The organism is Cytobacillus oceanisediminis, assembly GCF_022811925.1.
In the GTDB taxonomy this organism is placed as follows: domain Bacteria; phylum Bacillota; class Bacilli; order Bacillales; family Cytobacillaceae; genus Cytobacillus; species Cytobacillus oceanisediminis_D.
The window spans coordinates 2,582,989-2,640,416 of sequence record NZ_CP065511.1; the positions used below are offsets into that span (position 1 = coordinate 2,582,989).

62 protein-coding genes and 1 pseudogene (2 of these 63 only partly in view) are annotated in these 57,428 nt (G+C 39.4%); 18 read left to right on the forward strand and 45 right to left on the reverse strand.

From position 1 onward, the window contains the following. The 5 genes from parC to IRB79_RS13105 all read left to right on the forward strand — a co-directional run. Positions 1–1,477: the 3' portion of a DNA topoisomerase IV subunit A gene (parC, locus tag IRB79_RS13085; RefSeq protein ID WP_243508950.1), read on the forward strand. Its footprint begins 974 nt before the window's first position; the window shows 1,477 of its 2,451 coding nt (coding positions 975–2,451); the start codon falls outside the window, past its left edge; it ends in the stop codon at positions 1,475–1,477. Positions 1,478–1,840: 363 nt separating this feature from the next. Beyond that, positions 1,841–3,271, forward strand: a complete 1,431-nt coding sequence (locus tag IRB79_RS13090; protein ID WP_243508952.1) for an alanine/glycine:cation symporter family protein — start codon at positions 1,841–1,843, stop codon at positions 3,269–3,271. 105 nt (positions 3,272–3,376) lie between these two features. After that, positions 3,377–4,138, forward strand: coding sequence for a hypothetical protein (locus IRB79_RS13095; protein WP_243508954.1), 762 nt, complete (start codon positions 3,377–3,379; stop codon positions 4,136–4,138). Positions 4,139–4,216: 78 nt separating this feature from the next. After that, the gene (locus tag IRB79_RS13100) at positions 4,217–4,690 is read left to right on the forward strand and encodes a staygreen family protein (protein ID WP_243508955.1); all 474 of its coding nucleotides are present in this window, start codon (positions 4,217–4,219) and stop codon (positions 4,688–4,690) included. Between the two features lie 106 nt (positions 4,691–4,796). Then, complete coding sequence (locus IRB79_RS13105; RefSeq protein ID WP_243508957.1) at positions 4,797–4,979, forward strand: hypothetical protein; 183 nt, start codon at positions 4,797–4,799, stop codon at positions 4,977–4,979. A 353-nt stretch (positions 4,980–5,332) separates the two neighbouring features. On the opposite strand, the gene IRB79_RS13110 is transcribed toward IRB79_RS13105, so the two are convergent. Beyond that, entirely contained in the window at positions 5,333–5,683 is a 351-nt protein-coding gene (locus IRB79_RS13110) for a class I SAM-dependent methyltransferase (RefSeq protein ID WP_243508959.1), read from the reverse strand. Further along, positions 5,625–5,948, reverse strand: coding sequence for a response regulator (locus IRB79_RS13115; protein WP_243508960.1), 324 nt, complete (start codon positions 5,946–5,948; stop codon positions 5,625–5,627). Before IRB79_RS13115 ends, IRB79_RS13110 begins: the two co-directional genes overlap by 59 nt. Before the next feature lie 134 nt (positions 5,949–6,082). On the opposite strand from IRB79_RS13115, the gene IRB79_RS13120 reads away from it, so the two are divergent. Next, the gene (locus IRB79_RS13120; RefSeq protein WP_243508961.1) at positions 6,083–6,319 is read left to right on the forward strand and encodes a hypothetical protein; all 237 of its coding nucleotides are present in this window, start codon (positions 6,083–6,085) and stop codon (positions 6,317–6,319) included. A gap of 555 nt (positions 6,320–6,874) precedes the next feature. Here IRB79_RS13120 and IRB79_RS13125 read toward each other — a convergent pair. The 5 genes and pseudogenes from IRB79_RS13125 to IRB79_RS13145 form a co-directional block, all read right to left on the reverse strand. Beyond that, positions 6,875–7,595, reverse strand: a pseudogene (locus tag IRB79_RS13125) (HAD-IC family P-type ATPase); the annotation flags it as partial. A gap of 139 nt (positions 7,596–7,734) precedes the next feature. After that, the gene (locus IRB79_RS13130) at positions 7,735–8,862 is read right to left on the reverse strand and encodes a YncE family protein (protein ID WP_243508963.1); all 1,128 of its coding nucleotides are present in this window, start codon (positions 8,860–8,862) and stop codon (positions 7,735–7,737) included. 353 nt (positions 8,863–9,215) lie between these two features. Then, positions 9,216–10,655, reverse strand: coding sequence for an MATE family efflux transporter (locus IRB79_RS13135; RefSeq protein ID WP_243508964.1), 1,440 nt, complete (start codon positions 10,653–10,655; stop codon positions 9,216–9,218). 131 nt (positions 10,656–10,786) lie between these two features. Next, positions 10,787–11,323, reverse strand: coding sequence for a hypothetical protein (locus IRB79_RS13140; protein ID WP_243508966.1), 537 nt, complete (start codon positions 11,321–11,323; stop codon positions 10,787–10,789). 587 nt (positions 11,324–11,910) lie between these two features. Next, positions 11,911–12,885, reverse strand: a complete 975-nt coding sequence (locus IRB79_RS13145) for a F510_1955 family glycosylhydrolase (RefSeq protein ID WP_243508967.1) — start codon at positions 12,883–12,885, stop codon at positions 11,911–11,913. A gap of 938 nt (positions 12,886–13,823) precedes the next feature. On the opposite strand from IRB79_RS13145, the gene IRB79_RS13150 reads away from it, so the two are divergent. Beyond that, positions 13,824–15,389 carry an alkaline phosphatase family protein gene (locus IRB79_RS13150; RefSeq protein ID WP_243508968.1) on the forward strand — a complete coding sequence of 522 codons (1,566 nt, stop codon included), beginning with the start codon at positions 13,824–13,826 and terminating at the stop codon, positions 15,387–15,389. Positions 15,390–15,521: 132 nt separating this feature from the next. On the opposite strand, the gene IRB79_RS13155 is transcribed toward IRB79_RS13150, so the two are convergent. Then, a complete protein-coding gene (locus IRB79_RS13155; protein WP_243508970.1) occupies positions 15,522–15,761 on the reverse strand; it encodes a hypothetical protein in 240 nt (79 codons plus the stop codon). A gap of 159 nt (positions 15,762–15,920) precedes the next feature. Here IRB79_RS13155 and IRB79_RS13160 point away from each other — a divergent pair, with 159 nt between their 5' ends. Then, entirely contained in the window at positions 15,921–16,553 is a 633-nt protein-coding gene (locus tag IRB79_RS13160) for a TVP38/TMEM64 family protein (RefSeq protein WP_243508971.1), read from the forward strand. A 64-nt stretch (positions 16,554–16,617) separates the two neighbouring features. Here IRB79_RS13160 and IRB79_RS13165 read toward each other — a convergent pair whose 3' ends face one another. The 3 genes from IRB79_RS13165 to IRB79_RS13175 all read right to left on the reverse strand — a co-directional run bounded on the left by IRB79_RS13165 (position 16,618) and on the right by IRB79_RS13175 (position 18,707). Next, on the reverse strand, positions 16,618–16,929 hold the full coding sequence (locus IRB79_RS13165) for a hypothetical protein (protein WP_243508973.1): 312 nt from the start codon (positions 16,927–16,929) through the stop codon (positions 16,618–16,620). Between the two features lie 321 nt (positions 16,930–17,250). After that, a complete protein-coding gene (locus tag IRB79_RS13170; RefSeq protein WP_243508974.1) occupies positions 17,251–18,066 on the reverse strand; it encodes a metallophosphoesterase in 816 nt (271 codons plus the stop codon). Positions 18,067–18,149: 83 nt separating this feature from the next. Beyond that, a complete protein-coding gene (locus IRB79_RS13175) occupies positions 18,150–18,707 on the reverse strand; it encodes a YkoP family protein (protein WP_243508975.1) in 558 nt (185 codons plus the stop codon). Between the two features lie 53 nt (positions 18,708–18,760). On the opposite strand from IRB79_RS13175, the gene IRB79_RS13180 reads away from it, so the two are divergent. The 4 genes from IRB79_RS13180 to IRB79_RS13195 all read left to right on the forward strand — a co-directional run bounded on the left by IRB79_RS13180 (position 18,761) and on the right by IRB79_RS13195 (position 20,317). Continuing rightward, positions 18,761–18,898: a hypothetical protein gene (locus tag IRB79_RS13180; RefSeq protein ID WP_243508977.1), complete on the forward strand. Its 138-nt coding sequence runs from the start codon at positions 18,761–18,763 to the stop codon at positions 18,896–18,898. 65 nt (positions 18,899–18,963) lie between these two features. Beyond that, on the forward strand, positions 18,964–19,167 hold the full coding sequence (locus tag IRB79_RS13185) for a DUF1657 domain-containing protein (protein ID WP_214726739.1): 204 nt from the start codon (positions 18,964–18,966) through the stop codon (positions 19,165–19,167). A 65-nt stretch (positions 19,168–19,232) separates the two neighbouring features. Next, entirely contained in the window at positions 19,233–19,439 is a 207-nt protein-coding gene (locus IRB79_RS13190; RefSeq protein ID WP_243508978.1) for a DUF1657 domain-containing protein, read from the forward strand. 20 nt (positions 19,440–19,459) lie between these two features. Continuing rightward, positions 19,460–20,317, forward strand: a complete 858-nt coding sequence (locus IRB79_RS13195) for a DUF421 domain-containing protein (protein WP_243508980.1) — start codon at positions 19,460–19,462, stop codon at positions 20,315–20,317. Between the two features lie 229 nt (positions 20,318–20,546). Here the strand turns inward: IRB79_RS13195 and IRB79_RS13200 are convergent, their stop codons facing one another. The 12 genes from IRB79_RS13200 to pepF form a co-directional block, all read right to left on the reverse strand. Beyond that, complete coding sequence (locus tag IRB79_RS13200; RefSeq protein WP_243508981.1) at positions 20,547–21,911, reverse strand: amino acid permease; 1,365 nt, start codon at positions 21,909–21,911, stop codon at positions 20,547–20,549. Positions 21,912–22,022: 111 nt separating this feature from the next. Beyond that, complete coding sequence (locus tag IRB79_RS13205; protein ID WP_243508982.1) at positions 22,023–22,364, reverse strand: hypothetical protein; 342 nt, start codon at positions 22,362–22,364, stop codon at positions 22,023–22,025. 33 nt (positions 22,365–22,397) lie between these two features. Then, positions 22,398–22,850, reverse strand: coding sequence for a YndM family protein (locus tag IRB79_RS13210; RefSeq protein WP_243508984.1), 453 nt, complete (start codon positions 22,848–22,850; stop codon positions 22,398–22,400). Positions 22,851–22,970: 120 nt separating this feature from the next. Further along, on the reverse strand, positions 22,971–24,848 hold the full coding sequence (htpG, locus tag IRB79_RS13215) for a molecular chaperone HtpG (RefSeq protein WP_243508985.1): 1,878 nt from the start codon (positions 24,846–24,848) through the stop codon (positions 22,971–22,973). Between the two features lie 118 nt (positions 24,849–24,966). Continuing rightward, positions 24,967–25,902 (reverse strand): phosphotransferase, encoded by a 936-nt coding sequence (locus IRB79_RS13220; RefSeq protein WP_243508987.1) that lies wholly within the window; start codon positions 25,900–25,902, stop codon positions 24,967–24,969. 113 nt (positions 25,903–26,015) lie between these two features. After that, positions 26,016–26,627, reverse strand: coding sequence for a polysaccharide deacetylase family protein (locus IRB79_RS13225; protein WP_243508988.1), 612 nt, complete (start codon positions 26,625–26,627; stop codon positions 26,016–26,018). A 38-nt stretch (positions 26,628–26,665) separates the two neighbouring features. Continuing rightward, a complete protein-coding gene (gene phnC, locus IRB79_RS13230) occupies positions 26,666–27,439 on the reverse strand; it encodes a phosphonate ABC transporter ATP-binding protein (RefSeq protein WP_243508990.1) in 774 nt (257 codons plus the stop codon). 12 nt (positions 27,440–27,451) lie between these two features. After that, a complete protein-coding gene (gene phnE, locus IRB79_RS13235; RefSeq protein ID WP_243508992.1) occupies positions 27,452–28,207 on the reverse strand; it encodes a phosphonate ABC transporter, permease protein PhnE in 756 nt (251 codons plus the stop codon). 11 nt (positions 28,208–28,218) lie between these two features. Beyond that, positions 28,219–29,121, reverse strand: a complete 903-nt coding sequence (gene phnD / locus IRB79_RS13240; RefSeq protein WP_243508994.1) for a phosphate/phosphite/phosphonate ABC transporter substrate-binding protein — start codon at positions 29,119–29,121, stop codon at positions 28,219–28,221. A gap of 63 nt (positions 29,122–29,184) precedes the next feature. Further along, positions 29,185–30,234: a selenide, water dikinase SelD gene (gene selD / locus IRB79_RS13245; RefSeq protein WP_243508996.1), complete on the reverse strand. Its 1,050-nt coding sequence runs from the start codon at positions 30,232–30,234 to the stop codon at positions 29,185–29,187. A 23-nt stretch (positions 30,235–30,257) separates the two neighbouring features. Then, the gene (locus tag IRB79_RS13250) at positions 30,258–31,268 is read right to left on the reverse strand and encodes a glycosyltransferase (RefSeq protein WP_243508998.1); all 1,011 of its coding nucleotides are present in this window, start codon (positions 31,266–31,268) and stop codon (positions 30,258–30,260) included. A gap of 170 nt (positions 31,269–31,438) precedes the next feature. Continuing rightward, positions 31,439–33,226 carry an oligoendopeptidase F gene (pepF, locus tag IRB79_RS13255; protein WP_243509400.1) on the reverse strand — a complete coding sequence of 596 codons (1,788 nt, stop codon included), beginning with the start codon at positions 33,224–33,226 and terminating at the stop codon, positions 31,439–31,441. 123 nt (positions 33,227–33,349) lie between these two features. On the opposite strand from pepF, the gene IRB79_RS13260 reads away from it, so the two are divergent. Further along, entirely contained in the window at positions 33,350–34,168 is an 819-nt protein-coding gene (locus tag IRB79_RS13260; protein WP_243508999.1) for a hypothetical protein, read from the forward strand. 27 nt (positions 34,169–34,195) lie between these two features. On the opposite strand, the gene IRB79_RS13265 is transcribed toward IRB79_RS13260, so the two are convergent. After that, positions 34,196–35,227: a DUF438 domain-containing protein gene (locus IRB79_RS13265; protein ID WP_243509001.1), complete on the reverse strand. Its 1,032-nt coding sequence runs from the start codon at positions 35,225–35,227 to the stop codon at positions 34,196–34,198. Between the two features lie 220 nt (positions 35,228–35,447). Here IRB79_RS13265 and IRB79_RS13270 point away from each other — a divergent pair, with 220 nt between their 5' ends. Next, a complete protein-coding gene (locus tag IRB79_RS13270) occupies positions 35,448–36,611 on the forward strand; it encodes a glycosyl hydrolase family 18 protein (RefSeq protein ID WP_243509003.1) in 1,164 nt (387 codons plus the stop codon). Between the two features lie 46 nt (positions 36,612–36,657). Here the strand turns inward: IRB79_RS13270 and IRB79_RS13275 are convergent, their stop codons facing one another. The 3 genes from IRB79_RS13275 to IRB79_RS13285 form a co-directional block, all read right to left on the reverse strand. Further along, on the reverse strand, positions 36,658–37,569 hold the full coding sequence (locus tag IRB79_RS13275) for a CBASS cGAMP-activated phospholipase (protein ID WP_243509004.1): 912 nt from the start codon (positions 37,567–37,569) through the stop codon (positions 36,658–36,660). Positions 37,570–37,699: 130 nt separating this feature from the next. Continuing rightward, positions 37,700–37,966 carry a DUF1292 domain-containing protein gene (locus IRB79_RS13280; RefSeq protein WP_243509006.1) on the reverse strand — a complete coding sequence of 89 codons (267 nt, stop codon included), beginning with the start codon at positions 37,964–37,966 and terminating at the stop codon, positions 37,700–37,702. A gap of 116 nt (positions 37,967–38,082) precedes the next feature. Next, on the reverse strand, positions 38,083–39,180 hold the full coding sequence (locus tag IRB79_RS13285; RefSeq protein ID WP_243509009.1) for a branched-chain amino acid aminotransferase: 1,098 nt from the start codon (positions 39,178–39,180) through the stop codon (positions 38,083–38,085). A gap of 434 nt (positions 39,181–39,614) precedes the next feature. Between IRB79_RS13285 and IRB79_RS13290 the strand changes: the two genes are divergently transcribed. Beyond that, positions 39,615–39,920: a hypothetical protein gene (locus tag IRB79_RS13290; RefSeq protein ID WP_019379946.1), complete on the forward strand. Its 306-nt coding sequence runs from the start codon at positions 39,615–39,617 to the stop codon at positions 39,918–39,920. Positions 39,921–39,960: 40 nt separating this feature from the next. Here IRB79_RS13290 and IRB79_RS13295 read toward each other — a convergent pair whose 3' ends face one another. The 3 genes from IRB79_RS13295 to IRB79_RS13305 all read right to left on the reverse strand — a co-directional run bounded on the left by IRB79_RS13295 (position 39,961) and on the right by IRB79_RS13305 (position 42,831). Then, the gene (locus tag IRB79_RS13295; RefSeq protein WP_243509012.1) at positions 39,961–40,560 is read right to left on the reverse strand and encodes a response regulator transcription factor; all 600 of its coding nucleotides are present in this window, start codon (positions 40,558–40,560) and stop codon (positions 39,961–39,963) included. Continuing rightward, the gene (locus IRB79_RS13300) at positions 40,557–41,693 is read right to left on the reverse strand and encodes a sensor histidine kinase (protein ID WP_243509014.1); all 1,137 of its coding nucleotides are present in this window, start codon (positions 41,691–41,693) and stop codon (positions 40,557–40,559) included. The genes IRB79_RS13295 and IRB79_RS13300 overlap by 4 nt, the downstream gene beginning before the upstream one ends. Before the next feature lie 94 nt (positions 41,694–41,787). After that, the gene (locus IRB79_RS13305) at positions 41,788–42,831 is read right to left on the reverse strand and encodes a Delta(5) desaturase DesA (protein WP_243509017.1); all 1,044 of its coding nucleotides are present in this window, start codon (positions 42,829–42,831) and stop codon (positions 41,788–41,790) included. Between the two features lie 257 nt (positions 42,832–43,088). On the opposite strand from IRB79_RS13305, the gene IRB79_RS13310 reads away from it, so the two are divergent. Next, positions 43,089–43,382, forward strand: a complete 294-nt coding sequence (locus IRB79_RS13310; RefSeq protein WP_243509020.1) for a hypothetical protein — start codon at positions 43,089–43,091, stop codon at positions 43,380–43,382. Positions 43,383–43,437: 55 nt separating this feature from the next. On the opposite strand, the gene IRB79_RS13315 is transcribed toward IRB79_RS13310, so the two are convergent. The 14 genes from IRB79_RS13315 to IRB79_RS13380 form a co-directional block, all read right to left on the reverse strand. Beyond that, on the reverse strand, positions 43,438–44,088 hold the full coding sequence (locus IRB79_RS13315) for a spore coat protein (RefSeq protein WP_243509022.1): 651 nt from the start codon (positions 44,086–44,088) through the stop codon (positions 43,438–43,440). 113 nt (positions 44,089–44,201) lie between these two features. Beyond that, positions 44,202–44,783: a branched-chain amino acid aminotransferase gene (locus tag IRB79_RS13320; protein ID WP_243509025.1), complete on the reverse strand. Its 582-nt coding sequence runs from the start codon at positions 44,781–44,783 to the stop codon at positions 44,202–44,204. Positions 44,784–44,805: 22 nt separating this feature from the next. Further along, complete coding sequence (locus tag IRB79_RS13325; RefSeq protein WP_243509028.1) at positions 44,806–46,197, reverse strand: DEAD/DEAH box helicase; 1,392 nt, start codon at positions 46,195–46,197, stop codon at positions 44,806–44,808. A 133-nt stretch (positions 46,198–46,330) separates the two neighbouring features. Then, a complete protein-coding gene (locus tag IRB79_RS13330; protein WP_243509029.1) occupies positions 46,331–46,789 on the reverse strand; it encodes a hydrogenase maturation protease in 459 nt (152 codons plus the stop codon). After that, positions 46,789–48,198, reverse strand: coding sequence for a nickel-dependent hydrogenase large subunit (locus IRB79_RS13335; RefSeq protein ID WP_243509034.1), 1,410 nt, complete (start codon positions 48,196–48,198; stop codon positions 46,789–46,791). Before IRB79_RS13335 ends, IRB79_RS13330 begins: the two co-directional genes overlap by 1 nt. Then, positions 48,191–49,096, reverse strand: coding sequence for a hydrogenase small subunit (locus IRB79_RS13340; protein WP_243509036.1), 906 nt, complete (start codon positions 49,094–49,096; stop codon positions 48,191–48,193). Before IRB79_RS13340 ends, IRB79_RS13335 begins: the two co-directional genes overlap by 8 nt. Beyond that, entirely contained in the window at positions 49,096–49,605 is a 510-nt protein-coding gene (locus IRB79_RS13345; protein ID WP_243509040.1) for a cytochrome b5 domain-containing protein, read from the reverse strand. Before IRB79_RS13345 ends, IRB79_RS13340 begins: the two co-directional genes overlap by 1 nt. A gap of 56 nt (positions 49,606–49,661) precedes the next feature. Further along, positions 49,662–50,672, reverse strand: coding sequence for a hydrogenase expression/formation protein HypE (gene hypE / locus IRB79_RS13350; protein ID WP_243509043.1), 1,011 nt, complete (start codon positions 50,670–50,672; stop codon positions 49,662–49,664). A 2-nt stretch (positions 50,673–50,674) separates the two neighbouring features. After that, complete coding sequence (hypD, locus tag IRB79_RS13355) at positions 50,675–51,781, reverse strand: hydrogenase formation protein HypD (RefSeq protein WP_243509403.1); 1,107 nt, start codon at positions 51,779–51,781, stop codon at positions 50,675–50,677. Then, the gene (locus IRB79_RS13360; RefSeq protein WP_243509047.1) at positions 51,756–51,989 is read right to left on the reverse strand and encodes a HypC/HybG/HupF family hydrogenase formation chaperone; all 234 of its coding nucleotides are present in this window, start codon (positions 51,987–51,989) and stop codon (positions 51,756–51,758) included. The genes hypD and IRB79_RS13360 overlap by 26 nt, the downstream gene beginning before the upstream one ends. Before the next feature lie 5 nt (positions 51,990–51,994). Next, positions 51,995–54,292: a carbamoyltransferase HypF gene (hypF, locus tag IRB79_RS13365; protein ID WP_243509050.1), complete on the reverse strand. Its 2,298-nt coding sequence runs from the start codon at positions 54,290–54,292 to the stop codon at positions 51,995–51,997. Then, complete coding sequence (gene hypB, locus IRB79_RS13370; RefSeq protein WP_243509052.1) at positions 54,270–54,935, reverse strand: hydrogenase nickel incorporation protein HypB; 666 nt, start codon at positions 54,933–54,935, stop codon at positions 54,270–54,272. The genes hypF and hypB overlap by 23 nt, the downstream gene beginning before the upstream one ends. Continuing rightward, positions 54,925–55,290: a hydrogenase maturation nickel metallochaperone HypA/HybF gene (locus IRB79_RS13375; RefSeq protein ID WP_243509055.1), complete on the reverse strand. Its 366-nt coding sequence runs from the start codon at positions 55,288–55,290 to the stop codon at positions 54,925–54,927. Before IRB79_RS13375 ends, hypB begins: the two co-directional genes overlap by 11 nt. Positions 55,291–55,431: 141 nt before the next feature. Continuing rightward, complete coding sequence (locus IRB79_RS13380) at positions 55,432–55,875, reverse strand: YndM family protein (RefSeq protein WP_243509058.1); 444 nt, start codon at positions 55,873–55,875, stop codon at positions 55,432–55,434. A 207-nt stretch (positions 55,876–56,082) separates the two neighbouring features. Here IRB79_RS13380 and IRB79_RS13385 point away from each other — a divergent pair, with 207 nt between their 5' ends. Next, a complete protein-coding gene (locus tag IRB79_RS13385; protein WP_243509059.1) occupies positions 56,083–56,607 on the forward strand; it encodes a ribonuclease H-like YkuK family protein in 525 nt (174 codons plus the stop codon). A 41-nt stretch (positions 56,608–56,648) separates the two neighbouring features. On the opposite strand, the gene IRB79_RS13390 is transcribed toward IRB79_RS13385, so the two are convergent. Then, positions 56,649–57,110: an SRPBCC family protein gene (locus IRB79_RS13390; protein WP_243509062.1), complete on the reverse strand. Its 462-nt coding sequence runs from the start codon at positions 57,108–57,110 to the stop codon at positions 56,649–56,651. 234 nt (positions 57,111–57,344) lie between these two features. Here IRB79_RS13390 and IRB79_RS13395 point away from each other — a divergent pair, with 234 nt between their 5' ends. Continuing rightward, positions 57,345–57,428: the 5' portion of a zinc-dependent alcohol dehydrogenase gene (locus tag IRB79_RS13395; protein WP_243509064.1), read on the forward strand. The gene runs 1,050 nt beyond the window's last position; only the first 84 of its 1,134 coding nucleotides appear in the window; it begins with the start codon at positions 57,345–57,347; its stop codon lies off the right edge, out of view.

The following is a 57,428-nucleotide window of genomic DNA, read 5'->3' on the forward strand; positions in this document are numbered from 1 at the left end:
GATCCCTTATAACTTCAATATGGTTGCCATCCACAATCGTCACCCGAAATTAATGGGATTAAGAGAGCTGCTGGATGCCTATATAGGCCATCGTAAAGAGGTTGTTACACGCAGATCACAGTTTGAGTTGCAAAAGGCTGAGGCGCGTCAGCATATCGTTGAAGGCCTGATGAAGGCTCTTTCTATCCTGGATGAAGTGATTGCAACGATCCGGGCTTCTAAAGATAAAAGGGATGCGAAAGATAATTTGATTGCGAAGTTTGAGTTCACTGAACCTCAGGCAGAAGCAATCGTTTCCCTGCAGCTATATCGCTTAACCAATACAGATATCACTGCCTTAAGAGCAGAGGCTGAGGAGCTTGCTAAGCTAATCGGCGAGCTTAAAGCTATTCTGGAAAGCGAGAAGAAGCTGCTCTCTGTCATTAAAAAAGAGCTAAGGGATGTCAAAAAACGCTTTGCGGATGAACGCCGTACCAGAATTGAAGCAGAGATAGAGGAAATTAAGATCAATCTTGAGGTGCTGGTAGCCAGTGAAGATGTGATTGTAACGGTAACGAAGGAAGGCTATGTCAAGCGTACCAGCCAAAGATCGTTTGCCGCCTCTAACGGACAGGATTTCGGCATGAAGGATTCAGACAGAATTATTGCCCAGCTTGATATGAATACAACCGATGTTCTCCTTGTATTTACGAATAAAGGCAACTATCTGTACTGCCCAGTTCATCAGCTGCCGGATATCCGCTGGAAAGATCTCGGTCAGCATATTGCCAATATCATTCCGATAGACAGGAATGAATCGATTGTCCGGGCAATTCCTGTAAAAGATTTTGAGACGGAAGAATATCTTCTGTTCATGACGAAGAACGGCATGGTAAAGAAAACTGAGCTAAAAGCTTATAAGGCCCAAAGATATTCTAAGCCGCTTGTTGCAGTTAATGTAAAAGGCAATGATGAAGTTCTTGATGTTTATTTAACAGATGGCACGAAGGAAATATTCCTTGCCACCCATCAGGGATTCGGCCTTTGGTTCCATGAAGAGGAAGTGAGTATCGTTGGTGCCCGTGCTGCCGGCGTTAAAGGCATTAACCTGAAAGACGGCGATTTTGTTGCAGGTGCTCAGCTTATTGAGGATCAGAAAGAGCAGGCTGTCGTGATTGTTACACAGCGAGGTTCCATTAAAAAAATGAAGCTGAGCGAATTTGATCGGACTTCCCGTGCCAAGCGCGGTGTAGTGATGCTTCGTGAATTGAAATCAAACCCTCACCGTATTGTTGGCTGTGTGATTGTACGCAGCAAAGATAATTTATACATTGAAAGTGAAAAAGGCCATATAGAAGCAGTTAATGCTTCATCAATCCGTTTTAATGACAGATACTCTAATGGATCATTCATTATTGATGAATCCGAGAGCGGCAAGGCAAAATGCATCTGGAAGACTGAAGTCCAGGAAGATGATGCAGGCCAGGTGACTGAATAAGATTTATTTGCCCCTGTGAAAACAGGGGCTTTTATCGTTATAAGCTGTAGGGAAATTGGTTCATCCGGTTTTTGATGACTATATTGAGGTTAAAGATTTGTGAAGTTAAAAAGGATTCTGAATAATATTATTCTTCTGATAGTTATTTTGTATAAAAAATTAATATAATCTCATGTGAAACCGATTAAAAATATTTGTTTTTGAATTGGGAATAACAATGTTTTCCGCTTAATATCAGGGTTTTTGAAAATTTTTAAACCATTGGAATGAATATTCGACTTGTCTATTAAAAATTCTTTTGATAGATTATAAGGAGTGTGTTGTTTTTGTGAAATAACAATAGAATGGATTAGGGGGAATAGCATGGGTTTGTTGGAATCAATCGTAGGCTTTCTAAATGACCTTTTATGGACGTACATTTTGATTGCCGCACTAATAATTTTGGGATTATATTTCAGTTTTAAAAGCAGGTTTGTCCAATTAAGATATTTTGGTGAAATGTTCAGAATATTGGGCGATAAAGCGATGGTATCTGCAGAAGGGAAGAGAGGGATATCATCCTTTCAGGCTTTTACTATTAGTGCAGCCTCCCGTGTAGGTACAGGTAATATAGCCGGTGTAGCAACTGCAATTGCTGCAGGGGGGCCAGGGGCTGTCTTTTGGATGTGGCTCATCGCTTTTATTGGGGGAGCATCCAGTTTCATTGAAAGTACTTTGGCGCAGATTTATAAAGTGAAAGATAAGGATGGTTTTCGCGGCGGTCCGGCCTACTATATGGAAAAAGGGCTGAATAAGCGATGGATGGGAATAATGTTTGCAATCATTATTACATTCTGTTTTGGTCTGGTTTTTAACTCTGTTCAATCGAACACCATCTCTTTAGCTTTTAATGAAGCGTTCGGTGCGAGCCGTCTAACCATCGGACTTGTGCTTGCGGCATTAACGGCGATCATCATTTTCGGCGGCGTTAAACGGATTGCATATGTGTCACAAGTCGTTGTGCCGATAATGGCGGTTATATATTTAGCTGTCGCTATTGTAATTGTCATGATGAATTTTACTGAAATTCCTAATCTGGTTGGCAGCATTGTTAAAGGAGCTTTTGGGCTTGATCAGGCTGCTGGCGGAGCAATGGGTGCTGCAGTGATGATGGGTATTAAAAGGGGTCTCTTTTCAAACGAAGCAGGAATGGGCAGCGTGCCAAATGCAGCTGCTACAGCTTCAGTTTCCCACCCTGTAAAACAAGGATTGATTCAAACCCTTGGGGTATTTGTGGATACGATATTAATATGTTCTGCTACCGCTTTTATCATCCTTCTATCAGGTGAGTATGCTAATTCTGACCTTACAGGCATTGAATTGACACAGGCAGCCCTTAGCACACATGTTGGATCATGGGCACCTATGTTTATAGCTGTTGCTATTTTCTTATTTGCGTTCACATCTGTTATCGGAAATTATTATTATGGAGAAACAAATATTGAATTTATTAAAGAAAGCAGCTCTGCGTTATTTATTTATCGCATTGCCGTACTTGGAATGGTTATTTTCGGATCTGTAGTTGATTTAGCAATCGTTTGGAGCCTCGCCGATTTATTCATGGGCATAATGGCCATCATTAACTTTATTGCAATTGTATTGCTTGCTAAAATTGCCTTTGCAGCTCTGAAGGACTATAAGGCACAAAGAAAAGAAGGAAAAGACCCTGTGTTTTATGCTGACTCTATCCCAGGTCTAAAAGGTATTGAATCCTGGGAAACGAAAGAAAATGCTTTAAAAAAGGCAGCTAAATAATTTATTGGTTACAGCCTCTTATCCTTAGGATAGGAGGTTTTTTGTGATTTTACATGTTATTTCCATAATTGGGCAAGATAATAAAAAAATAGGGAGGATTCGTAAATGAAAAAAGAATTGCTTTTTGCGTTTGCGGCTTTCTTTTTTATGTCTCTCTCCGCCATAACAGGCGTATATGCTGGTGAGGAAGAACAAAAAGCTGTAACGGTGTCAAAAAATAAAGTGGATGTAACCGGTGATAATAAGGCGGATACCGTCTATATTAAGGGTGTTTATTATGAGGAAGGCGCATCATTTTTAAAGGAAATATCACTTGAAATAAAGGCTTCAGACGGTAATACGTTTAAAGCGGAGCTTGCTGGAGGCTATAAACCTCAAATACAGTTTGAGGATTTAAACCATGATTCCATAAAAGATATGTTTATAAGTATTCCAACAGGGGGAAGTGGCGGCCTGTCGAATTTTTATTTATACACGTTAAAGGACTTTACGCTGACTGACCTGTCGGTTCCAGATCCTTTAGTGATCAATAGCCAATTTGAAAATGGCTACAAAGCCAATATTAGCATTCAGGACACCAAACAATCATATACGTTTGATTTAAGGGACCGGAGCGAGGAATATGAACGGCTTGGTTTGTATTTAAACGGAAAACTAAGTGAACCCTCCGAACTAATGGTAAATCCTTATAGCACGCTGAAGATCATCCCTGTTGAAGGTCAAAACGGATTATTAGGAATTCAAAGAATAAGCGGTGCCTATAATGCAGATACAATAGCATTTGTAGAATCTTTCTGGCTGTATGAAAAAGGGAAATGGATGTTAAAAGACACCAAAGTAATGAAAATGAATTCCCGCATGCGTTAATGAAATGGGCATTTGTCACGTTTCTTTCAGCGCCCCATATACTGGGCATAAGGAAATTTGTATATGGGGGCGCTTATTATGAGTAATTTTAATCCATCTAAGCTGTCGGTTAAATATTTGCCTCCTGCGACGGAATTCAGACCCGTAGACAGCAGGAAATATACGCTTACACACTCAGATGCAACAGGAGAATTATTTTTGGCGATAGGCGGATGCTATGACTTTAATGCTGTCAATCCTAAATTCCGTGATGAAGTATTTGCTGAATGGATTCCCCAAATGGGGCAGTATGTGCTGAGCGGCAGGGTATATATCAGCGGTGGGGAATTCGATAAGCAATACTCAAAAATAAGGTTTCTTATCTTCCAAAAAGAGTTGGATCTGGCGCTGACAGCTATGGTTTATGGAGACAGATGTTTTTATACCAATTATCCCTGGCTGCTTGATTCGCCAATCTTTATATATTTTGAATCTGCTTACCCGGAGTTCAGCAAACTGCTTTATTACGGGACTCCGAGAAAATATTTAAGTGCAGCATTGCAGCCAGTATGAAATGGATGAACAGGAACGTGTGTTTGGTTTATGAAAAATAGCTCAAAACGCAGCAATTAATGTAAAAGAAGCTATACTTAATCATATAAGCAAAGGAGCGATTAGAATGAAGAAAGAACAGGAGAAAGCCTTTGGATTGAGCTATGAATCGGATGGAGAGATGGGAGAAAAAACTAAAAACAATAATAAGGATAATAAAGAACAAGATGATATGTTTTTAATACTACACAGGATAGTGAATAAATTAAATGGATTTGAAAAGATGGTTGCATATAAATATATTATGTAAACTAGACAAAAATGTATCAGGTAATAGGGAATGTTGAATATCTGCGTAATATCGATTAATTTAAGTATTAACTGGACCATCGGAATATTTAACCATAGATTCAGCAATAAACGAAATAGTTCTTTAAAAATTAACTTTAAAAATTAAACTGAAAATTATTCACAACAAAATTTCTTGGTTTGCAGATTAAATCATTTAAGGAATATTAGACTGTAAATTTTCATGTTGTCTCACTATCTTAAGTATACTTTGATATTGAGACAACAATTTCATTTCAATATATTACTTCCTATAATATATATTATGTAAACTAATAAAAATCTCAAACGTACAAATAAGTTACCTCTTCAACTCTAACTACCTGCACCTTGTTTCTCTGCCATTACACAATAATAATCTATCGACTTGTACTTAAGATGTTCAATCCTGATATTTGAGTAACCTGTTTCTTTTAGCAAGTTTTTGAGTTCTTCAGCTGCTGGGGTATATAATTCGAAATCAGAGTCATCAGATGTTCTTTCGGACATTATATCCTTGGAACGAAACGTAATGACTAACCTCCCCCCTGGTTTGAGCACTCTTTTTATCTCGCGTAGAGCAAGAACAGGACTGGACCAAAAGTAAATCGTGTTCACTGTAAATATCTTATTGAATACCCATTCGCCATAAGGAATTTTTTCGATATCTCCTTGTTTGAATTCCATTTAATAAGTTCTCTTTTTTTGATTTTGCAGTAAGTATGATTATTGGTACATCACTTTCTTTCCTTATTAAACGGCATATTTCTTCTCCAGAAATATCAGGAAGCATTAGGTCTAGAATAATGATATCAATGTCATCTGCTTTTGCTTTTTTTAAGGCATCTATCACATTGGAAGTCATCAGAATATCCCAGCCCTCCTTTTCAAAGTAGGCCTTTAATACTTCAAGAATCATATCTTCATCATCTATTAAAAGAATTTTTGTCACGGGTAACCACTCCTTGTGTTTATTTTATCATCCTCGATTATTTAAATTGTAATCTTCATATATTCCACATGAGTTCTCCATAAGATCTGCATTTCCTTAGAGTATTCTAAAATCAAGAAAGGAGATGAATGATTATGAGAAAATTTGTGATTGGCGTTTTAAGTGCAGGGTTTATTTTGGGGGCAGGAACATATGCATTTGCAGAAGAAAACGGAAACGGTGGTTTAAACTTCGGGCAAATGAAGCCAATGTTCGAGGAGATGCATCCTGATCTCTCAACAAAGGAGCAAAAAGAAATGTTTGATTCATGCCATGGAAAAGATGGGATGATGCAGCAAACCGGAGCTGAAAGCATGATGAATAATCTTTAGCTCGAGGTGATTCCAAATGATGGGCGGATATGGAATTGGCATGATGGGTTTTAGGAATATTAGGATGGCTACTAAATCTTACCTTGATAGGAATCGTAGTTTATTTTGCAGTAAAAATGGCTATCAAAAATCAAAAATAAATCTTTAATTCAATTAAACGTAAAAAAGGACCGGAATTGAATACGGTCCTTTTTGTGCTCAGTTTTTTATATAATTTGTAAAAGAATTCTCAAAGGTATTCCCTGGCTTTGGATATACTGAAGCCGCGCATTCAAAGAGTCAAACGATCGTTTGTTGTGATTGTGCCATTGATTGAAACATCGTTTTAGTAGACTGCACCTTGTTCTAATACAATTTATTAATTCCAAAAAGTATTTGGCAAAATGATTACCAAATACTTTTACAAAAAAATCGAATGATTAGGAATAAAATACAGGCTATGACTAAAATCTCAAGTAGCCCTTGCTTAAAGCAAAAAAAAGAGTATGACTCTTGTACTAATAATGTGAGTCATACTCTTTTTTAAAAAAGCTGCTTACTTTTATTGGACCAACACTAGCGTACAGGTTTCCATTTTCGCAAAAATAATGTATTGCCAACTACCGAGACAGAACTGAAAGCCATGGCTCCCCCAGCAAGAATCGGATTTAAAAGGCCGATTGCTGCAACTGGAATCAAAACAACGTTGTATGCAAATGCCCAGAAAAGATTTTGTTTGATTTTTCTCATTGTAGTTTTGGAAAGGCTGATTGTATCAACAATTCCCATCAGGTCACCGCGCATTAATGTTATATCCGCAGCCTCTATTGCAACGTCTGTACCTGTTCCAATAGCAATTCCGACATGGGCAGCAGCTAGTGCAGGGGCATCATTAATCCCATCCCCAACCATTGCAACTATTTTTCCTTCCTGCTTCAATACCCATATTTTTAAGATGTTTAATAGCTTTGGCAGAAGTTTCTTTAACTGTATCCGCGACAGCTATTATACCTGCTAGGCTGTCATTAACTGCTATTAGCATAGCGGTTTTTCCTTCCCCTTCAAGCTTTTCCATGCGGCTTAATGCATTGCCTATTTCTATATTATTCTTGATCATTAACTTCTTATTTCCAATAAGCACCTTCTGAACTTTGATAATTACTTGGATTCCGTGACCTGGGATGGCATTAAAGTTTTTTGTATCCTGAAGCTGAATGCCTCTTTCTTTTGCACCATTTACAATTGCTTCCCCAAGAGGATGCTCCGATCCTTTTTCAGCTGAAGCAGCTAAATAGATTCCCCTGCCTATAGAAAATAAACTGCATAAAACCCCAGATTCTATTTTTGAACCTGGGGTCTGTCACATATTCAGCTGTTCTAATAAAATTAATAGACAATTGTCTCAGTTTTTTATTTATATAGTGATAGAAGATGAATTAATTTGTAATGCTTATTCCATTCGGTACTCCTTTTACTTCAATTGTTTCAATTACCTTATTCAATTCCTTATCGATAATGCTTACCGTATCTTCAAACATATTCGTTACATACACCCTCTTATTGTCCGGACTTGTTACCACTCCATGGGACCCTTTTCCGGTTTCAATTTCAGCTGTAGCTTTCTTTGCAGCAAGATCTATAACTGTAACACTGCTGGAAGGAGCTTCTTCTGTTCCCTGGTTTGCAACATAGGCAAACTGATCTTTCTCATCGATATATACTTGTGCAGGACCAGTCCCCACCGGAATTTTATCAACCTTTTCAGTAGTCAAATCAACCACAGCGAGAGCATTTTCTCCATTTAATGTAGCGACAAGCGTTTTTCCATCAGAAGTAACACCCGTAGTTACAGGAGCTGTTCCCACTTTGATTCGCTTTTCTTCCTTCATGGTTTCAAGGTTAACAACACTTACTGTGTCTTCACCCATGTTGGCAATATAAGCTCTCTTGCTATCTGATGAAATTCTGAATCCATGTGGCCCTTTCCCTGTCTCCACTGTATTAACTACATTAAAACTCGGGATATCAATGACAATCACATTATTGTCTTCATTGTTTGTTACTGCAGCGTATTTCCCATCCTCTGAAAAAACAATATGGGCAGGGTGGTTGCCAACTTCGACTTCCTGCATTAGTTCATCGTTTTCAATGCTGTAAAAAACTGCTTTTGCACCCATTTCCATTCCTTCTCCGTGACCATCATCCTCTCCACCGTGCCCTGCCATACTTGGCACCACCGTTGCCCCAATCATTTTTCCATCTGGTGAAACCTGCACATTATGAACAGAACCATCTACTTCTATTGTCGATACAATTGAATTATTAGCTGCATCAATTTTAGAGATGCTTCCTCCCTCGTTTGCGGTGAAATAATATTGGACAGCTGTCTTCTCATCGGCCTCTTCTTTATTCTCATCTGCTTCCCGTTCCTTGTTTTCTACTTTGGAAACAGGTTCCTTGTCACTCTTTTTATCTTCCCCAGCATTACTTGCTGAACTGCATCCTGCCAGTATCACTCCTACTAGCAACAGAAAAATAAATACACTTTTTTTTACTTTACTCATGATATGTTCCTCCTTTTCGAATTTAAGGAAAGCATAATAACTAAAAAAGAATACAAAAGTGATTTATTTCACTATGCCAAGTTTATTTTCAAAAAGTCTAACAATCTTTTGAACTCCATCAAATCTTCATATTTGGAATATAGGATAAGAATTTTCAACGCAAAAAAATGAACAGACCAAATTGTTGCCTGTTCATTAGGAACTACTAGTTTTTTTATCTGAAAAATAAAACTAATTAATCCTATCAATCCCACAATCAAAGACCAGATTATTAAAAATATACCGGTTGGTATTTTGTTATTTCTGATTTTCCCTTCTTATTCGAACAGCACGATATATGACATCACTCCGTTTTAATAGTTATTTACACAAGCAGACATATTTTCTTTGGTCGTCTGCGGATGGCATTCAGATTCCGCTTCAGGAGCTTTTTCGAGTGCCATCCATTTTCCTCTTTGGAACTGAATAACGAGTACAACTGCCCTAACTGCAATGTCAATTCCAATGGCAATCCAGACACCTGCTAAACCCCAACCTAGTTTTATGCCCAATAAATAGACAAGGAGTGTACGCACGGCCCACATTCCAATGGCGGTCAGGTACATTGGAAATTTTGTATTGTTTGCACCTTGGAATGCCCCTGTTAATACCATAAGCATAGCTAAAAAGGGTTGAAAAACGCCCGATATCTTTAAAGCTGTTCCTATATTTCCGATTACCTCCTGATCCTCTGTAAAGAACCTTCCCGCCCAATCACCAAGAAAGAATAGCATAGCTCCAAGAACAGACATTGATGCTAAAGTTAAGACGGTTGTAAGCTTGGCATATCTTCTCGCTTCATCTAGGTTACCGGCCCCGATTTGCTGACCGACTAGTATTGTCGCTGCCGTTGCGAACCCGTAACCAATCATATATGAAAAGACCTCTATATTTCCTGCGATTTGGTGTGCGGCAAAAGCATTTGTTCCGAGTGCAACAACAAATCCAAAATACACTATTTGTCCTGCCCTCATTACTAATCGTTCTCCAGCAGCTGGTGCACCGAGTGTTGTGAGTTCCATTAAATGTACCTTGTCCAGTTTCCAATAATCACGGCGGAAAGCGAGAAGTTTTGACCGATTCAGATAGTATAAAAGCGCAGCACTTCCAACGACACGTGAAAAAACAGTAGCCAGGGCAGCTCCTACAATTCCCATTTCAGGAATAAATATAAAACCGAATATCAAAACATAATCTAGGACAGCGTTAATAATATTTATCATGATACTTACCTTCATCGGTGTTTTTGTATCTCCAGCCCCTCTAAGTATGGCACTCAATACAAACATTAAAGACATGAAGATAGACGGAATGCCTACTATTCGAAAATAAAGAGAACCAGCTTCTAACACATCAGCCTCTATTCCCATAAGCTTCAGTAATGGTTCTGCAAAAAAAAGGGTAATTACTCCCGTAAGCAAACCAAACAGTATGGCTAGGACTACAGATTGCTGGGAAATATGCCTTGCCTTTTCCGGCAAGTTCGCTCCAAGAAAATTTGCAATTCTAACGTTTGCAGCCACCCCAATCGCCATGAACAGAGCAAAATAGATAGCAAGGACAGCATTGGTAACTCCTACAGCGGACACTTCCGCTAAGCCTAACTTTGAGACAAAGTAGGTGTCTACAAAACCAAGGATGGTTTGAAAAAAATTTTCTATGACAGCGGGAATGGCAAGCACAATAATAATTTTTAGCCTATCTTTATTAGACTGAACATTTTTCAGTTTTGCATCTACAACTTCTTCTTTCAAATATCTTCCCTCCGTTTCTGAGAAGGCTGTATATAATAAATGTTTACCTTTAATTAAATAAGGCACACCTGAAAAGTGTGCCCTAGTTGATAATTAGGCTATTTACATTATTTACTTACCCGGAACATTTATTACAAATGGAACCGTATAAAGCTTTCCAAGATATTTAAATTGTCCCCAAATTTTATATTTCCTGAAATAGGGAATGTAGTCATGTATTCAACATCCGGTCCTTTAGCGGCCTCATCTTTTGGATGGACGTGGAGAAACTCGTCCATTTTTTCACTTACAATGACTACATGTCCTGCTGATCCAAGATAAGGTTCCAAATTTGTAATTTTGTTCCTTTTGCTGTCCGTAACAGTAAATGTCATTAGTACATGTTGTTTTACGGCCAAATCATCAAATTTTAACTCAAATATTAAATCGTCTACATGCTTTATTAATTCCTTATCGGAATTAACTGTTTCATAATGTTCCTCGCCTTCAACTATTAGGTCATACTTGGCAAGTTGCTGCGCAGAACCTTCTGGAAGGAAATCAGCAAATATTTTGTACGTTCCTGCTTTTGGAAAGGAGGACTTGACACTAAACTTGCCTTCCCCATCATAATTGGGGTGCAAATGCTGAAAAATACTAAGATCGTGACTTATAACAAGTATGTGCATCTGTTTTTCATGTACAGCTGAGAAGGATGTAATATTCTTTCCGTTGCTATTGACTGATAAAGAAATTTCAGTTTCTTGCTTTGGTTTAACAGTAGCAGGACTGACATTCCATTCAGTTTGTATTTCTTCTACGCTATTAGAAAGTACCGCATGGACATGAGATTCATGTCCATGCGTACCATGGTTCGATCCTGATTCATCATTTCACCTCAAAAATGTTATATTATCTACTCTTCTATAAAGTTTTACCACTGTATTTCTTAAATAAACTCCACAAAAAATGCATATTTACCACTAAAATTTTAGGGTTGTATTAAAAAAATTCAGGCTATACATAAAAAAAATCAGCGTAAAACTATGTATGCAGCTAATTACATATGCACAAGAAAAAATACTAAACGGGGCAGAAGGGTTTAAAATAGTAATTGAGGGTAAAAGCAAATTGGGCTAAGAAGACTTCATTATGTACCACAGCCATATTGTTGAGTACGAAGAAGCGGTTATTTAGTAAGGACAGTTTGAGGTTAATAATAGGTGTTTAAAAAGTAAAAAAGATCGAAGCAAGCCTTTCGATCTTTTTTATTAATTCATTTAATTTTGCCTGCTTCTACAATGGCATCCCAGTTATTAGCTCCATCAGTTGTATAATATATGTCTCCATTAAATGAAACAAACGTCATTTCCTGTTCATTATTTGGGTTTTGAGCAAAATACCTAACTGCATCTTCTTTCATTTTAGGCAATGTTATTTCCTCTTCTGTTTCATTAGACAGAGAAACCTTTGTCAGCTTAGCTGTACCATCGTAAGTCCCGTAGATTAAGTTGTTATTTGTAAAAAAGACGGACGTGCCTTGTCCGCTTTTAGAAATTCGTTCAAAGGTTTCACCTTTATCCTTTGACAGGTATATTCCTTGCTGACCTGATGCGGCCAAATAATCAGCTTTTTGGGGATGTACAGCAACACTGAGCAATGTATCATCAAGACCATTTGCAGCTACTTTCTTCCATGTATTTGCGTTATCTTCGCTAAGATAGAAATTGCCTGTTTCCATAATGGAATTTTTCTTTGGATTCATTAGGAAAATCACCTGATTTTCATACCCTACTCCCATCAGATGGAAATCTGTTTCACCTTCAACAGCTAGCTGTTGAAGTGTTTTTCCATCATCGGTACTCTTCTGTATTCCTAATGGATTTGGAAGGTTTGAATCCTGTCCAGGGTGCCCACTCGTATAAAAGCCGTCTTTTGTTGCATTAAAGCCCATATAGTCATTGTTTTCTTCCTTAGTTTTATACCAATTCCCTCCATCATAAACCTTTAATCCATCATGAGCTGCATAAAAGGGCTTACCTTGATTTCCGGAATAGCCTACCCCGTGGATGTGATCAATTTTCCCATCAAAGACTTCAAAAAAGCTATTGGATGCTACCTCTTCCCCGCTTCCCTGTTCATCAGTTTGGGCTTCTGATTCGATATCCTTGTTATCTTTTTCTTCAGCCTGGCCACATGCTGCAAGGCTAAATGTTAATCCAAGTACTGCTAATAATAAAGAATTTTTCATAACTCTCACTCCTGCTACCAATTATAGGATCATTTCAGGAAGAGGCCAAACTAAATATGACACTTGGATAGGACGAATCAGATTCTTCACACCTAAATATTCTTTAAAAACCATGTGTCTCTCAAGTTTTTCTTTTTTCACACTCTTCTTCAAACGATCACATAAAGATTACAACCAAAATATGCACTTAATATGCAGAAAATACACAAGGTATACGTAAGTTTATTATCGGTTTGGTGAGATTCCTACCAAGTTAAATAAAAAGCGAAAAACTTAGAATATGTATTCAAAATAAGGAACATTAACCTGCCTAATAGTTGAAACAATTAATATTAGATAATAGATTACAAGAATTTATTAACAAAAGAAAAACAAAACAGTGACTTTATCTTTCCAATTGAGTCTATAATTTTTATCTGCTTTCTCTTGTATTTACATAACCTCAAGCACTGATCTACTGTTTTATAGGTACCTTCTTCTTCATGTATTACTACGTCTTCAAGAAACCTTTGGACCTATTTTTGTTCATTAAATATTGCTACAATATGATTTTGTTCAGAGCAAGAAATTTCAACTCCAAGAAATAAATAGCTTCTCTTACTGATTTTTAAACCACCTTGTAATGTAGGGTAATTTTCTTCACCGTACATCAAGTTGCCATAATAATTTTTATTGGGCAGTTCTCTCCTCCAAAAGAAGTTTTTGTCCATAATAATACATTAATTACAAAAAAATAAGCATACTGATAGTAAAGTTTCTGTTGGTATTATAATAAAAAATTTTGGGTTAAGTTTTGATTGAATAATGGGAATGAAATATGGTTCCATTGCTGGTTTGATGATTAATTAACCTTGCTGCCCTCTCCTCTATGCTGCCGCACATTTTTATGCTTGCATAAAGTTAATATAAACTATATTTCAAAGCGTAGGTGAAATTTGTTGATTCGTTTGCTTCCTTGTATCGTTATTTCTATTCTTTTAATCGGTTGCGCTAGCAGTGGTAATAATTCAAATGAACAGGATAAGAAAGCAACTCCTATTCAAACAGAGAGTCAGTCTTCACCTAAAGTTATACTTCTTGTTATCGATTCGATGATGGATGAGCCTTTAAAAAAAGCTATCCAAGAGAAGAAAGCTCCTGCTCTGGCGTTCTTTTTAAAAAACGGACAATATAGTAAAAATTTAGTAAGTTCCTATCCAACCATGTCGGTTACAATCGACAGTTCTTTAATAACTGGTGCTTACCCGGATAAGAGTAAGATTCCTGGACTTGTTTGGTTTAACAATGATAAGAAGCAAATCTTCACTTATGGAAATGGTTTATTTGAAATCATGAAGATTGGGGTTTCCCAATTTGCTGAAAGTATCATGCATCAATATAATAATGTAGACCTCAGTCCAAATGTAAGCACCATCCATGAGGATCTCGACACGATTAAAAAGGAATCAGCATCCATTAACGCATTTATTTATCGGGGAAATTATCATCATACCCTTAAAGTGCCAAAGGTGATAACAAAAGTGAGTAATTTACCTGAGGAATATGAAACCGCCGGGCCAAAAATGCTGTCTTTAGGTACATTTATTCACCAGGACAAAAAGAATAATCACATTGTGAATCGTTTAGGACTCAATGATGCCTTCGCGGTTCAAGAATTAAAATATCTTTTGGAAAAAAATATTATTCCTGATTTTACAATCCTGTATATTTCAGAAAATGACTTTACTGTACATAGGAAAGGGCCAAATACAATAAAAGGAATTGAAAAACTTGATAAGCATCTTCAGGAGGTCTTAAATAGTTTTCCGAAATGGGAAAATGCCCTTAATAATTATATCTGGGTTATCATTGGAGATAGTAATCAGTCACCTGTCATTGAACCGAAAAAAGAAGCTTTAATCGATTTAAAAGAAATCCTATCTAAAAATAGAATTTTAAAGCTCGGTAAGCCTGCTGCAAAAGACGATGAAATTGTAATTACAGCAAATGAACGTATGGCATATGTCTATAAAATTAACGAAAGTGTTGCATTAAAAAATATTGCCGAAAAATTGAAAACAGATCACCGGATTGCCTGGATTGCATGGAAGGAAAAAGAATTAATACATGTGATATCCGGAGATCATGAGGGATCCTTTAATTTTAATTCAGGTGGAACCTATCGTGATGTTTATAATCAAGCCTGGTCTATAAAAGGAAATACCTCCATTCTCGATTTAACCTTAAAGAACAAGAATATTCATTATGGGGATTATCCTGATGGATTAGCAAGGTTATATGGAGCGATGCATTCTCAGGAAGGTGAATTTCTTGTCGTTGATGCAAAACCAGGCTATGAATTCATTGGAGAAAGTTCACCTGAACATTCCGGTGGCGGCGCCCATGGTTCCATGCATAAAGATGATTCACTAATCCCCATCATTGTTACAGGAACCGATAAAAGTATCGATCAGCTGCGGATTGTGGATTTGAAAAATTGGATACTTGATTCTTTGAATTATTGAAAAAACATAAACCTTTTCTCAGCATATACCTGAGCGAAGGTTTATGTTTTGTTATAAATCACCAGCTTATTTGTTCCCGGGTTTTTCTTACAATTCAGCATGGTTTTAGGATTGCATTTTTGCTGACATTTTTTAATAAAATGATTCATTAACCTCCCAGGATTCCACCGTTTTATAAGCTGTTTGCGGATCATAGCCCTTTCCAAGCAAGTACGCAATTGCTGCAACTTCAGTCATAGCATGGGAAACTGAAGTGAATTTTGCTTCTGTTAGGCCATAATTCACAAAAGGTTTTACGTTCATTAATGTCTCGTTTTTTAAATTTCTGTTTGGCATAAAGTAACCATAATTCATGTTTTGATAATAGTGCATTTGTTTAGCTGCCTCCCCATTTTTTTACCTTGATGTTATTTTATGATTGGTTTCAAAAAATGTTTTTGTCCAGGTGAATACATTTCTTTACAAAAAAATAAGCATACTGAAATTAAGGCAGGGAATGGATAGTTTTAGGGATATAAAGGAGCAAATTTGATGCGCAGATGGTTGATTGTAATGGCCTATGTCGTTTTATTGATTGTTGGAATTACCAATAAAGAATATTTATTAGAATGGCTGCGAACCAGTGACCCATCATGGCTTCCTGCGATGTTTTTATTTTCTGTTCTGATTGCATCTATACCATTCTTGCCATTTACTCTATTTGCAGGATTAATGGGAGTGAAATTTGGTGCTATAGTTGGTTTGCTGATAAATTGGTTTGGCATTCTCTTTACTTCGTTAATTTACTTTTTTTTATCAAGGTACTATTTCAGGAATTATTTCACTGCCTATTTGGGAAAGTATAAAGGAATTAATAAATTTCAGGGCCTATTTGAAAAAAATGCATTTATTGCTATTTTGTTTGGACGAATGATTGTTATTATCCCTCCTCAGGTGTTTAATATCTATTGTGGAATAGCAGATATTCCATTTAGGCATTTTTTTATAGCTACTGCAATTGGAATGCTGCCTCCAATGTTTATGCTTGCATACAGCGGGGAGCAATTGTTTTTATCACTTCATAATTTATTGCTGGGAGTGGTTTGGTACTTTCTATTTCTTCTCGGTTTGTTCCTTTGCTATAAATTTTGGTTCCATAACAAGATGGATCCATCAAAAAAATAATCTGATCCAATACTGAAGTAAAATTATAAATAAAAAGCCCACAAAATACGTGGGCTGTTATATGTTATTTGTTGTTTATCTGGTTCTTATTCGATGTTAATTCCTCCGCAAACTCAGTTAACCCCGCCGTATTTGGCTTCTGGAAATTTGTCATTTGGGCTGTATTATTGAATTTGTTGTTTATCTGGTTCTTATTCGATGTTAATTCCTCTGCAAACTCTGTTACCCCCGCCATATTTGGCTTCTGGAAATTTGTCATTTGGGCTGTATTATTCATTAAGTTTTGCAACGGGCGATCCATATTTCTGCCGCGATTTCTAGTAAATCCATATGCAGCTGCACTTAAGCCAAGGCTAATTAAAGATCCCCATAACATTCCTCTGTTTCTCCTTCTCTTTCTGCCAAACATATTTAAAAGTGGCTGCATTCTGCCAGCATTAAAAAGCGCATTTATCCAGTTATTCAAGTCTTAGCACTCCCCTTTAAGTAATAAGAAGGAAACTTAATTCCCCTCCATATATAATTTTTACTTCTGGGGTCACGAATATGCTGGCAAAAGTTTTAAGGAGTTTGTAAATAATATTTGTGAATAACATAAAATTTAATTTTGTATATAACTGATTATTCTTCAATTTCATAAATGGTTCTGTATATTAAAAAACCTTGCCTAATGCTATAGCAAGGTTTAAAAAATGCATTAAGATATTTCATGAAAAGTGATTTCAGGGCGGCTGCCGATACGGATATTGACCCCTGTTTGGCCTAGTCCTTCACTAATATAAAACGGTTTTCCGCCATGATAATGAAGACCTTTAACCATTTTCATACGTACAAGCTTACCCATTTTTATCAAATGATAAGGCTTCGGCCAATGAATTTGTCCACCGTGGAAGTGCCCTGATAATAAATAATCAAAGGGGATATTTTCCATCTCTAATACAACATTAGGATCATGTGTCAAAATTAGATTACAGCCTTCAGATACTCCTTTATAGGCCATTTTTACATCACTGTGCTTAGTACTGTAATTATCAATTCCTATAATGTTTAGATTTTCCCCATTAACCTGAATCGTCACATGCTCATTTTGAAGTGTTTTACAGCCATTTTCTTCTAGAGTGTTTTTCAATGTTTCAAAGTTTTTCCCCTTTAGAACATAATCATGATTACCGAAGACTGCATACATGCCATGCTTTGGATTTGTCTTGTTCAGCGCATGGAGATAGCCTGCAAGTTTAGGAATACTCCGTTTGCGGTCAAGGAAATCGCCAGTAAGAGCAATTAGGTCCACTGGCTGTTTTGAGATCATCGCAAATAATTCATCCGGACTGACAGATATATTTTCGAGGTGCATATCAGATATATGAAGAATTTTTATGTTATCTCCCGAAACTGAGATATTAGGACGGGAAACAGAAATTGTATTTATGGTTACTTTCTTTGTGTTCTTATTGGCTTTGTAAACAATAATACAGAAAACGGCAGACAAGATTAAGGTAAAAAATAATGCCATATTAATATCCCCTCCCTCCTTAAAAGTATAAGAGGATTGAGGTGATAGTCCTAGTGGGAGTTAGAGGAAACAGTCTGCATCTTTTATTTATATTTTTTAATCAGGTTTTCTTTAGACATCAATAAGTAAACAGTGCGATGCTTTTTTAAATTTGCGGCAGAAATTTTTGAACACGATAAAAAATATATAGGTAATTGAAATGTTTTTTTTAACCAGCAGTATAGTTTATTTTTTGGAAGTATACATTCAAATCCAAGCGTGCTGAATCCCTTGTTTATAAGGGTGATGCCTATAACCCCTTTTATTTTCGTTCCTTCAGGATGGCTGAGAATAAATGCGGTCAAAAGCGGCATTGAATCCTTTACACGTTTATAAATAGCTCTTCCTTTTAATAATTCATTTTTCATGTAGTTAAATTCATTTAACAGCCTAACATTGTGGAGATGAATTTTAAGTAAAAGATCATTTTTTCTAATGATAACACCGTCAGATAATTCAATGTCATTTCCTTTATATTTTGTTAGCCTCACACGAAAAACTCCTCCTTTTTCGGGATCTGCAGTAAGATGCTGTAACCGGGTAAAAGGATAATAAAGAGGATCCAAGAATACCCATATTGATAATAAAATATTACGAAACATGATTTTTTAGGTCTTCTCCTTTCCTATGCTCTAGTAAATAGGATGTTAATCTAATGGTCATTTTAATTATGGAAATGAACGGATGTATTCCCTTTTTTAATATGGCAGCTTACTGTCGAGTCAGCGAAGATGAGATCCAGACCGCCCTGTATGTTCAGCTTACTGAAATTGGTATGAAGTTTATTACATAAGCATTAAATAAAAAGTAATAATACATTGTGTAGTTTAAATTCTCATTTGAAAGAAGGAATTAAAGATGACAGTTGGAACTCAAGTAAAGCAAGCGATTGTTGGCTTGAAGAGCGCACAGGCCAGCTTTGAAACGTTTGCACTCGCTACTGACAACCAAAATGCTAAACAGCTGTATCAGAATGCTGCACAGCAAACACAAACGATTATAGACAGCCTTGAACCAAGACTTCAGGAGATTCAGCAAGAGGAACCTCAATATAATCAGTAGACATTAAGGCTGGCATATGCCAGCCCTATTACAATTTAAATTCTATCCTGAATGGTGTGATCCCAATGACAATTGCTTCGAATGTAAATCAATGTCTTGCAGCGATTCGTTCTATAGAAGCACAGTTATCAAATTTGGCCTTAACCTCAATGGATGAAGAAGCAAAGCGCCTTTTCCATGAATCCATGCTCGAGATTAGCGAGATAAAAAACGATCTTGAAAACCGGAAAAAGGTTATAGAGTTTGAGGAACCCCAATATAAACCAAATTAAATGAACTTGGAGATGAAAATATGCCTGAATGGCTGCTTATCGGTGCTCGTTCTATTTTATTCGTAGGTGTTTTATTTGCTATAACCAAAATGATAGGAAAAAAACAAATATCAGAGCTTTCATTTTTTGAATATGTATCAGGTATTACAATCGGAAGTATAGCCGGTGAAATTATTATGGGGTTGGATAACCACTGGGCCAGCGGAATCCTTTCTATTTTCATCTTTGGTCTTGTAACATTATTTGCCGATATTCTTTCCCTTAAGAGTAAAAGCTTCCGTGATTTCTTTGAAGGAAAAGGAACTATCTTTATTAAGGATGGAAAAATATTGGAAGATAATTTAAAAAAAGAAAGATACTCGATTGATGATTTATCCTCCCTGCTTCGCCAAAAAAATGTCTTTAAGATGGCAGATGTGGAGTTTGCTGTTTTAGAGCCGCGCGGAGATCTTAGCATCATGCTGAAGAAAGAAAACCAGCCGCTTACCCCGAAGGATCTTCAGTTGAATTTACCTCAGGAAAAAGAGCCGCAAACGGTTATTATGGATGGGAAAATTCTAAACGATCCCCTTGCTGAGTCAGGGAAAACAAGAAAATGGCTTAACATGGAGATAGAAAAACTGGGCATGACAATTGATAACATTTTTTTGGGTCAAATTAATTCTTATGGAGAATTAACTGTAGATATTTTTGATGATTCACTTAAGGTTCCTGCACCACAGCAGCGTCCTCTGCTTTTGGCAATGATAAAAAAGTGTGCAGCTGACCTTGAAGTGTTTTCCCTGCAGACTGATTCCAAAAAGGCACAGGAAATGTATGAAAAAAATACTCAAAAGCTGAATCAAATCATTCAGAAATTATCCCCATATTTAAAGTAAGTGCTTGTCCATCATCTGCAGGACTTGAAAAGATAAAAAGTATCTGTCCGCCCCTTTCCCATTCCTTCAAAGATCTTTAAAGAATTTTAAATAAAGGAAGGAGATAATTTGCAATGATAAATAATTTTAATTTGTACAGTCTGCCTATGGGCTGCTTAAAAGTGAATAAGAAACAGCGTATTAAAATTGAACAAACACCAGAATAAAGACTGGTGTTTGTTTTTTATTGTTAACAGCTGCTCCCGCCTTCTTTTTTCCATACTTTTTTTTGCATAATTAAGGCTACGGTTGCTATTAATGCTACAAATATTAAACTGACAAAAAATCCAAGCCTTATTGACTTTTCAAGTAATGTGCCGCTTATCGCAGCTAGGATCAGAAGCAATCCCGCAGTAGCAATTATCTTTCCTAACAGCTTATTTTCCAGAATCCGCAGAGCTGAAATGATGATGAATGACCAATTGAATAAAATTAATATACCAGCAGCAGTAGTGATATACTCATATATTTTGCCTGGCAGCAGTAAGGCGGTTACGATTGATGCAATTAAACCGGCTGTAGCCAGCCCCAGCGACGGCAAAGGCAGGTCCTTCCACTTCTTTATCTTTTTTGAAAATACCGCAGGGGCATCGCCATCATTAGCCAAAGTAACCAATAAGGCTGTTACTCCAAACAGCGAAGCGGTCATCGTAGAGAAGCCGGCAATAATGATTGCTGCATTAAAAACGTGCGGGAAGAAGTCCAGATTATATTTATCCATTGCAGTTACAAAAGGACTCTCTTTTTCATTAAAAGCTCCATGTGATGCCATATATACGGCTAAGCCAAGGGAAATGACATAGATAATGGCAAGAACAATAAGCATGATAATTCCGGCTTTTGGTGCATCCTCTTTCTTCTTTAACCTTGTTGCCATTAGCCCGATGACTTCAATCCCTCCGTACGCATAAAAAGCATATATTAAGGAGGACCAAAAGCCTTTAAAGCCTTCCGGAAACCAATCGTGAGCAGAACCAGGGAATCCTGGATGCTTTGCATCTCCATCTATTACTCCAGCCAATGCTGCAGATGCCAGGATTATAAACATAATAATCGCTGCTGTCTTAATAACGGCAAAGAGGTCTTCTACCTTATCAAAGCCTTTATTACCTGTTAAAACTACTATAATTGAAAGAATGGCATAACCCGCTGCAAAAATCCAAAGCGGCACATGAGGAAACCAGAATCTTGTTAAGATAGACAGCGCGGTTAATTGACTCCCCATTATTAGTATATTTGAGCACCAGTAGTTCCACCCGCAGCTGAAGCCAGCCCACTTGCCGTAAGCTTTATTGGCATAATAGCAAAAAGATCCTTCCTGGGGGTCTTCTGCTGTCATTTTAGCTAAAAGATTATAGACGATATAGGTTCCAATTGCCGCTAATATAAATGAAAATACAATGGACGGTCCTGTAATCTTGATTCCGATGGCAGATCCGAGAAAGAAACCGGTCCCGATCGTACAGCCTACTCCGATTAGAGATAATTGCCACCATTTTAAATCACCGGATTCACTTTCCTTTGAGGAATTGCCGCTGGGAAGAAAAAAATCCATGGTGTACCTCCCTCTTTAGGTCTTTTATTCTGTTGCTTTTTTGCAAAAAAACAAGCCGATTCAGGTGATGATCGGCCTCCGTTTAATTTCAAATGGACTTTGCCATAGTACCTATTTCTTCTTCTCAGAACTGTCGCTTTTTAATCCTGTTACGGATCTGAATAACTGAGTATGCATGCTCCCCTGGACAATGTCCTCAAGGAAGAATTGCTCAATCAGCTTTTTGTATTCCTCATCTTCAAACATCTTCTTGTTTTGCAGTTCCATCTCGGCAAGACCCTCATATGTAGAAAGAAAAGCATATGTATGGTCCTCTCCTGAAATGGGCGATAATAGCTCAACCTTGTGCTGGTAATTTTCGTTTCGATAGCTTTGGATCATCCTCAGATTTTTTAAAGCCTCAACAAAATTATCCTGCTTTACTTGAAATGATTGATATACGAAAACTGACATGTTAATCTCCTTCTCAAAAATTTTTAGAATGGATTATTGACCTTCACCGCTTCGGCCATCTGGTTTTAGGGGAGTTAGGTCCTCTGAATTTTCAGTATTATATCGAAGGTTCCCATGGCTTATAGAGTCATTTTCTACTCTTGTTTCAGCCAAATTCCTTACGAGATATAAATGGAATGCATACTCAAATATGGCTGATCCGAAAGCTGCAGCCAATGACATGCTAATGAGTTCATCTTGAAGTGTTAAAATAGAGCTCAAAAACCATATGAGCAAAAAAGCCCATCCGAAATCAGCAATGGCCGCCACTGCATTATTTGTCCGGCGAAGTATCAGCATATCACCCAATATATATGAGGTGATTACAAGCAAGGCTGTAATGATAAATATATTTTCAAAGCTCATGCCGTACCTTTTGCCAAGAATAATATAGAAAAGGACAAGACAGGCCATAAATTTCAGCGATATTGCCTTGCTATGCAGCATAACACTCCTCCTATACTGCTTAGTGTGTTTATTAGCACATAAAATATTCCTTTGACTGTGTTAAACAAAAAACAAAAAACAAAAAAACAGCCCATTTGAATCGGGCTGTTGAAATGTATATTAAACCATTACTTTGCAAATATCATTCGTAAACTCCACAGGATCACTGATTGGCAGGCCTTCAATCAGCAGCGCCTGGTTATATAGGAGGTTTGTATATAGATATAATTTCTCTTTATCATTTTCCAAAGCATTTTTTAAGGCTTGGAAGACTTCATGGTTTGAATTGATTTCCAAAATCTTATTTGCTTTTACGTCTTGATTTTCCGGCATGCTGCTTAGGACTTTCTCCATTTCAATGGTAACTTCTCCATCGGCTGTCAGGCAAACCGGGTGGCTTTTAAGCCTTTTGGAAATTCGTACATCAGTCACTTTTCCTGACAAAATTTCTTTCATGCTGCTGAACAATTCCTTATGTTCTTTTTCTTCAGATTCGGATAACTTTTCATCCTCATTCTCTATGCCGAGATCGCCGCTTGAGACGGACTTAAATTCCTTTTCTTTATAGGACATAAGCATCTTAATGGCAAACTCGTCAATATCTTCTGTAAAGTACAGGATTTCAAAACCCTTATCAGCCACAAGTTCAGTTTGTGGAAGCTTTTCTATTCTTTCATGTGACTCTCCAGCTGCGTAATAAATATATTTCTGGTCATCCTTCATCCTTGATACATATTCATCAAGTGATGCCAATTTCTTTTCTTTTGAAGAATAGAACATCAATAAATCCTGGAGCATTTCTTTTTGGGTTCCAAAATCGCTGTATACACCATATTTTAATTGTCTTCCAAACGACTTATAAAATTGTTCATATTTTTCCCGCTCATTCTTCATCAGGCTTTGAAGTTCGTTTCTAATCTTTTTGCTGATGTTTTTCGCAATGAGCTTCAGCTGCCGATCATGCTGGAGCATTTCTCTTGAAATGTTAAGTGATAAATCTTCAGAGTCCACCATCCCCTTTACAAAACTGAAATAATCAGGCAGAAGGTCTCCGCACTTATTCATAATTAATACGCCATTTGAATAAAGCTCTAGGCCTTTTTCATATTCCTTTGAATAATAATCAAATGGAATATTCTCAGGAATATATAAAATTGCATTATAGCGGATTGTGCCATCCACATTAATATGGATATGCTTTACTGGCTTATCAAAGCCATAATGCTTCTCCTGATAAAATTTTTCATAATCTTCGTCTGTCAGTTCACTCTTATTTTTCCGCCAAATCGGAACCATGCTATTGATGGTCTGCTCTTCAGTGCTTTCTTTATTCTCATTCTCAGCGTCTTCTTTTGATTCTTTAATTGGTGCATCCATCTTAATTGGATAGCGGATGAAGTCTGAGTATTTCTTTATGATCGATTTTAAGCGGTACTCTTCGAGGTATTCATCAAAGCTTTCATCTTCCGTATTTTCTTTTATTTTAAGGATAATATCAGTACCGACTGTGTCTTTTTCACATGGCGTAATCGTATATCCTTCCGCCCCATGGGATTCCCATTTGTACGCCTGCTCACTGCCAAGGGCTTTGCTGATCACAGTTACAACATCAGCGACCATGAATGCCGCATAAAATCCTACGCCGAATTGGCCAATAATATCATGGCCATCTTTAATCTCCTGTTCTTTCTTAAAAGCCAGAGAACCGCTTTTAGCAATGATGCCAAGGTTATTTTCCAGCTCTTCCTTTGTCATTCCAATGCCTGTATCTTTGATTGTTAATGTTCTGTTTCCCTTATCAGGAACGACCTTTATGTAGTAACTCTCTTTGTCAAACGTTAAGGAATCGTCTGTAAGTGCTTTATAGTAGATCTTATCGATCGCATCGCTGCTGTTGGAAATAAGCTCCCTCAGGAACACCTCTCTTTGAGAGTAAATGGAGTTAATCATCATTTCCAATAATCTCTTGGATTCTGCCTGAAACTGTTTCGTTTCCATGTTAGTCTCTCCCCTTTCAAATTTTCATTACATTAGCACTTAAACCTTAAGAGTGCTAAACAATATTTAAATATCATATTAGTTAATTTGTGTCAATCAGCATGAACTGGCTTTCTTTCTAAATGATTTCTTCGGCACATTCACCAAGATTGCGTATTGTCTCTTTTAATTGCCTCGACAGCTGTTTTGGACCCCATTTCGCTCTCTGATTGTCCAGATCAGATTGTATTAGCATCATCATCCAAACCGAAAAAACAGCTGAAAACAAATAATATTCCTGTTTGAATTTTTCCCTGTCAGGAGCAGAAATTTGAATTTCTTCACAATAACAGTCCAGAATCATATTTCGCAAAGTATGGTTACCTGTCTTAGGGAAATCCGGATGTGAAATATCGATTAAATGGAACAAATCCCAAAAAGGTGTGTTCAAGTGGCAATGTTCCCAGTCCAGAACCACTGTCTTATCGCCCGCATACCCAAAGTTCCCCTGGTGCAAATCCCCATGGCAAAGAACCTTCACAGCGGAAAAGGGTTTACTGGTAAATGCACTGAAAATGATATTGCCTAAACGCTCTGAAACATTATGTAACCTAAGAATAGTAAAAACTTTCTCTTTGTTCTGCAGAATATGGTCTGCCATGTCCTCAATAGGCGGTTTAGGACCTTTCAGCTGTGCATGGGAAAACCGCTCAGCGGGCAAAGAGTGCCATTTGGCCATTAATGCAGTTAGTTCCAGTGCAATATTTGAATCAAATGTATGTGTAATGGTGCCAAGGTCCTCTAAAATAATCCAATTATTGCTTAGTTTGTTTTGAACGGAGTACGACAGGATTTTTGGAAACTTTAGCGGGAGTTCTGCCAGTACATTTTCGAAAATCCATACTTCTTTTCCAAGCTGAGTATTGTTTGTCAGAGGTTTGAAAATATAGCTTTTTGAAGCATCTATAAAAAAGCGCTCGACAAACCGGCCGTTCGCTCCCTGATATAAATTCTCTCTTCTTAAAATGTAACGGTCATTTAGAGTCCCGTTTGCAGTCACAATATTAGTAAACAAGCTGGCGCTCCCCCTTAATAGGCATCCTATCTCACCATATATATCAAGCTTCTTTTAAAAATAATACTGCTTTTTTCACTGCACAAAAAAAGTATCCTGTAAAAGGATACTTTTTATAGCAAACTGAATTCATAGCCTTTATTTCGGATCTCAGCAATTAAACCAGGAAGAGCTTCAACAGTCTGGGCTAATTCATGTAAAAGAATGATCGCCCCGTCTTCCAGGTTCTCTACAACGTTTGCGATTATTTGTTCAGGCTGTTCTTTAAGCTCCCAGTCCATTGACGAGATTCTCCACATGATGGTTGTTAGACCAAGCTGTTTGGCTGCAGTTATAGTATGTTCATTGTACTGCCCAAATGGGGGCCGGAAAAGCTTTACTCCCTGGCCGATGATCGACTCAATCTTAGTTTTGCTGTTGAGGAGGTCCTGAATTTGTTCATTTGGAGTTAATTTAACATAGTTGGAATGCTTTGAAGAGTGAGTGCCTATCTGATGACCTTCTTCCATGACTCTTTTCCACGGACGCTGAGTGTATAAAAGCCTGGATTGCCAGAAGAATACAGCTGGAACATTCTCTTTCTTCAAGATATCCAATATTTCCGGAAGAACTCTTCCTGGTCCATCATCAAAGGTCAACACCACTGTTTTCTTCGATATATGGCCCTCATTAAACAGTTTGATATCAGGGTCATTCGAAACGTACACGACGTTCGAGCTATCCACTACTCATGGACAATTGGCCATTTCCTCTGCCTCCTTATCTAAGTTGAACGGATATATGATTTTTCGCCATAACTTTCTGCATCATATGTAAATACATACATATCGTCTGTAAACTGCTCTGGTTTATCATCAAAAACGACTTCCCCATCTTTTAAAGCGATAATGCGGGTTGCATAACGTTTAGCTAACTGAACATCATGGACATTTATAATGGTTTGAAGCTTATGCCGCTCATGCATCTCCTGAAGCAGGCTGAATATCCGGTCTGAAGTTCCCGGATCCAGGCTCGCAACAGGCTCGTCGCCTAGAAGGAACCTTGGCTTTTGAAGGAGAGCCCTTGCAATGCCGACTCTCTGTTTCTGCCCTCCACTAAGATGCTCGACCCTGCGATCGGCAAAATCGGCTAAGCCCACCTCTGCAATGACTTGTTTAGCCTGAGCTTTTTCTTCATCTGTGAACCATCCAATAAGGTTTTTGAAGCTGCTCCTGTAGCCGAACATGCCTGTCAGAACATTTTGCAGGACAGTCAATCGTGGAATTAAATTAAAATGCTGAAAGATCATTCCCATCTCCCTGCGGATTTTTCGAAGCTGTTCATCACTCAGTGCAGAAAAGGATAGGCCATCCCAGATGATTTCCCCTGATGATGGTGTCTGCAAGCCATTTAAACAGCGGATCAAAGTGGATTTTCCAGCACCGCTTTTACCTAACACACAAACAAAATCACCAGGATGGATCTTAAGGTTTATGGAATTCAGGGCATTATGCTTCATGCCGGGATAACGGACTGTTATATTTCGAATCTCAAGCATTTCAGGCCTCCTTTATATCACTCGGTTCCTAACATAGCTTCCGAAAAGATCCACTAGAATAACGATGATCATAATAACCAGTACATCGAGCGAAACTGAACTGTATTGGAAGGTTTTAAAATCATTAAAAAGTCTTTGGCCAATTCCTCCACCGCCAATAAAACCCAATATAAGAGAAGTTCGAATGGCAACCTCAAACCGGTAGAAGTAATTCGACAATACATTTGGCCATATTTGGGGCAGGATGCTGAAGAGAGAAGCAAACCAGCTTTTTGCACCAACTGCTTTCATGGCCTCCTGCGGGCCGGGATCGGATGCTTCAATGAGTTCTGAGATCAGTTTTCCCAGAACCCCAATGTTATGAAACATAATGGCCAGGACAGCAGGAAAAGGACCAAGTCCAAGAGCCGTAAGAAGAATCAGACCGAAAACAATTTCAGGGATGGAACGGACAAAACTGAGGCCGACTCTGGTTAAATGGTAAATAAGTTTAGAGCCGGACGTGTTTTTGGCGGCCATAAAGCTTAAGGGAAGTCCGATAATTAGCCCGAAAAAGCTTCCCAGAAAAGCCATGGCCAATGTTTCCAGACTGTCTTCAAGTATCTTTGGAAGAAGAGAAAAATCCATCGGGAACCAATGGGACAGAAAGTCAATCATATTGCGGAAGTCTTTGAATTTCGATAAATCGAATTCCGTTAGCCGCATGCTTAGATAAACAAATAAAGCCAACACCAAATATGTTAATATGCTGTGTTTTTTAAACCACAATCTTATCAGCCCTATTCTTTAATGAGTCCCTCTTTTAGGGCAGCCTGGCGGATGCTTTCATAATCTTCATTGCTTGCTTCTGTAAATCCGCTTGCCCCGAAAGCATCCAGAATTTCCGGATCTTCAATCGCCAGAAATGCTTCTTTTAATGCTTTAATCGTTTCATCATCGGTGTTTTCATGTACAGCCCATGGGTACTGAAAAAGCTTTTCTGATTTCCAGATGGTTTTAATCTGATTTCCATCCACTTTTCCTGAATCCACTAGTTGATTGTAAATGGCGCTGTCGATCGCACCTGCATCAACCTGCTTATTTTGAACTGCCAATGCAGTAGCATCATGCGAGCCGGTAAATCTGACGGACTTAAAGCTGTGTTCATCCTCTGATTTGTAAACTTCGCGGTCCTTCAATTCAATGGATGGGATTAGAGATCCTGAAGTTGAATTGATATCACCGAAGGCAAAGTCAGCTTCACTGCTGTCTTTCAGGAAATCTTCAAGTGAATTCCATGGATTGTCTTTATGGGTGATGATATATGAATAATAGAATGGCTCTCCATCGATCAGCTGTGTAATGATGGCTTTTGCGCCGCTCTTCTCATGTGCAACAACATATGTTAACGGGCCGAAATAAGCCATATCAATTTTATCGTAGTTCATGGCTTCCACTACCCCGTTATAATCCGGATATACTTCTACAGCTACATCCCTATCGAGTTTTTCCGATAAAGTGGACTGCAGCTTCTCCATGGCAGCTTCCATGGATCCCTCTGTTTGAACTGGGATGACCCCAATGGTGAATGTTTCTTTCGATTTTTCTTTTCCGTTTCCGTCTGTGTTATCTGCTTCATTGCCGCTGCATGCTGACAGGAGCATCAGTGAAAAGATAGTCAGGAGCATTAAGAATTTTTTCATGTTTGCACTTCCTTGTTCTGTTTTTTAGTAAAGGTAAAAAAGGACTCTTTTCGAGTCCTTTTTTCAGATAACAGTAATCTTTCCAGGATTCTGATCTGTGACAGTCCCAATGATGGAAGCCCATTCTACTCCTTTTTCCTTAAGGTCTTTTAGGAGCAATTCAGCTTCTGTTTCAGGAACGGTTATTAAAAGTCCCCCAGAAGTGATGGCATCACATAGTATCACTTGGTCCACATCATCAATATTTTCATACTGAATCCGGCCGGACAGCCATTTATGATTCTTTTTGGAGCCTCCAGGAATAATATTCTGTTCAGCAAGCTCTCTTGTTTTAGAAAGGATTGGAACGGCTTTGCTTTCAATGGTAATGCCTGTGCCGCTTCCTTCCGCAATCTCCATTGCGTGGCCTAGAAGGCCAAAACCAGTAATGTCTGTGCAGGCATTGACCTGGTAGTTATCCATAGCTTCAGCTGCGTCTTTATTTAAGGCAGCCATGACTTCCATTACACGGTCGATTCCTTCCTGATCCAGCATATCCCTTTTTATCGCTTGAGTAAGTATCCCCACGCCAATCGGCTTGGTTAAAATCAGTTTGTCACCAGGTTTGGCTCCTGCATTTGTTCTAACCCGTTCAGGATGTACTGTTCCAGTCACAGATAAACCGAATTTTGGCTCCTGGTCATCAATGGAGTGCCCTCCAACTAAAACAGCACCGGATTCTCTAACTTTATCGGATGCGCCAGCCAGAATGTCTGCAAGTATGCCTTTATCCAATTTGCTGATTGGAAAACCTACAATATTCATAACGGTTATTGGCTTTCCGCCCATAGCGTAAATATCGCTAAGTGAATTGGCTGCGGCAATCTGCCCGAACATATACGGGTCATCCACGATAGGAGTAAAGAAATCAAGTGTCTGCACCAGGGCAGTTTCATCATTTATTTTATATACGCCTGCATCATCAGATGTATCCAGTCCTACTAAAAGGTTGGGGTCAGGTACAGACTTTGGCAAATGACGCAGAACCTGCGCCAGGTCTTCAGGACCAATTTTGCATCCTCAGCCGCCTTTTGTAGATAAAGAAGTTAGTTTTATGATTTCTTCTCTCGACATATTTCTCTCTCCTTGCCTATTCATTATTTACTTGGGGACTTTTCTAAAATTGTTTTGTAAATTTTTTGAAGTGTTTTAGCTTCATATTCAGAAGAATGGCTGCATTCAACATAGGATTTGGCAGCCCGCCCCAATTTTATCCTCAACTCGTAATTATTCACTAGTTTGTCTGCATAATCAAGAAATTCGACCGGATTAGTATAGATTAATCCGGTTTCCTGATGGTCAATGATATTTCGGTTGCCCAGGTTATTGGCTGCAAGTACTGGAAGGCGATATTCCATGGCTTCTAAAAGAGCTGCAGGCTGGCCTTCAGAATGGGATGTATTCAATACGGCATCAGTTTGCCTGTATAGCTCTCCCATATGATGATGGGGGATTTGCCCAAGATATTGAATCCACTCTTTATTCTCTTCTGCAAGGGACTTTACAATATATCCTTCTTCTTCTTCAATAATAGGGCCCGCCAGCCAAAGGCGTATCCCGGGATTTTTTTCGTAAATCATTTTAAGCTTTTCTATGGCAAAAGGGATATTTTTTACCTTGCGGATCCCTGCCGGCAGCAAAAATAAAAAAGTGCCAGGTTCCTTTTTATAATCGCCTCCAGGTTCAGGAAATATTACAGTGCCCTGATGGATAACACTAATTTTATCTCTTGCCTCGGGAAGTTCTTTTGCCAGTACCAGCTTGGCTTCTTCATCAAATACGTGTATAGCTTCGGCATGGAGGATGGTTTCAAAAACAACGGCTTTTTTTACCGGATCATAAAGATCGATATTTAAGTCTGTGCCTGTCATGGTTACAACATATCTTTCAGGCCTTTTACCAAGCCCTTTAATAAATTCGCCAAACCTGTAAGCGTTAAAGCCATGCACGATATCAGCTTTTGGCAGGCAAGTTAATTCGCGATCGTCTGTGATATTAAAGATTTTAGTCTCGATGCCCAGTTTATTAAGTCCATCAGAAATACGCTGAACGGTAACCGTATTTCCTCTTGCCTGGTGAAAATTTGGGCTTGCCAGAAGTACTTTCATCCCTTCATCCTTCACAATTATATTTGCACTATCTTCTTTTTAATTAAAGTTTGCATCAATTATTGCAGGAATATTTCATCCTGTCCATTAATTAAATTTCAGCAAGCTGTTCTTTTTATTATGACAATAAAAAAGCCTGTTCCCTAAGTCAAGAAACAGGCCAGATCCTTCTATTGGTTACCGAATTCTTCTACAAGATCTCTGAATTTCCGAAGTGAGTTTTCAATTGGATATGGGGAAGTCAGATCCACTCCGGTTTTCTTTAACAGCTCAAGCGGGTAATCGGAACTTCCGCTTTTTAAGAACTCAAGATAGCTATGCAGCGTTTCTTTGTCCCCTTCAAGAATTTTCGCTGCCAAATGAATGGCAGACGCAAACCCGGTAGCGTACTTATAGACATAAAATGGACGGTAAAAATGAGGGATCCTTGCCCAGCCGAATTTTACCTCTTCATCAAAGACTATTTCATCCCCGTTGTATTCGCGGAATAAGCTTTCATAAATTCCGCTGAAAACTTCAGCGTTAAGCGGCTTTCCCTTTTCCGCTAATTCATGCGTTTTCATCTCAAACTCAGCAAACATGACTTGGGTGAAGAAGGTTCCTTTAAACTGATCAATAAAATGATTAAGGAGATGTCTGCGGACTAGATTATCCTTTTCTCTGTTCAGCAAATAATGAATCAACAGCACTTCGTTCACTGTTGAAGCCACTTCCGCTACAAAGATGCTATAACGGGCGGTAATCTGGGGCTGGTGCTGTGAGCTCAGCTTACTGTGGACACCATGTCCGCATTCATGAGCAAGTGTAAAAAGGCTGTCCAGATCATCACGGTGATTCAGCAGGATATAAGGATGAACGCCATAGATGCCCAGGTTATACGCCCCTGACCGCTTCCCTGGAGTTTCCCGCACGTCAATATAGCGCCCTGACTTAAACTCTTTGAGAATATTAATATAATCCTCTCCAAGAGGCTCCAGTGCTTTACACATCGTATCATAAGCTTCTTCGTAGGATATATCAGGTTTTACTCCCTTTACTAATGGAACACTCAAATCATATTGCCTCAGCTCATCAAGGCCTAACTGTTTCTTGCGGACACTGGCATACTGATGCATTGCCCCAATATTTTTTTTAGTCGTCTCAATAAGATTTACATATACTTCCTTTGGCACCTTATCTCCAAATAATCCTTTTTCAAGGGCTGAAGGATAATTCCGGATTTTGGCCATGCTCACATTGTTTTTTATCGCAGCAGAAAGGGTGGATGCAATGGAATTCTTTAGCTGCACATAAGGCTGGTAATAGGCCTTATATGCTTCTTTCCTCTTTTCCCGGTCTTCCTCTTCCATAATTTTTGCATACATGCCTCGTGTCAGTTCAACCTTTTCGCCATCGTCTTTTGTTACATCGCCAAACTTTATATCAGCATTATTCATCATTCCAAATGTATGACTGGGAACTGAAAGTGCTTCGCCAAGGCGGGACAGAATTTCTTCCTTGTCTTTATTAAGGACATGCGCCTTATAGCGGAAAGATTCAAGCAGGTCTTCCTCAAAGTATTTCAAGCCCTTTTCCTCAGCAATATACCCGTTTAGCGTTTCTTCATCCAGGCTTAAAAGAAAAGGCATAAAAAAAGAAGTGGATGAACTGATTTTAACGCTCAATTGCTTTGCCCTGTCCACAAATGCCTGCGAATCAGTGACCCGTGTGTCTTCATCTGTTTTCAGCATCGCATATGCATATAGCTTATTAAATATGTAAGAAAGTTTTTCTTTTTGCTCGAGATATTGATACAGGGAATAACCATCGTGAATCTGTCCATCAAAGGTCTTCAGCTTATCAGCTAATTGTTCAATCCTCTGGTAATCTTCCTCCCATTTTTCCAAACTTGAATAAATGTCTTCCAGATTCCATTTTTCATTCAACGGAACATCATTTCTGTTTTTGAATGTCTTCATCATATAGACTCCTTTACCGCAAAACTGTCATTCATTTATTAACTATATTCAAAAGTTATCGGAAAAACCCTTCCCCATTTTTGATTTTATCACGAACGGCCATTAAAATAATCTTGAAAGGATGTGGACGGATTGGCAATAACTCTGCCTCATATTGAAGACCCAAACAATACGGCCTATTTTCCTCCAGTGGGGAATTTTGAAACTTTTCAGGACGATGCCCATTATGAAGAAAAAGTCAGGGAATGGGGATTATCAACTACACGGGAAGTTAAGAAGGAATTCTGGTATAAAGAAAAAACACACCAGCGTCTTGTAACCGTTAAAGGTTATCAGGCATACGGTGAATCTGGTGATTATTATACGATCATAATTGAATTTCAGGACGGAAATCTGAGCTGCATACACCCGGCTTATCTTAAAGAGATGCAGTCCCCAAGCTTTGGAAAAGCACTGGCTGCTGATTTTGCGGACACCTCCTCAGCTCCTTTTGAAAAGGAAGCTCCCAAAAAAGCCAGTGAGAAGTCTGAAGATGTTACTAAGAATCCGCCTGAAAACAGCATTAAGACAAAGCCTTCAGCAAAAAAAGCCAAGAAGGAAAAAGAGCCTGCATTGGAACTGCCTGCAGAAAAGGTCCATTTTACAGCTAAAGTAAAACAATTTGCCTTGAGCTGGAACCATTTCAATGAAGACAATGATGAAGTAATCGTCCTAGAAGATGTTGTTATTCAAGAGGATGAACCGATTGAAGTGGGGCTTGGATGGTGCTCCCACTCAAAAACTCTGAAGAAATTTGAACTTCAGCCAGGGGAAAGCCTTGAATTTGATGGAAAAATTGTTAAAAAGAAACTGCCTAAAGGGAAAGACTGTGACGAGGAATTTATTGTAGAAGAAGCAGTGACATATAAGATTAATAATCCTTCAAAAATCAAAAAAAGCTAAGAGTGGACGCTCTTAGCTTTTTTATGATTATAAAAGAATTCTTTTTTCCCCCTCGATTTCCTGGATTGGGCTGATATTTTGTGTAAATTCAAGGGTTCCTGCATAGCTTCCATTTTCATCCCTTACAGCAAAATAACGGATATAAACATATTTATCTCTGAATTTTATCCAGAAATCTTCAGAGTCTTTTCGGCCTGCCTTGAAATCCTTCAGCAATTCTTCCACAGCATGGACACTGCGGGGAGGATGGCAATTCTGCACGGTTCGCCCTATCACGGCTTTGGTTCTGGCAAAGATTCTTTCCTTTCCGTGAGAGAAATAGCGGACTATGTCTTCATGATCAATAAATGTGATATCAACAGGCAAGTGATTGAATAATAGCTCCAGCTGTTTCAATGATAAAATGCCAGTTTCCATTTTGATATAGCCTTCTGATATTGCATTCCCGTCAATCCCTTTGCGTTCGGGCTTCCATTCTCCTTCCGGGCCGGTCAGACAGAAGCCAATCTCGTCGCTCTCACGGGCAATCTTAACCCATTCATCTTCTGTAAGATTCTTTAAGGCCATGGGGAAAAGGATATTTTCCTCCCTGTAAATCATGGCGCTTATTTCATTGAAAATGAAACGCACGGCATTGGTGACCTTTTGCTTGTCCCCGTCGTAATGGCTGAGCAGGTTCTTGGCATCCTTGATTCCATCCCTGATAAAGTCATCAATGCTCCACATATTATTTGTTGGACCATAGATTCCGTACTTCTCCAAGTATGGGAAAAGCAGATTTTCCTTCCGGCTGTAATGCTTATCAAGATCAAGCAGCAGGATGCAGTCTTCTAATAGTTTATATGCATTTTCCCCGTTATCCTCCTGGATGAACGCCTCGAGATGGACTTTTACCTTTTCCCTCAAATGCTTATCAATTGCCCTATTCTCCCGGATGAATGTATGTATGGGGTGTCCAGGCTGTTCTTCCGGCTTTGGATGAGCAGTTTCGCCTTCATTGTTCTGAACAGGACCGTTGTGATGGTCCTGATGTTCGCGGTTATTAATCAATTCGCTCACTGTACTTTTCCTCCTATAGCAATTCTTTTTCAAGGCCGTTTATATTGCTTATAAGGAATGTACCATAGGGGAAAAGTTTGGGATGTGATGAGAATCATATTTTTATTGAAAGTTTATTGTATTATTCCAGAATGGAATGTAAGCAATAAATTACCACCCCCTCCTTGTTCTCTTTTTTGATACACTTTGAAAGGATTGAATGATGGAGGTTTACAATTTAGTGAAAAGAATATACCAAATGCTGATAATAATTGTTCTTATTTTTTCCAGCGGATTTGCTGCAGGCATTTACTATACAAACAACACGGATCAGCTCCAGCCTTTAAAACAGCCTGTGCCGGTTTCACAATCCAGCAAACTTCCGGTCAAAAAAGGTATCCCGGAGCTTTCAGAGATTCCCGAAAAAGTGCTGATGGGGTATGTCCAGGATTACCGTGATCCAAATTCGATTGACTATTCAAATCTGTCTCATATCTTATTTTCTTTCGCTCATCCTGAGAAGGACGGAAGCATTTCTTTAAATGGTGATTCAGCGCTGGAAAATCTGCGAAGTGTGGTAAGAAATGCACACGAGCAAGATGTAAAGGCCTTACTTGCTGTAGGCGGATGGTTTCATATCAATGGCGGGGAATCTTATGATTATTTTAAACAAGCCATAGCTGATGACTCCTCGAGAGATAGGCTGGTAAAAGAACTGGCGGGGCTGGCCCAAAACGAAAACCTTGATGGCATTGATATTGATTTTGAGCATCCGCGTTCCAAAGAGGATGCAAAATACCTGGCTGTCTTTATCAATAAACTTAGCGAAGTACTTCATTCAAACGGCAAAGTGCTGTCTGTTGCGGTCCATGCAAAAATTCATAGTGTAACTGGGACAGAGACGGGCTATGTTGTTTATGAGCCTGCAATGTTCCAGAAGGTTGATTATGTAAATATTATGGCTTATGATGGCCAGTGGGATGGCGGATACAATGCCGCTAATCTTTCTCCGTACTCCTTTACAGAGAATATCGCAAACTATTGGGGACAACTATTTGATTCACAGGGTATTCCAAAAGATAAGCTGGTTCTGGGGGTTCCGCTTTATGCTCAGCCGGAAGATCCTGCCATTAAGCCTGTATCATATAATGCAGTCATAAATGATAATCCTGAAAACGCAGCTAAAGATAGGATCAGCCTTAATGGCACCGACTACTACTATAATGGTGCCAATACGATGAAAAAGAAAACTGCCCTGGCTCTAAATTACGGATTCGGCGGAATGATGATCTGGGAAGTTGGCCATGACGCCAAAGGGCGATACAGCCTTACTGGAATGATTGCTGAAGTGCTCCAAAATACAGAAGAACCCGTGAAGTATTATTCCTTGAAAAATGCAAAATGAGAAAAAGAGCATGGGTAGCACCCTTGCTCTTTTTTACGGATTCAAATCACAATAGTAAAAACTTTTTAATTTCCTCCCGCCGATCCTGATAGACCTTCTCCCCGAGCATAATCAAATCCTCCACAAACTTTATTTCATCAAATGGCATTTCTTCCCCCAGCTCTTCATTTATGCGCAAGTAATTTTCTCCGAGGAGATGCTTGCAATGGTAGGTAACAGATTCGGAAGATAAATGAAGGGCCAGGTCCAAAAGCTTCGGGGTAACTTTCATGGACGGCAGCTGGAAAGGCAGCCAATGCTTTACACCCCAGTATTTATTATGATCAATCGTAAAGTCAATTTTTTGAAGACCCGTTCCAAGGGAAAGGATTTTTATATTTTGCAGTTCCTCCCTGAAGTGATGCATAGCCTCCGTAATGCAAACGAGTGAGGGATTATTCGCCCAAAGCCCTCCGTCTATCGATAAATAACTGTTGCTGATGTTGTTCGGAGGGAAATAAACAGGTGCTGAACAGGAGGAAAGGACTGCGTCCCAAAGCTTCATTGATAAACTTTCATTTTCAGTACTGCCGTAATTGGAACGGTGGATAAATGGCTTGCCATGGGTCACATCGACTGCTGGAATTAAAAGCGGCTTTTTGATATCGGAAAGCTCAGTTTCGCCAAAAGCTTTTCGGATAAAACGCCGCAGGTACTTATCACTGTATACACTTTTAAAGAGACCAACCTTTGCCTGTTTTACAAAAATCTTTTTCCCGAATGATTCGTATCCTTTTAAGACCTCGCTCATATCTCTCTTCAGGATCAGTGAAGAGGCAATTATCGATCCGGTGCTTGTGCCTGCAATCATATCAAAATAGTCGCCTGCTTGCAGATTCAGTTCCTCTTCGAGAGCTTTTAAAATACTGACGGCAAAAACACCTCGTATTCCACCGCCATCGATGCATAATATTTTCATTGGATCACCTGCTGTTTCAGTCCTTTTGTAAGATTTGCCCCTTTAATATTTGAGAAATTAGGTTCTCTGAAGAATGGAAGCTTAAGCATTTTCCTATGTAAAAAAAAGAGAAGGAATCATTCCTTCTCTTCTATTCCTCGTTTATCATTTCCTCAAATACGGCTGAGACTTTGTTAAATTCTTCGTCGCTTTCAATGGGTATAAAGTCGCCGTCTTCATCCAGTTTTAAGAAGAACACGTCGATATCTTCTTCTGTGTCTTCCTCAAGATCTTCTACGAAGCTGACAGCAGCATATTGATTGCCATCAACCTCTGCAGACGCGAGGACCTCCACTTCCATTTCCTGATCATTTTCATCACTGATTGTAAAAACTTCTCCAACTTCTATCTTGTCCATTTTTTATCTCCTCTCCATAGTAGGTTCTTTCTATGTTTTCCCGTTTTAGCAGATTTTCATGCCTAAAATAGAAAAAGGATCGGCTTTATGATGCCGATCCTTGCCCGCATTAAGGATTACTTAATACCTGCTGCCTCTTTCTTTTCCACTTTTACACTCCATCCAAACGGGTCTGCCGCTGTTCCTTTTTGGATGCCTGTCAAAGTATCATAGATTTTCTTAGATAATTCCCCGGTAATGCCTCCGCTGATTTCAATTTTCTTATTGTCCCAGAAAAATTCGCCAATTGGAGAGATAACTGCAGCGGTGCCTGTTCCAAATGCTTCTTCAAGCTGGCCATCCGCATGTGCCTGGTAGATTTCTTCAATGGAGATTCTGCGCTCTGACACTGGAATATTCCAGTATTTCAGTAACTCGAGTACAGAGTTTCTGGTGATTCCTTCTAAGATGCTTCCATTAAGCTCAGGTGTTACAACTTCACCGTTAATTTTGAAGAAAATGTTCATGCTTCCCACTTCTTCAATATATTTATTTTCTTTTCCGTCAAGCCATAGAACCTGCGAATATCCTGTTAAGCTGGCAAGCTCCTGTGCTTTCAGACTCGCTGCATAGTTTCCTCCGGTTTTAGCGGTGCCTGTTCCCCCTTTTACTGCACGGACATATTCGTTTTGAACAGCAATTTTAACAGGGTTGATGCCTTCCTTATAGTAGGCGCCAACTGGAGAAAGGATAATGATGAATTTGTATCTCTTTGATGGGGCCACTCCAAGGTATGGCTCAGTTGAAATGACAAATGGGCGGATGTACAGTGAAGTGCCTTCAACATTGGGAATCCAGTCACGATCGAGTGATATTAATTCTTTTAAGGCATAAAGAGCAAGCTCTTCATCAATTTCAGGAATGCATAATCTGGAGTTGGATTTATTCAATCTCTCCATATTCTTTTCTGGCCTGAACAGCAATACCTCATTTTCGATTGTAAGATATGCTTTCAATCCTTCGAAGACACTTTGCCCATAATGGAAAATCATTGCAGCGGGATCAAGCGAAAGCGGCTGGTAAGGTACAATTCTTGGATCATGCCATCCCCGGCCGGCAGTATAATCCATTTCAAACATATGATCGGTAAAATTTTTGCCAAACTCCAGGTTATCAAATGCAGGTTTTTGTTTTTTCTCAGGTGTGCGATTGATTTCAATTTTAAATTCAGTCATTGTCAAAACTCCCTATCTGTAGATGATTTAAAAACCTCATGCCTGCTTTTCCTGCTGCTCTTAATAGAGGATAAATAAAAACGCCCAGTCATCCTCCGAGCGTGGACGAAAGGGCTTGCTTCCCGGCAACAACCAATATGGATGTTCAACAGCTGCTTATAGTCATTGTAATAAGACTCGTATGCTGTTTTTGAAAAGGTTGCCTTTCGCTCTTTTCTACTTCAAGGCAGTAGTGCAGTTATCTGTTAAAGTTTTTATAAGTTTTTCTAATATTATGATATTCTCCTATTTAATTGTCAATATGAATTAACAATAAATTTAGAATTAATTCGAATTACTGAAAATTCTATTTGCAAAAGAAATGGCAATTAAGATGAAAAATCATGAATTTAAATCTATAATCAATATATAAATACATAAGGAGATTTATGATGATGAACAGCAAAGAGCTTGAAGAAAGAATTATTCAAAACTATCAGGGCGAAGAAAAAATGATGATTCTCGTTTTTGCCCAGTGGTGCATTAATCACAATTTAGATCCTGAGGAAATCTATTTAAAGGCATATCCTGATCAAAGCAAAAATATTTCACTGCAGGAGGCGCTGGAGCTGACAGTTCCAAAAGAAGAAGCGGGCGATGTGCCTGATGAGACATTGCTTGGTGTTCTATCAATGTTCGGAAATGATGATTTGGCCTTCGTCGTTATGGAAGAATTAAAGAAAATGAAAAAGGACAGCTAAGCCTGGATTTGGCTGCTGCCCTTTTTTGCTAGAAACACTTTTATTTAAACCAGCCCTTCTCCTTGGACTGGGTAATAGCTTCAATTCTGTTCGTAACTTCCAGCTTGTCAAGGATAGCAGATATATAGTTACGGACGGTTCCTGTTTTAATGCTGAGCTGGTCGGCAATTTCCCTGGTGTTCTTGCCGTCAGCAATCAGCTCAAGCACCTCTTTTTCACGGTCGGTCAGCGGGTTTTCTTCCCCATATACATCATCCATTAATTCAGGTGCATAGATGCGCTTTCCTTCCACGACGTTTCTGATTGAGCTGGCGAGCTCTTCACTTGGGCTGTCTTTTAATAAGTATCCCCTTACACCGGCCTTAAGGGCACGCTGAAAATATCCTGACCTTGCAAAGGTTGTCAGAATAATAACTTTGCATCCCATGCCTTTCAATTCTTCCGCCGCTTCCAAGCCGCTTTTTTCCGGCATTTCAATATCCATAATGCATACATCCGGTTTAAGGGTTTTGACAAGAGATATGGCTTCCTTCCCATTCGATGCTTTGCCAATGACCTCCATATCGTCTTCAAGATTTAACAGGGATCCTAAAGCACCAAGCACCATCCGCTGGTCTTCAGCTATGACGATTTTAATCATGCCTTTTCCTCCTTATTTGTTTCCTTCACGACTGTTGGCACCTTCATTGTAATCGTTGTTCCATTTTTAGATTCAATATCCAGGCTTCCATTGACGAAGTCGAGCCGCTCTCCTAATCCAAGCAGTCCAGACCCTTTGCCGATATCTGCTGAGGGATTCATGCCCACTCCGTTATCCTGGACAGTAATGCTAACTTCATTCCAGGTTTGTTCAATGCTGATGCGGCATTCTGTTGCATTACTGTGTTTTACCACATTTGTCACAGCTTCTTTCATGCACATGCTTAGAATATTCTCAAGGAAGAGTGACACATTCTTTAATTTGATATCTTCTTCCCCAATGAATTCGATTGAGGCTGCCTTTAAGATTTGCTTAACAAGTATAATTTCTTCCTTCAGCCTGATTCCTCTCATCTGGGAAACCATTTTTCTTACTTCGTTTAATGCTGTTCTGGCCGTTTGCTGAACGTCTATAAGTTCTTCCTTTGCCTGGTCAGGATCCTTACTGATGAGCTTCCTGGCCAGATCGCTTTTTAACCCGATCAGAGACAATTTTTGTCCGAGTGTATCATGAAGATCGCGGGCAATCCGCTGCCTTTCTTCCTGTTTGACAAGCTCCGCAATCCTTTTGTTGGCATCTTCGAGCTGTTCTTCAAGCATTTCCTGCTTTTTCTTATTGTGAATGTTAAAAGGAAGCAAAATTACACTGATCCAGATGATTATGATAAAAGGGATCTGTTCGAGAAATAATGGCTTCTGTGTTACAAAATTAATGTTAATTGAGATGGTGGTTGCCACCAGGTGGATGACATATAGCGTTAAAAATGCAATCCTGTTTTTGATATGGCCATTATAATAAGCAATATAAAATGCAAAATAAATAAACGAAAATAGAATGGTCATTGTAATCGATATGCTGATTAAGATGCCTGTCCATAAATAGACGGGCCACTTCCGCGATATAAAGGCAAAACGCAATGATATAAAAAAGAAAATGGTCAGGATAATTCCAACGGCTATGGCGATTTTAGAGGTGGATCTGAAGATGAAATAAAACGGCAAAATGCTGAATACACTCCATATATAAGGAGAAATGCCTGAACTTTTCAATGTAGCGAAATACTTTTTAAACATGTGAGGTACCCTCTTTTTATTCGTGAAATAATGAAACAGCTCCTTTGCTATCATATCACAAAGGAGCTGTTCTTCAGCAGATTATACACTTAGTTTACGGCTTCACAGATGCAGTTTTCGCTCTGCTCTGTTTTTTGCTGTGGGCAGACTGCTTTGCTGCTCCATATCCCGTGAAGTCCTGGGCTTCTTCATCCCATAAGCGGAATCGAAGTGACTTCAGGCTGGTCGAAAGAGTAATGGTCGGTACATTCTGAAGTTCAGCTGTATTATAATGTGCGCTTTCGAGATTATAGTTAGGCACGCGTGGGCTTAAGTGATGAATATGATGGAACCCGATGTTCCCGGTTAGCCACTGAATTACTTTTGGAAGCTTGTAAAAGGAGCTTCCTTCTACTGCCGCTTTTACATACTCCCACTTATCATCTTCTTCAAAATAGGAGTCTTCAAATGTATGCTGTACATAGAAAAGCCAAATCCCCGCTGCTCCGGAAATTAAAAAGATAGGTCCTTGCACCATTAGGAATGCTTCCCATCCGATGGCCCAGCACATGAACGCATACAAACCAGCGATGGCTGCGTTTGTAAGATAAGTATTGATGCGTTCATTCTTTCTTGCCCCTTTTCTGTTAAATCGGTTTTTTAACAAAAATACATAAATCGGGCCTAAACCTAACATGACGAACGGATTGCGGTAGATGCGATAGGCTGCGCGTGTCGACCAAGCCGCATCCTGGTATTCTTTCACTGTCAGTGTCCAGATATCTCCTGTACCACGCTTGTCCAGATTACCGCTTGTTGCATGGTGAACATTGTGGTCATGCTGCCATTGGTGATAAGGGAAAATGGTAAGTATTCCTGTGAATGTGCCAACGATTTTGTTTGCTTTGCGATTTTTGAAAAAGGAATGGTGGCAGCAATCATGGAAAATGATGAAGATCCTGACCAGGAAGCCAGCTGCAATGACAGATATGCCAAGCGTCAGCAGGTAAGAAAAGCTCAGGCTCTTATAAGCAAGGAACCACAGCAGGAAAAAAGGTCCCAGAGTATTGACCAGCTGCATGATGCTGCGTGTTAAATCGGATTTTTCATAGGGTGCCATTTGTTTTTTTAAGTTGAGTTGTTTTTGTTTAGAAGTCATTTTTTAATTCCCTTCTTCATGACGTTAACCTTATGATAAAGGGTTTTCAGAAGGTTTTGTAGACATGAGTGTCATGTCCAAACCATGATAAATGTCATGGTTTGCTGAAAAATTAAGATGAGATCCTATAAATAGGCTATAACTTTTATGTTTCCCTAAAAAAAATTTTTATTTTTTAGGATTATTTTGCCTCACACATGACTTCTAATTCCCTAGGACATAATGAAATTGATATTAAATAAAAAGGAGAGTTTTGAATGCACAATCATAATCAACTCGGCAAAACAGATATCGATTCTCCCATACAAGCTTCAATTGAGCAGATTTGGAAGAATATGTGTGGAGGCTGGGATCAATTCAATCAGTCAGCCGTACTGGATTTTTTAAGCCAATGTGAGGAAAAAGGCATTGATTCACAATTCGCAATGAGCTGGATTGAGAAACATAAAGATAAGATTCCGGATTGGCAGACGGTTTCCAGAGTATCTCTTGATTGGATGAATCAGCATACAGCTTCTGGCTCTCCATTATCGAATGAGACCTTTAAATAACCACATATGCAAAAGAATGCAAGAGCCCCTTGGCATATTACCAAGGGGCTCTCTTTTAATGAGGAATATTAGGATTTGGCATTTGCCCTTGAGCTGGCATTTGCCCCTGTGCAGGTGCATATGCATTTAACATTTGCTGCATATCCTGCTGTGTAAACTGAGGTACCTGGTAAAAATGATGTTTGTTTTGATAAATCGAAAGTTCATAAGCCATCTCAATGCAATTTGGGACTGAATCAGCCAGTACCCTCCGGACAACTGGATTTGTTGTTTCGAGAGCAGCCATTGTTTTCATGGAAGCGGCAGATTTTAATGCTCCCAGAAGGCAGCCGGAAACTGTTTCTTCATTCATTTCGGAGACAGATTGGATTGGCTTTTTTGGCTGAGAAGGCTTTAAACCATAAATAAAATCATTATTCTGGTTCATTTTATAGCTCTGTGTTGGTTTTGAAGGATCTTTACCTGTCTGGAAGCATTCCAGTGTAGTATTGTATTCCTCTTGCACAAATTGATATTGGCGGTCCATTATACTTGCCAGTTCTTGATCTTGTACGTGCTGACGCAATAGTGAGTATGTGTTTAAGGTGCCGACTGTACCTGATAAAACCTCTTGAACATCAAGAACTTCATGTGCTCCATGGTTGAGCTGCTGAGGTATATTTCCTGTATGCATATTTTGATGCATCTGGTTAGGCTGATTTTCCATTTGGATTCCTCCTTTTTTATTAACAATCTTTATCATGCAGATTTTTAAATAGAAATATCCATGGGATGGTAAAAAAAATAAATAAAAAAAAGCAGTTCGATTGAACCGCTTTTTTATTTGACTTCCTCAATCGTTTCTGTCAGTAAGAATAGATATCTGTAAATTAGATTGTAAGCATCGTTTATGGTCATGTCTTCTTTAAAGCCCTCCAAGTCATCCAAAGCAAAATTGAGTTCCCATAACCCATCTTGCTGGTTAAACATTAGATCAAATGTTGCTGAATCACCTTGTAATGTTCTTTTTAAATATGACCTTATTGTTTCTGCTTTTTTTTTAGGCAATTTAAGTCCAAGCATGACATCATAGGTTCGGAACAGATCATCGAATTCAAATGAGATGGCGTCTGCACCAATAATCCCAAACCATTCAGACTCAAGGTAAATAAACTCTTTAATATTTTTCACAAAATAATCGATAGGCTGGTTTAGAAAATCGGGTGTCTCCTGTGAGAGGACTTCTTCTGTTTCCTTGTTTCCTCTCTCTATATATGCATTTGCAAAGCGGGCTTTAGGATTTTTGATTATTAAAGATTCAGCATTTGATAATAGCTGATGCTTTTCAGCAAATTCTTTTTCTTCTTTGTATATTTCGTTTCCTGGTTCCTTGAGATGATTTTCAATCCGTTCTTTTAACATTTCGCTCCTCCTTTAATTATGGTTACCTTCCGCGTCTTTTTGACATGTTACTCACAGATTTAGGCGCTGAAGTCTTCTTTTTTGATTGTGATTTGCTGCGGTTTACATTACCAGCTGATTTCAATGGTTTTGATTTTTTCCTTTGCCCTTTTCTGCTCTTTGTTGGGGAAGTTTTGCCTTCATTCTTTTTTCTGTCTGCATCTTCCCGATTATCATTTTTCTTTCTTCCAGGTGAAGCTGGGCTTTTTTGCACTTGAGAGTTTTTTTCTGATGACCTGGAAGGCTTTTCTCTTTCATGGCTATTGCCAAGGTTCTGCTTGGAAATTGTAATGTTCAGCCCTTTTTCAATTGCTTCAAGGAGCGGTTTGTCTGCGGATGAATAAAAAGTGATTGCCATCCCCTTCATGCCAGCCCTTCCCGTTCTTCCGATTCGGTGAACATAGCTTTCCGGATCCAGTGGAATATCATAATTAAATACATGTGTGACACCTTCCACATCAAGTCCCCTTGCTGCAACATCAGTTGCTACTAATAGCTGTAATTCTGCGTCCCTGAATCGTTTCATCACTTGTTCCCGTTTAGACTGAGATAAATCTCCGTGAAGCTCATCACATTGGAAGCCATTTGATTTTAGTACATCATTGAGCTTGCTAACCCTGCGTTTGGTCCGGCAAAAGATGACGGCTAAATAAGGTCTATGAGTTTGAATTAATTGCATGAGTGTTGCCTGTTTGGCACGGTCGATCGTATGTATCGCGATTTGCTTAACTGAATCTGCCGGCCCCTGAGTTTTTTCGACTTGAATATACTGTGGTTCTTTCAGGTGTTTTCTTGCCAGTTTTTTTATTTCTGCTGGAATAGTGGCTGAGAAAAGCATGGTCTGCCTGCTGCCAGGAGTCTCTTTAATAATATCCTCCACTTCATCCAAAAAACCGATATGTAGCATTTGATCGGCTTCATCCAATACCAGAGAACCCACTTGTGATAAATCAATGGTTCTCCGTTTGATATGGTCCAGCAGCCGGCCAGGGGTCCCCACTACAATTTGGACATGTTTTTGCAGCTTTTTAAGCTGTTTTTCGACATCCTGCCCTCCATATACCGCCAAGACATCTATTTGATCATTGTCTTGTGTAAGATTTATCACTTCGTCCGTAATCTGCAAAGCCAATTCCCTTGTTGGTGTTACAATTAAAGCCTGGATATGAGCGGCAGCCGGATCAATGCTCTCTAGAATCGGCAGAATAAAAGCAAAAGTTTTGCCAGTCCCTGTCTGGGCTTGAGCTATGACATCCTTTCCATCCATAACAGCAGGTATGGCTTGCTCCTGAATAGGTGTTGGCTTAGCAATACCATGGTTCAGGAGTACATCAGACAGCTTTTTAGAAATGCCAAGTGTTACAAATTCATGCAAATAAAACCCTACTTTCTTTTCCTGGTATATTAAAATCGTCCTTATTTATATTGTGTGTTTCGCGGCAAAATAGCAAGCATTCTTATTGCAATAAAACACAAAAAAAAGGTGAACAATGAGTTCACCCTGAAAACTATCCTCTTTTTGATAAAATTTTATCAATTGTTTTTTTTACTTTGCCTACGATTTCAGGCCATTTTCTGCAAATCTCCCTGCTTAATCCCATTTGAAAGGATATATCAAAAGGTTCAATCCCGATTAGGAAGCCTTCCAATTTGTTTCTTTGATCGTATAATGCTTGAAACAGATGCAGATTATGCGGCGACAATCCCAGGAATTTATGCGAGTAAGCCCTATCCAAAGGAAAAACTCCAATATCACCTGGAGTACCTCCAGATAACACTGCATCAAGGATAATGACAAACTCTGCTCCTTCCAGCTTTGAAAGGCTGTAATCTATGTCTGATTCACCTATGATATATTCGCATTCCAGGCTTTTTTCAGTTTTCCTAAGCTCTTCAGCAAGATACACACCGATCCCATCATCCTTCATCAGTCGGTTGCCTATCCCTAAAATAATGGCCTTCTTCATTAAAACACCTGAATGGTTTTGATTTCTTTCCCTGGTCTATGTACATGTGTCGCACATGACATGCAAGGATCAAAGGAACGCAGGATTCTGCCGATTTCCACTGGATTTTCAGGATCTTGAATTGGTGTGCCCATTAATGCTTCCTCTGCAGTTCCCAGATATCCCTTCTCGTCGCGAGTGGAAAAGTCCCAGGTTGATGGTGTTATGATTTGATAGAAGGCTATCTTTTTATCATTAATTTTTATCCAGTGGCCCAAAGCGCCGCGTGTAGTGTCTACCAGTCCCCTGCCCGATGCCTCTTCTTCCGGCAATTCATACTTTTTCTGTACGTTTGTATTAGGAATAAGCAAATCCAAAAGGGTTTTCATAATGCCGGCAATTTTTTTCGCTTCTAATGCCCTTGCAATCGTTCTGTCCATCGCAGAGATGCCGTTTGTATAATCCCCGCTCAATATCAGTCTTGCTAAAGGGCCGACTTCGAATGGGAGATCGTTGTATCTTGGTGCTTTTACCCATGAATAAGCTTTTTCTTTTTTGCGGTCCGGTTCTGGAATCGCATCATTAGGTGAGTAAGCAGAAGAGGATGACTTGTACCAGGAATAATCTATTTTCTCCTGAATTTTAGTTTCATCAAATGACTGGATCCCATTATCCGTATACACAAGAGGATCTACGTATAAGGTTTTGATATCCTTATAGTGATTAAATGCACCATAAGTTAAAAGGTTCCCATATCCGCCGCCCAAACGATAATACTCTGGATAATACCTGGAAATTTCAAAAACATCCGGAATCATTTTTTCATCAATAAACTTAGCTATTTTCTGAAGAATGGAATCCAAATGGACGATTTTTTCTGCTGTAGCCTGAGTTGTAATACCGCCAATAAAAACACCATGGTTATGGGGAGCTTTTCCTCCGAGAACGGCAAGCATTTGATGGGCAAGCCTGCTTATTTCCAGTGATTCGAAGTAATGCTGGGAGATAACTCTATTTACTTTTTGAGGCAGTCTGAAATCATTATGGTCCGCCTGCAGCAATGTGTTTCCTTCAATTTTTACAAAATCGGGAACCGTATATTGATAAAAATGGCGAATATGGTTTTGTAAAAACTCACAGCAATGGATTATATCGCGAAGATATCTTCCCTGCTCGCTTGGTTCAATGTTCAGCGCATCCTCCAAAGCGGTTGAAGATGCCATTGAGTGGGCAGCGGAACAAATGCCGCAAATACGCTGGGTAAAATATACAGCATCAAAGGGGCTTCTGCCGACAAGCATTTGCTCAAAGCCCCTGAATAGGTTTCCTTTTGTTTTAACATCTACAACCTGATGCTGGTCGACGATCACTTCAACTTCCATAAAACCGCTTATTCTTGTTAATGGATTAATGACGATTCGCTTACTCATCCTTCACCACCCTTGTTGTGTCATAACTGATAAAAGGAGCCATCGCATCAGGAAATCCAAATTGGGCACATCCAATGCAAGGGGTATCATCCCCTATCGGCCAATTCACATGGCCATTCCATTGCCTTGTAGGACAATCAGTCCTGGTGACAGGACCACGGCAGCCAAGCTTAAACAAACAGGTTTTATCTCCGAGCTTTTCAGCAAAAATACCCCGGTCGAAAAAAGGCCGTCTAGGGCATCTGTCATGAATTAGAGTGCTATAAAACATTAAGGGCCGACCGAGATTATCGGTTTCCGGATCACCATATAAAAGAATGTGGGCTAAGGTTCCTAAAAACCAGTCTGGGTGGACAGGGCAGCCTGGCAGTTTAATCATATCTTTATCAGGGAGAACTTCCTGCAATCCTACCGACTGGGAAGGGTTGGGCCTGGCTGCCGAAACACCCCCGTGGGTAGCACATGCCCCTACGGCAAGAATATGGGAAGCTTTCTCCCCTAGCATTTTTGCTGCTTCCAAACCGGTAAGCGGTTTTCCCTGCCAGCTGCCGATAATGTTATATAAACCATTGTCCCTTAGAGCAACTGCTCCCTCCACTGCTAAAATATAGTCTTCGTCCATAGCTTTAATAAGCCTGTCTATGGCCTGCTCCCCCTCTGCAGCCATTAAGCTATTGCTGTATACGAGATTGACCATCGATCCCATCATATACTCAAAGTCCGGATTGGCTCCGTTCAGTAAGGAAATAATATTGCCGGAGCATCCATTCAGCTCTAAGTATACAAGGTTTTTCTTTTTAACCGAGCCGTCTTCAATACCGTTTCTGGCACTAGCTGTTAACCTGGCTGCAATGGCTTCATTGGTCAATGACTCTGGCGGCAAAATATAATTTTCCACTACACCAACCTCCCGATGACTGGCAAAGTCGCTAAAATCGATTTCTGTCCTGCGTGGCAGGATGCGAACTCCTGGGTATAATCCTTCCCTGATACCAAACCAAAATGGGTGGCAGCCGCCCAAGCTCTGTTATTGGTTACATCATAAACGACTCCGCCCACGGCTACATAAGCAGGCCTTCCATTTTTGCCATCGTAATTCGATAATTCCTGGATTGTAAAGGTTTGATTAGGAAGGGTTAATTCTGGATATGCTGCAGGTGCGGGTAATGGCTGGCTGGCTGGCATCGTGGGCTGGGCTGGACCATTACTACTAGCTGAAATCGATGAAATGGCATGACTGGCCAACAGTTCATTTAGAAATTGAATACTTGTCAACGCATCCCATAGCCTTTGAAGTCTTAACTGTTTTGCAGTGGGATCGGACGTGACAGAAATGGTGTAAATATCATGCTTTGCCTGACTTATAAGGCTATTCACCTGCTGCTGAAGCATCCTGATGTTTTGCATGGCTTTCTCTCCCTTAGGCTTTCATACCCTATCCTATGCAGGTAAAGAAGAAAACTTTAACAAATCCTGGGCAGCAACAATCCGGCAAGTCGGTGCAAACTGCGTGTTGTCCCAAGAGGTGTCTTTAAGAAAAGCTTCCCCGCACTTTTATTTGTGCCGGTTACCCGCCCAATGACAGCAGCGTTTTCACCTAACGGATGTTTTCTTAATGATTGAAGTGCCAGCTTCTCCTTCTTTGAATCTACCACCAAAATAATCTTTCCTTCATTTGCGAGATAAAGAGGGTCGAAGCCTAAAATATCGCATGCCCCATGAACATCACCCCTAATCGGAATCGATGGTTCATCAATTTCGCAATTAAAATGAAAGTCCTCGCAAAGCTCCACAAGAGCTGTTGCAAGGCCTCCCCTTGTAGGATCTTTTATTAATCGTATTCCATCTGTCGTTTGCACCAGGCTCTGTATAAGCCCATTAAGGGAAGCGCAATCACTTGCAACATCCGAAAGTAAGCCAAGCTCTTTTCTGGCGCTGAGAATTGCAATTCCATGGTCTCCGATTGTTCCGCTTAAAATGATCGAATCGCCTTTCTGAATCCCTTCTGGCTGTAATTTCTGTCCGTTTTCCACTGCTCCAATGCCGGTAGTATTGATGAATAACTGATCAGCACTTCCTTTTTCCACCACTTTTGTGTCTCCTGCCACAATTCTGATCCCTGCTTTTTCAGCTTCGGCAGCCATGCTGTTAACCACTTCCTTCAAATCTTTAAGGGGCAGGCCTTCTTCAATAATAAATCCTGCTGTCATAAATTTAGGAATGGCACCGCTGACAGCCAAGTCATTAACAGTCCCAGTAACAGCGAGCTTCCCAATGTTTCCTCCTGGAAAGAAGCTCGGTTTTACAACATAGCTATCAGTTGTTAATGCAATGGTTTCGGAACTGCATTGGAATATGGCCGAATCGTACTTTGTATGCTCCCCATGGCCAAATGCTTTTTCAAAAACATCCTTGATCAGCTTATGTGTCAGCTCCCCGCCTTCCCCATGGGCCAAATTTATCCGCTGCAGCATGATCACTCCTCCCTCATATAGTGGTAATGTGCTGCACATGTTCCTTCTGATGAAACCATGCAGGGGCCTATTGGATTAGCTGGTGTGCAGGCTTTGTTGAAAAGGATACATTCTTCAGGAACAGCCAATCCCCGAATGACTTCACCGCATCGGCATTTTGTCTTTCGGGGAGGGTCAACATGAATCTTAAATTTGTTTTTGGCATCAAATGTTTGGTAATTCTCTTTAAGTACCAGGCCACTTTTGGGAATCGCCCCTATTCCACGCCAAACTTCATTTGCTGGCTGTAAATATTTACTCATTAGGCTTTTGGCAGAGGCGTTTCCTGACTCTGAAACTACGTAAGGGTAATCATTAATGATTTCTGATTTATTTTCTAAACAAAGCTGCAGCAATTTATAAATGCTGCTTAGAAGCTGGACAGGCTCAAAACCAGAAATGACTCCAGGCATCCTATATTCTTCTGCTAAAAAAGAGTAACTCTCTTTTCCTAGCACAACGGACACATGGCCGGGGAGCAAAAAACCGTCCAGGTGAATTTCGCCTGCTTCGAGAAGAGCCCGTAAAACTGGCTCGACCAATTTAGTCGTCATCCAAACGCTAAAATTGGTTAAACCTCTAAGTTCTGCTTCCTGAATGGCTGCAGCCAGCAAAGGAATCGTGGTTTCAAAGCCAATGCCTAAAAAAATAACTTCCTTGTCAGGATTTTCTTCAGCGATTTGAAGGCTGTCCAATGGGGAATAAACTACACGAATATCCTTTCCCTCTGTTTTGGCTTCAAGCAAAGAATGCTTGGATCCCGGGACGCGCATCATATCCCCAAATGTACATAGAATTCGGCCGCTTTCCTTTGATAAGCTGATCATGCTGTCTATCGTTTTTTGGTCTGTTACACAAACAGGGCAGCCCGGGCCCGCTATTAATCGAACGTAATCTTTTAATCTTGTTTTTACACCCGTTTTAGCTAGAGCCATCGTATGGGAGCCGCATACCTCCATAAAAACAGGTTTACGGCCAGTCAGTTGAATATATTGCTTAGCTAAATGAATGACTGCTTCTGCTGACTGCTTGCTTAGAACCGGATCAGAAAAGGGTGCCATGCTGTCCATCAATTATTTTCCTCCATTCTTCCATGCTTTCGCGTGCATATTCCTCATTGATGATGGTCATAGCCTGTCCTGCATGAAGCAGGACATAATCATTGATTTTTACCTCTGGAACAAAGAGGATGCCCACATACATCTTTGAACCCATAACTTCGACAAGAGCACGGTCTTCTTCAAGTTTAATCACTTTGGATGGAACACCTACACACATAGGAATCACCGCCTTTTTTCCTCTTTAGCTTTAGTCTGTTGGGCTGCAATCATTAATTGCCCTAATGATAATCCGCCATCATGGCAAGGAACTTTCTTATGCGTATAAACAGAAAAACCTTTCCCCTGAAGGTGTCTGGAAAGCTCTTGGGCAAGAAATAAATTTTGAAATGATCCTCCTGAAAAGACAATCTGCCGGTTATAGTCAGGTCTTTCATCTGCTTTACTTAAAATTAAGTTTACGGATGCAGATACCACTGTTTGATGAAATCTTTGAATAATAGCAGCTGGCGGCACCGACTCGAAATATTCCTGGATTATTTTATAAATCATCGGCGAGAAGTCGAGCTGGTATGGTTCTCCTTTGTTTTTTATAAGCTTAAACGGATATGGTTTGCAGTTTGCTGAATGAGGTCTGTATATATAATCTGATAATTTAATAGCTGCTTCTCCCTCGTAAGTGGACGTTTGGCAGATTCCTAATATGGCACTTACAGCATCGAAAAGCCTCCCGCACGTTCCGGCAAGTGGTGAATTGATCTTCTTATTCACCATATTTTCAATTATGTTAATTTCCCTGGCTTTTTGAGGAAACAGTTTAATAGCCAAATCTTTTCCATGACTTGGCCAGAAATGAACGATCATACCAGCTGCATTTCTCCAGGGCTCCATTACAGATTTCTCACCGCCAGGAAGCGGACTATATGTGAGATGGCCCAGCCGTTCATAGGAAGCGGCACTGCCATATAATAATTCAAACCCCCAAATATGGCCGTCATCCCCGTAGCCTGTACCATCAAGAATCAGGCCAAAACATGGTTCATGCAGATTATTGTCTGCCATGCATGATACATGGTGAGCGTGATGGTGCTGAACTTTAATCACTGTTCCCTTAAAACGACTGGCAGATTTATTTACGAGGTACGATGGATGTGAGTCAACTGCAATAAATTCTTCCTTTAATCCTAGCCAGCTTTTATAATGATTCACTTGATTCTCATAATGCTGAAGCATCTCTTCATTATCCAAATCTCCTATATGCGGCCCCATATAAATGCTGTGGCCTTTACCTGCAGCAAAAGCATTTTTTTGATTGCCTCCTAAAGCCAGGATGTGATTGAGCGGTAAGGCGGATGTAAAAACATCCGGTATAAAACCCCTAGAACGCCGGAGAAAAGTGATTTCCCCATCCTGATTCACTTGTATAACAGAGTCATCCACGGGGTGAAGAATAGGACGATTATGAGTAAGAACATAGTCACTAAGAATACCGGGGTCTTCTTTGAAATGAAGCGGCAGTCCGGACGGGTTAGAGCTTGTCAGTACGATGCATTCCAGATTGCTGTTCTCAAACAGCAGATAATGGAGCGGCGAATACGGAAGCATGACACCGATGGTAGATAACCCTGGGGATAGCAGGTCAGGAAGTTCGCAGCTCTCTTTTTTTCTTAAAACAACGATCGGCATTTCTGGACTCTTTAGCATTTCCGCTTCTTTTTCTGTTAGCTGGCAATACTTCTTGGCAGTTTCAAGTGATTTTGCCATGATAGCCATAGGGCGCTGTGGCCTGTTTTTTCGAATTCTTATTTCATTAATCGCCTTTTCATTGTGTGCATCGCAGGCAAGATGATACCCGCCTATCCCCTTAATGCTTAGAATCTTACCATTCGATAAAAGGCTTGAGGCCTCTTGAATAGCTTTCTGATTTGTTTTCACAGGCTTCTTATTTAAATCATATAGAATTAGTTCAGGTCCGCAGTTAGGGCAGCACACCGGCTGTGCATGATGGCGGCGATTTGATGGATTTTCATATTCTTCCTGGCAGGATATACACATATGAAATTTGTCCATGGCAGTTTGGGGCCTGTCATAAGGAAGCCCCCGAATGATCGAATACCGCGGTCCGCATTGAGTGCAGTTTGTAAAAGGATAACGAAACCGCCTGTTATCCTCTTCACGCATGTCGTTTAAGCAGTCATTGCAGATTCCAGCATCTGCCGGTATTAATGGCTCAGCATGACCGCTTCGATTGCTTGGAACGATTATAAATTCCTTAAAAAACGATGGCTGATTTTCATCCACAATGATTTCTCTAATTTTTGCCAGTTGAGGAGGTCTGCTATGGATGTGATCGATCATGCTGGCAATTAAGTCCCTGGAGCCTTCTGCATGAATAATGACTCCTTCCAGATTATTTTGAACCGTTCCATTAATGTTGTATTTTTTTGAAAGGTTAAATATAAAGGGACGAAACCCGACACCCTGCACTCTTCCTGTTACTTTAATTCTGACTGCATACAGCATTGGCATAAGCTTCCTTTAACCAATTTATCCATTCCTCCATCCCCTCTGCTGACTGCGAAGACAGCGCAAGAAAATCAGCATCAGGATTAATAGTGTGTAAATCCCTCCGCGCTTCTTCTAAATCAAATTGTACGTAAGGGAGTAAATCTGTTTTATTGATAATTGTTAAATCGGTACGGTGAAACATCAAGGGGTATTTGGGAATTTTATCATTCCCTTCCGGTACACTGAGAATCACAGCTTTGTAATCTTGTCCCAAATCATAGCCTGAGGGACAGACCAGGTTGCCGATGTTCTCAATAAAAAGGATATCAATCTCTTCAAGCTGGAATTCAGATAATGTTTTTGCTATCATTCTTGCGTCAAGATGGCAGCCGCCAACTGTGTTAATTTGTACAGTTTTTACTCCTATAGCACGAAGCCTTTCTGCATCCCTCTCAGTTGCCAGATCACCCTCTATGACTGCGATTTTAAATTCCTTTGCCAGCGCTTTTACGGTTTTCTCAAGCAGTGTGGTTTTTCCCGCACCAGGCGAACTCATAAGATTGATGACAAGTGTTTGTTTTTGTTTAAACAAAGTTCTATTAAAATTGGCGGCAATATTGTTATTTTTCAAAACATCATCGTCCAATTTAATCTTCAAAACGCTCACTTCCTTCATAAGACTCAACTTGAAAAGATTCACCGGATATTATCTCAGTATTTATTTGATTGCAATGTGGACAAAGGGCAATTCGGTAATCGGGGGTAAATTCTTTTCCGCACTCTTTGCACCTGGCTTTCGCTACTTCTCTTATAATCTTCAGCTCTGTTTTTTCGCTGATCAGGTTGTCCTCCAGTTTTTGAAAGAAACTAAATGCAAGTTCTAATGCATCGGGCAGAACATTGGAAAGTTCCCCGACAATAACAGAGATTCGATTAATCTTAACAAAGCCTCTATCGATGGCATCTGCTTCCACTATGTAAAGAATATCAGCCATTAGAGACATTTCGTGCATTGGTAACCTCCTTCAGTAAAGAGACTGTTTATTAATAGATATTCTAAATTTTTCAGGAAAAGACCGAATGGTTTGATTGAAAATAAAAAGCCCATTTCGGACCGAATGGTCTTCATTGGGCTTCTAACTCTAAATATTTAATCAATCCCAATCCCGTGTCGGCTCTTTCTCCTCCGCCATTTCCATTCCATAAGCAAGGCGAGGGTTCAAGGCGGCTTCCTTGCGGTTATTCTGGTGATTGGAAGCTGCGGTTTTTAATATATAGCGGTGGATAAACACCTCGGAAAGAGTGATAATTCCTGCTGCAATGACACTTCCCCACGCTATTTGCAAGTAACTGTTAAGCAATACACTCCCAAAAACCCATACAGATGCATAAACCAGGAAAAAGTCAGCAATGAGGGCATTCCGGTTTCCCAGGCGGGGAAGAATGATCCGATCACCAAGCATATATGACATAACCGTTACCAGTAGGCTGAAAGAAACAATATCGGCAAATGTTGCATCGAAAAATAAATCAAGTGCTATGGCAAAAGCAATCATGCTTGATACAAATTTAAGTACAAAAATTAATGTTTTATTCATATGTGGTCCTCCTTTGCCTATAGTTTTTATCAATCTGAAGAATCCCATTCATTTTCCTTTCATTCGCGGCAAAAGCAATTTTTTCAAAAAAATAAACAACTTGTTCAGTGCCTCTCAATATAATGGTAGTAAAAAGGATTACATTTTAAGTTAAAGGTTGTGGAAGAGTGATACTCCGAGACAAAATACTTAATGTGGTGATAATAGGTGAGTGCTGAATATAAATTTCAAAATCTTCAGGAAAGGAATTTGACTTTTGAACAGGTATTCAACCGTATCTTACTTTTTATGAAGCGAAATCCTGATGGGAATTTCAGACTGATGATCGGAACCGATTCACAGGTCCATTGCAATCGCACAGTTTTTATTACCGGGATTGTTATTCAAAACGAGCGAAAAGGTGCCTGGGCATGTATTCGAAAAACAGTAATCCCCAGGAAAATGCTGCATCTTCATGAGAGAATTTCCTATGAAACCTCGCTGACAGAAGAAGTGGTCTCTTTGTTTACAGAGGAATACAAAGATAAAATGTTTGATATCGTTCTTCCATTCATCTACAAAGGCGGCTCTTTCTCCATGGAAGGACACATGGACATAGGATCAGGCAAGAGAAATAAAACGAGGGAATTTGTGAAGGAAATGGTCTCCAGAATCGAATCAATCGGCCTCGAGCCAAAAATAAAGCCGGAAGCATTCGTAGCCTCCAGCTATGCTAATCGATATACGAAATAAAAAGAACTCAAGTTGATGAGTTCTTTTCATTGAGAGGCAAACTAAACGCCTGCATGTTCCCTATATTCCTGTTCGGCCTTTGATGCGACAGCCTCTGTCAGTTCAGCAGTAATTTCCGGAAGAGCAGTATTAAGCAATGAATTTGCCACTTTAGCCATCATTCCCTCTGCTGATATTTCAAGTGACCCTGTCATGATGTTTATATTATTCCTTCCTTTTTCTGCAAGAAAATATCCATGTCCAGTAAACTTCTCATTAAGTCCTGTTAAATGAAACGTAACCTTTGTCGGCTCCTGCCAGCTCGTTATATCCACTTTTAATTCAATTTTTTTCTTAATAATCCCCATATCGCTTTTAAAGCTCCAGGTTGATTCTCTGTCACTTAGTACCTCATGTGCAATATAACCGGGCACTAAGGGTGCCCAATTTCCAATATCACTGACAAAGTTCCATATTGCCTCAATCGGTATGTTTACTTCCTCCTGATGTGTGCAGCTTGCCATTTTTACCGCCCCTTTAAGACTTTCATAGTTGTTTTCCATGCATATCTATTCGGAATGGACGGGTAAAATTCATGAATTAATTAATCTCCGGTTGCCAAATTAATTTTTAACATTCCTCTTCACTTAAATGAGCCGAATAATAAGAAGAATTAAAGTGAAACTTATAGTATTGTTGTAAATTCATCAAAACTTATTCTTAGTTGAAGAACAAAAACTGGAACAGGAGTGCTGAAAATGAAGGCAGTAACCTATCAGGGACCCAACCGGGTAGCTGTGACCAATGAGGATGACCCGAGGCTGGATAAAAAGGATGACATT

Excerpts from the sequence above, each read along its gene's own strand:
- IRB79_RS13090 (WP_243508952.1), top strand. The coding sequence starts at position 1,841 with ATGGGTTTGTTGGAATCAATCGTAGGCTTTCTAAATGACCTTTTATGG.
- IRB79_RS13095 (WP_243508954.1), top strand. The coding sequence starts at position 3,377 with ATGAAAAAAGAATTGCTTTTTGCGTTTGCGGCTTTCTTTTTTATGTCT.
- IRB79_RS13100 (WP_243508955.1), top strand. The coding sequence starts at position 4,217 with ATGAGTAATTTTAATCCATCTAAGCTGTCGGTTAAATATTTGCCTCCT.
- IRB79_RS13105 (WP_243508957.1), top strand. The coding sequence starts at position 4,797 with ATGAAGAAAGAACAGGAGAAAGCCTTTGGATTGAGCTATGAATCGGAT.
- IRB79_RS13110 (WP_243508959.1), bottom strand. The coding sequence starts at position 5,683 with ATGGAATTCAAACAAGGAGATATCGAAAAAATTCCTTATGGCGAATGG.
- IRB79_RS13120 (WP_243508961.1), top strand. The coding sequence starts at position 6,083 with ATGAGAAAATTTGTGATTGGCGTTTTAAGTGCAGGGTTTATTTTGGGG.
- IRB79_RS13130 (WP_243508963.1), bottom strand. The coding sequence starts at position 8,862 with ATGAGTAAAGTAAAAAAAAGTGTATTTATTTTTCTGTTGCTAGTAGGA.
- IRB79_RS13140 (WP_243508966.1), bottom strand. The coding sequence starts at position 11,323 with ATGCACATACTTGTTATAAGTCACGATCTTAGTATTTTTCAGCATTTG.
- IRB79_RS13145 (WP_243508967.1), bottom strand. The coding sequence starts at position 12,885 with ATGAAAAATTCTTTATTATTAGCAGTACTTGGATTAACATTTAGCCTT.
- IRB79_RS13155 (WP_243508970.1), bottom strand. The coding sequence starts at position 15,761 with ATGCACTATTATCAAAACATGAATTATGGTTACTTTATGCCAAACAGA.
- IRB79_RS13160 (WP_243508971.1), top strand. The coding sequence starts at position 15,921 with ATGCGCAGATGGTTGATTGTAATGGCCTATGTCGTTTTATTGATTGTT.
- IRB79_RS13165 (WP_243508973.1), bottom strand. The coding sequence starts at position 16,929 with ATGTTATGGGGATCTTTAATTAGCCTTGGCTTAAGTGCAGCTGCATAT.
- IRB79_RS13170 (WP_243508974.1), bottom strand. The coding sequence starts at position 18,066 with ATGGCATTATTTTTTACCTTAATCTTGTCTGCCGTTTTCTGTATTATT.
- IRB79_RS13175 (WP_243508975.1), bottom strand. The coding sequence starts at position 18,707 with ATGTTTCGTAATATTTTATTATCAATATGGGTATTCTTGGATCCTCTT.
- IRB79_RS13180 (WP_243508977.1), top strand. The coding sequence starts at position 18,761 with ATGGTCATTTTAATTATGGAAATGAACGGATGTATTCCCTTTTTTAAT.
- IRB79_RS13185 (WP_214726739.1), top strand. The coding sequence starts at position 18,964 with ATGACAGTTGGAACTCAAGTAAAGCAAGCGATTGTTGGCTTGAAGAGC.
- IRB79_RS13190 (WP_243508978.1), top strand. The coding sequence starts at position 19,233 with ATGACAATTGCTTCGAATGTAAATCAATGTCTTGCAGCGATTCGTTCT.
- IRB79_RS13195 (WP_243508980.1), top strand. The coding sequence starts at position 19,460 with ATGCCTGAATGGCTGCTTATCGGTGCTCGTTCTATTTTATTCGTAGGT.
- IRB79_RS13200 (WP_243508981.1), bottom strand. The coding sequence starts at position 21,911 with ATGGATTTTTTTCTTCCCAGCGGCAATTCCTCAAAGGAAAGTGAATCC.
- IRB79_RS13205 (WP_243508982.1), bottom strand. The coding sequence starts at position 22,364 with ATGTCAGTTTTCGTATATCAATCATTTCAAGTAAAGCAGGATAATTTT.
- IRB79_RS13210 (WP_243508984.1), bottom strand. The coding sequence starts at position 22,850 with ATGCTGCATAGCAAGGCAATATCGCTGAAATTTATGGCCTGTCTTGTC.
- htpG (WP_243508985.1), bottom strand. The coding sequence starts at position 24,848 with ATGGAAACGAAACAGTTTCAGGCAGAATCCAAGAGATTATTGGAAATG.
- phnC (WP_243508990.1), bottom strand. The coding sequence starts at position 27,439 with ATGCTTGAGATTCGAAATATAACAGTCCGTTATCCCGGCATGAAGCAT.
- phnD (WP_243508994.1), bottom strand. The coding sequence starts at position 29,121 with ATGAAAAAATTCTTAATGCTCCTGACTATCTTTTCACTGATGCTCCTG.
- IRB79_RS13250 (WP_243508998.1), bottom strand. The coding sequence starts at position 31,268 with ATGAAAGTACTTCTGGCAAGCCCAAATTTTCACCAGGCAAGAGGAAAT.
- pepF (WP_243509400.1), bottom strand. The coding sequence starts at position 33,226 with ATGAAGACATTCAAAAACAGAAATGATGTTCCGTTGAATGAAAAATGG.
- IRB79_RS13275 (WP_243509004.1), bottom strand. The coding sequence starts at position 37,569 with ATGAAAATATTATGCATCGATGGCGGTGGAATACGAGGTGTTTTTGCC.
- IRB79_RS13280 (WP_243509006.1), bottom strand. The coding sequence starts at position 37,966 with ATGGACAAGATAGAAGTTGGAGAAGTTTTTACAATCAGTGATGAAAAT.
- IRB79_RS13285 (WP_243509009.1), bottom strand. The coding sequence starts at position 39,180 with ATGACTGAATTTAAAATTGAAATCAATCGCACACCTGAGAAAAAACAA.
- IRB79_RS13290 (WP_019379946.1), top strand. The coding sequence starts at position 39,615 with ATGAACAGCAAAGAGCTTGAAGAAAGAATTATTCAAAACTATCAGGGC.
- IRB79_RS13295 (WP_243509012.1), bottom strand. The coding sequence starts at position 40,560 with ATGATTAAAATCGTCATAGCTGAAGACCAGCGGATGGTGCTTGGTGCT.
- IRB79_RS13300 (WP_243509014.1), bottom strand. The coding sequence starts at position 41,693 with ATGTTTAAAAAGTATTTCGCTACATTGAAAAGTTCAGGCATTTCTCCT.
- IRB79_RS13305 (WP_243509017.1), bottom strand. The coding sequence starts at position 42,831 with ATGACTTCTAAACAAAAACAACTCAACTTAAAAAAACAAATGGCACCC.
- IRB79_RS13310 (WP_243509020.1), top strand. The coding sequence starts at position 43,089 with ATGCACAATCATAATCAACTCGGCAAAACAGATATCGATTCTCCCATA.
- IRB79_RS13315 (WP_243509022.1), bottom strand. The coding sequence starts at position 44,088 with ATGGAAAATCAGCCTAACCAGATGCATCAAAATATGCATACAGGAAAT.
- IRB79_RS13320 (WP_243509025.1), bottom strand. The coding sequence starts at position 44,783 with ATGTTAAAAGAACGGATTGAAAATCATCTCAAGGAACCAGGAAACGAA.
- IRB79_RS13330 (WP_243509029.1), bottom strand. The coding sequence starts at position 46,789 with ATGAAGAAGGCCATTATTTTAGGGATAGGCAACCGACTGATGAAGGAT.
- IRB79_RS13335 (WP_243509034.1), bottom strand. The coding sequence starts at position 48,198 with ATGAGTAAGCGAATCGTCATTAATCCATTAACAAGAATAAGCGGTTTT.
- IRB79_RS13345 (WP_243509040.1), bottom strand. The coding sequence starts at position 49,605 with ATGCAAAACATCAGGATGCTTCAGCAGCAGGTGAATAGCCTTATAAGT.
- hypE (WP_243509043.1), bottom strand. The coding sequence starts at position 50,672 with ATGCTGCAGCGGATAAATTTGGCCCATGGGGAAGGCGGGGAGCTGACA.
- hypD (WP_243509403.1), bottom strand. The coding sequence starts at position 51,781 with ATGGACAGCATGGCACCCTTTTCTGATCCGGTTCTAAGCAAGCAGTCA.
- IRB79_RS13360 (WP_243509047.1), bottom strand. The coding sequence starts at position 51,989 with ATGTGTGTAGGTGTTCCATCCAAAGTGATTAAACTTGAAGAAGACCGT.
- hypF (WP_243509050.1), bottom strand. The coding sequence starts at position 54,292 with ATGCTGTATGCAGTCAGAATTAAAGTAACAGGAAGAGTGCAGGGTGTC.
- IRB79_RS13375 (WP_243509055.1), bottom strand. The coding sequence starts at position 55,290 with ATGCACGAAATGTCTCTAATGGCTGATATTCTTTACATAGTGGAAGCA.
- IRB79_RS13380 (WP_243509058.1), bottom strand. The coding sequence starts at position 55,875 with ATGAATAAAACATTAATTTTTGTACTTAAATTTGTATCAAGCATGATT.
- IRB79_RS13390 (WP_243509062.1), bottom strand. The coding sequence starts at position 57,110 with ATGGCAAGCTGCACACATCAGGAGGAAGTAAACATACCGATTGAGGCA.